The organism is Anabaena subtropica FACHB-260 (assembly GCF_014697105.1).
GTDB classification, from domain to species: Bacteria; Cyanobacteriota; Cyanobacteriia; order Cyanobacteriales; family Nostocaceae; genus Trichormus; species Trichormus subtropicus.
In genome coordinates this window covers 57,672-106,755 of record NZ_JACJRF010000018.1, presented here as the reverse complement: position 1 = coordinate 106,755, position 49,084 = coordinate 57,672, and the positions used below count along the sequence as shown (strand labels likewise).

At 39.9% G+C, this 49,084-nt stretch carries 48 protein-coding genes (1 of these 48 running past the window's edge); 28 read left to right on the top strand and 20 right to left on the bottom strand.

Features of this window, described 5'->3' with window-relative positions:
- The first annotated feature begins 171 nt into the window (after positions 1–171).
- Positions 172–414, top strand: coding sequence for a hypothetical protein (locus tag H6G18_RS12680; RefSeq protein ID WP_190407462.1), 243 nt, complete (start codon positions 172–174; stop codon positions 412–414).
- A 65-nt stretch (positions 415–479) separates the two neighbouring features.
- Here the strand turns inward: H6G18_RS12680 and petA are convergent, their stop codons facing one another.
- Together petA and petC are read right to left on the bottom strand one after the other, a co-directional pair.
- Positions 480–1,481, bottom strand: coding sequence for a cytochrome f (gene petA / locus H6G18_RS12675; RefSeq protein WP_190407455.1), 1,002 nt, complete (start codon positions 1,479–1,481; stop codon positions 480–482).
- A gap of 112 nt (positions 1,482–1,593) precedes the next feature.
- Positions 1,594–2,133, bottom strand: coding sequence for a cytochrome b6-f complex iron-sulfur subunit (gene petC, locus H6G18_RS12670; RefSeq protein WP_190407454.1), 540 nt, complete (start codon positions 2,131–2,133; stop codon positions 1,594–1,596).
- A gap of 228 nt (positions 2,134–2,361) precedes the next feature.
- Between petC and H6G18_RS12665 the strand changes: the two genes are divergently transcribed.
- Positions 2,362–2,670, top strand: a complete 309-nt coding sequence (locus H6G18_RS12665) for a DUF3067 family protein (protein ID WP_190407453.1) — start codon at positions 2,362–2,364, stop codon at positions 2,668–2,670.
- Between the two features lie 101 nt (positions 2,671–2,771).
- Here the strand turns inward: H6G18_RS12665 and H6G18_RS12660 are convergent, their stop codons facing one another.
- Both H6G18_RS12660 and tatC read right to left on the bottom strand, forming a co-directional pair.
- Positions 2,772–3,107, bottom strand: a complete 336-nt coding sequence (locus tag H6G18_RS12660) for a tRNA-binding protein (protein ID WP_190407452.1) — start codon at positions 3,105–3,107, stop codon at positions 2,772–2,774.
- A gap of 265 nt (positions 3,108–3,372) precedes the next feature.
- Positions 3,373–4,167 carry a twin-arginine translocase subunit TatC gene (gene tatC, locus H6G18_RS12655; protein WP_190407451.1) on the bottom strand — a complete coding sequence of 265 codons (795 nt, stop codon included), beginning with the start codon at positions 4,165–4,167 and terminating at the stop codon, positions 3,373–3,375.
- A 421-nt stretch (positions 4,168–4,588) separates the two neighbouring features.
- Here tatC and H6G18_RS12650 point away from each other — a divergent pair, with 421 nt between their 5' ends.
- Positions 4,589–4,789, top strand: a complete 201-nt coding sequence (locus H6G18_RS12650; RefSeq protein WP_242040291.1) for a hypothetical protein — start codon at positions 4,589–4,591, stop codon at positions 4,787–4,789.
- A 151-nt stretch (positions 4,790–4,940) separates the two neighbouring features.
- On the opposite strand, the gene murJ is transcribed toward H6G18_RS12650, so the two are convergent.
- The 3 genes from murJ to H6G18_RS12635 all read right to left on the bottom strand — a co-directional run bounded on the left by murJ (position 4,941) and on the right by H6G18_RS12635 (position 8,811).
- Complete coding sequence (gene murJ, locus H6G18_RS12645) at positions 4,941–6,545, bottom strand: murein biosynthesis integral membrane protein MurJ (protein ID WP_190407449.1); 1,605 nt, start codon at positions 6,543–6,545, stop codon at positions 4,941–4,943.
- Positions 6,546–6,644: 99 nt separating this feature from the next.
- Positions 6,645–7,151, bottom strand: a complete 507-nt coding sequence (locus H6G18_RS12640) for a pentapeptide repeat-containing protein (protein ID WP_190407448.1) — start codon at positions 7,149–7,151, stop codon at positions 6,645–6,647.
- A gap of 148 nt (positions 7,152–7,299) precedes the next feature.
- Positions 7,300–8,811: an LCP family protein gene (locus tag H6G18_RS12635; protein WP_190407447.1), complete on the bottom strand. Its 1,512-nt coding sequence runs from the start codon at positions 8,809–8,811 to the stop codon at positions 7,300–7,302.
- Between the two features lie 116 nt (positions 8,812–8,927).
- Here H6G18_RS12635 and H6G18_RS12630 point away from each other — a divergent pair, with 116 nt between their 5' ends.
- The 4 genes from H6G18_RS12630 to H6G18_RS12615 all read left to right on the top strand — a co-directional run bounded on the left by H6G18_RS12630 (position 8,928) and on the right by H6G18_RS12615 (position 13,765).
- Positions 8,928–9,992, top strand: a complete 1,065-nt coding sequence (locus tag H6G18_RS12630; protein ID WP_190407461.1) for a mannose-1-phosphate guanylyltransferase — start codon at positions 8,928–8,930, stop codon at positions 9,990–9,992.
- 184 nt (positions 9,993–10,176) lie between these two features.
- Positions 10,177–11,820 (top strand): ABC1 kinase family protein, encoded by a 1,644-nt coding sequence (locus tag H6G18_RS12625; RefSeq protein WP_190407446.1) that lies wholly within the window; start codon positions 10,177–10,179, stop codon positions 11,818–11,820.
- Between the two features lie 152 nt (positions 11,821–11,972).
- A complete protein-coding gene (locus H6G18_RS12620) occupies positions 11,973–12,953 on the top strand; it encodes an ABC transporter ATP-binding protein (RefSeq protein ID WP_190407445.1) in 981 nt (326 codons plus the stop codon).
- 23 nt (positions 12,954–12,976) lie between these two features.
- Positions 12,977–13,765, top strand: a complete 789-nt coding sequence (locus H6G18_RS12615; RefSeq protein ID WP_190407444.1) for an ABC transporter permease — start codon at positions 12,977–12,979, stop codon at positions 13,763–13,765.
- 23 nt (positions 13,766–13,788) lie between these two features.
- Here H6G18_RS12615 and H6G18_RS12610 read toward each other — a convergent pair whose 3' ends face one another.
- Together H6G18_RS12610 and H6G18_RS12605 are read right to left on the bottom strand one after the other, a co-directional pair.
- On the bottom strand, positions 13,789–15,462 hold the full coding sequence (locus H6G18_RS12610) for a serine/threonine-protein kinase (RefSeq protein WP_190407443.1): 1,674 nt from the start codon (positions 15,460–15,462) through the stop codon (positions 13,789–13,791).
- A gap of 96 nt (positions 15,463–15,558) precedes the next feature.
- Positions 15,559–16,413 carry an alpha/beta fold hydrolase gene (locus tag H6G18_RS12605; RefSeq protein ID WP_190407442.1) on the bottom strand — a complete coding sequence of 285 codons (855 nt, stop codon included), beginning with the start codon at positions 16,411–16,413 and terminating at the stop codon, positions 15,559–15,561.
- A gap of 321 nt (positions 16,414–16,734) precedes the next feature.
- Between H6G18_RS12605 and H6G18_RS12600 the strand changes: the two genes are divergently transcribed.
- Positions 16,735–17,316: a hypothetical protein gene (locus tag H6G18_RS12600; RefSeq protein WP_190407441.1), complete on the top strand. Its 582-nt coding sequence runs from the start codon at positions 16,735–16,737 to the stop codon at positions 17,314–17,316.
- Positions 17,317–17,460: 144 nt separating this feature from the next.
- Here H6G18_RS12600 and H6G18_RS12595 read toward each other — a convergent pair whose 3' ends face one another.
- Complete coding sequence (locus H6G18_RS12595) at positions 17,461–17,814, bottom strand: Spx/MgsR family RNA polymerase-binding regulatory protein (protein WP_190407440.1); 354 nt, start codon at positions 17,812–17,814, stop codon at positions 17,461–17,463.
- A gap of 275 nt (positions 17,815–18,089) precedes the next feature.
- Between H6G18_RS12595 and H6G18_RS12590 the strand changes: the two genes are divergently transcribed.
- On the top strand, positions 18,090–19,418 hold the full coding sequence (locus H6G18_RS12590; protein WP_190407439.1) for a hypothetical protein: 1,329 nt from the start codon (positions 18,090–18,092) through the stop codon (positions 19,416–19,418).
- Between the two features lie 14 nt (positions 19,419–19,432).
- Here H6G18_RS12590 and H6G18_RS12585 read toward each other — a convergent pair whose 3' ends face one another.
- Complete coding sequence (locus tag H6G18_RS12585; protein ID WP_190407438.1) at positions 19,433–20,359, bottom strand: lysylphosphatidylglycerol synthase transmembrane domain-containing protein; 927 nt, start codon at positions 20,357–20,359, stop codon at positions 19,433–19,435.
- A gap of 484 nt (positions 20,360–20,843) precedes the next feature.
- Here H6G18_RS12585 and H6G18_RS12580 point away from each other — a divergent pair, with 484 nt between their 5' ends.
- On the top strand, positions 20,844–21,410 hold the full coding sequence (locus tag H6G18_RS12580) for a DUF6658 family protein (RefSeq protein WP_190407437.1): 567 nt from the start codon (positions 20,844–20,846) through the stop codon (positions 21,408–21,410).
- 78 nt (positions 21,411–21,488) lie between these two features.
- Positions 21,489–22,025: a hypothetical protein gene (locus tag H6G18_RS12575; protein ID WP_190407436.1), complete on the top strand. Its 537-nt coding sequence runs from the start codon at positions 21,489–21,491 to the stop codon at positions 22,023–22,025.
- A gap of 72 nt (positions 22,026–22,097) precedes the next feature.
- Here H6G18_RS12575 and larC read toward each other — a convergent pair whose 3' ends face one another.
- The gene (larC, locus tag H6G18_RS12570; protein WP_190407435.1) at positions 22,098–23,375 is read right to left on the bottom strand and encodes a nickel pincer cofactor biosynthesis protein LarC; all 1,278 of its coding nucleotides are present in this window, start codon (positions 23,373–23,375) and stop codon (positions 22,098–22,100) included.
- A gap of 253 nt (positions 23,376–23,628) precedes the next feature.
- On the opposite strand from larC, the gene H6G18_RS12565 reads away from it, so the two are divergent.
- The 3 genes from H6G18_RS12565 (at position 23,629) to H6G18_RS12555 (ending at position 26,645) form a co-directional block, all read left to right on the top strand.
- Complete coding sequence (locus tag H6G18_RS12565) at positions 23,629–24,288, top strand: L-threonylcarbamoyladenylate synthase (RefSeq protein WP_190407434.1); 660 nt, start codon at positions 23,629–23,631, stop codon at positions 24,286–24,288.
- Positions 24,289–24,659: 371 nt separating this feature from the next.
- Entirely contained in the window at positions 24,660–25,874 is a 1,215-nt protein-coding gene (locus tag H6G18_RS12560) for a HetZ-related protein (RefSeq protein WP_190407433.1), read from the top strand.
- Positions 25,875–26,165: 291 nt separating this feature from the next.
- Complete coding sequence (locus H6G18_RS12555) at positions 26,166–26,645, top strand: PD-(D/E)XK nuclease superfamily protein (RefSeq protein ID WP_190407432.1); 480 nt, start codon at positions 26,166–26,168, stop codon at positions 26,643–26,645.
- On the opposite strand, the gene H6G18_RS12550 is transcribed toward H6G18_RS12555, so the two are convergent.
- The gene (locus H6G18_RS12550) at positions 26,632–27,465 is read right to left on the bottom strand and encodes a DNA adenine methylase (protein ID WP_190407431.1); all 834 of its coding nucleotides are present in this window, start codon (positions 27,463–27,465) and stop codon (positions 26,632–26,634) included. The two genes, H6G18_RS12555 and H6G18_RS12550, sit on opposite strands and share 14 nt — an antisense overlap.
- Before the next feature lie 160 nt (positions 27,466–27,625).
- Here H6G18_RS12550 and H6G18_RS12545 point away from each other — a divergent pair, with 160 nt between their 5' ends.
- The 3 genes from H6G18_RS12545 (at position 27,626) to H6G18_RS12535 (ending at position 29,859) form a co-directional block, all read left to right on the top strand.
- On the top strand, positions 27,626–27,832 hold the full coding sequence (locus H6G18_RS12545) for a DUF751 family protein (RefSeq protein ID WP_190407430.1): 207 nt from the start codon (positions 27,626–27,628) through the stop codon (positions 27,830–27,832).
- 171 nt (positions 27,833–28,003) lie between these two features.
- The gene (rbfA, locus tag H6G18_RS12540) at positions 28,004–28,411 is read left to right on the top strand and encodes a 30S ribosome-binding factor RbfA (RefSeq protein ID WP_190407429.1); all 408 of its coding nucleotides are present in this window, start codon (positions 28,004–28,006) and stop codon (positions 28,409–28,411) included.
- A gap of 1,211 nt (positions 28,412–29,622) precedes the next feature.
- Positions 29,623–29,859: a DUF4327 family protein gene (locus H6G18_RS12535; RefSeq protein ID WP_011319422.1), complete on the top strand. Its 237-nt coding sequence runs from the start codon at positions 29,623–29,625 to the stop codon at positions 29,857–29,859.
- A gap of 389 nt (positions 29,860–30,248) precedes the next feature.
- Here H6G18_RS12535 and H6G18_RS12530 read toward each other — a convergent pair whose 3' ends face one another.
- Positions 30,249–30,599 (bottom strand): hypothetical protein, encoded by a 351-nt coding sequence (locus tag H6G18_RS12530; RefSeq protein ID WP_190407428.1) that lies wholly within the window; start codon positions 30,597–30,599, stop codon positions 30,249–30,251.
- A gap of 138 nt (positions 30,600–30,737) precedes the next feature.
- Between H6G18_RS12530 and H6G18_RS12525 the strand changes: the two genes are divergently transcribed.
- The gene (locus H6G18_RS12525; RefSeq protein ID WP_190407427.1) at positions 30,738–31,394 is read left to right on the top strand and encodes a glutathione S-transferase family protein; all 657 of its coding nucleotides are present in this window, start codon (positions 30,738–30,740) and stop codon (positions 31,392–31,394) included.
- A gap of 80 nt (positions 31,395–31,474) precedes the next feature.
- Here the strand turns inward: H6G18_RS12525 and H6G18_RS12520 are convergent, their stop codons facing one another.
- The 3 genes from H6G18_RS12520 to H6G18_RS12510 all read right to left on the bottom strand — a co-directional run bounded on the left by H6G18_RS12520 (position 31,475) and on the right by H6G18_RS12510 (position 33,081).
- Positions 31,475–31,900, bottom strand: coding sequence for a type II toxin-antitoxin system VapC family toxin (locus tag H6G18_RS12520; protein WP_190407426.1), 426 nt, complete (start codon positions 31,898–31,900; stop codon positions 31,475–31,477).
- Positions 31,890–32,126 (bottom strand): hypothetical protein, encoded by a 237-nt coding sequence (locus H6G18_RS12515; RefSeq protein ID WP_190407425.1) that lies wholly within the window; start codon positions 32,124–32,126, stop codon positions 31,890–31,892. The genes H6G18_RS12520 and H6G18_RS12515 overlap by 11 nt, the downstream gene beginning before the upstream one ends.
- A 145-nt stretch (positions 32,127–32,271) precedes the next feature.
- Entirely contained in the window at positions 32,272–33,081 is an 810-nt protein-coding gene (locus H6G18_RS12510) for an S-layer homology domain-containing protein (protein WP_242040290.1), read from the bottom strand.
- A gap of 346 nt (positions 33,082–33,427) precedes the next feature.
- Between H6G18_RS12510 and H6G18_RS12505 the strand changes: the two genes are divergently transcribed.
- Positions 33,428–35,524, top strand: a complete 2,097-nt coding sequence (locus H6G18_RS12505; protein ID WP_190407424.1) for a TonB-dependent receptor plug domain-containing protein — start codon at positions 33,428–33,430, stop codon at positions 35,522–35,524.
- Positions 35,525–35,715: 191 nt separating this feature from the next.
- Positions 35,716–37,440, top strand: coding sequence for an alkaline phosphatase D family protein (locus H6G18_RS12500; protein ID WP_190407423.1), 1,725 nt, complete (start codon positions 35,716–35,718; stop codon positions 37,438–37,440).
- A gap of 83 nt (positions 37,441–37,523) precedes the next feature.
- On the opposite strand, the gene H6G18_RS12495 is transcribed toward H6G18_RS12500, so the two are convergent.
- Entirely contained in the window at positions 37,524–38,108 is a 585-nt protein-coding gene (locus H6G18_RS12495) for an alpha/beta hydrolase (RefSeq protein WP_190407422.1), read from the bottom strand.
- 285 nt (positions 38,109–38,393) lie between these two features.
- On the opposite strand from H6G18_RS12495, the gene H6G18_RS12490 reads away from it, so the two are divergent.
- Positions 38,394–38,690, top strand: coding sequence for a hypothetical protein (locus tag H6G18_RS12490; RefSeq protein WP_190407421.1), 297 nt, complete (start codon positions 38,394–38,396; stop codon positions 38,688–38,690).
- Between the two features lie 56 nt (positions 38,691–38,746).
- Positions 38,747–39,766, top strand: a complete 1,020-nt coding sequence (locus H6G18_RS12485) for a S66 peptidase family protein (RefSeq protein ID WP_190407420.1) — start codon at positions 38,747–38,749, stop codon at positions 39,764–39,766.
- Positions 39,767–39,821: 55 nt separating this feature from the next.
- Here the strand turns inward: H6G18_RS12485 and H6G18_RS12480 are convergent, their stop codons facing one another.
- Complete coding sequence (locus H6G18_RS12480) at positions 39,822–42,506, bottom strand: MASE1 domain-containing protein (protein ID WP_199311663.1); 2,685 nt, start codon at positions 42,504–42,506, stop codon at positions 39,822–39,824.
- Positions 42,507–42,897: 391 nt separating this feature from the next.
- Here H6G18_RS12480 and H6G18_RS12475 point away from each other — a divergent pair, with 391 nt between their 5' ends.
- Together H6G18_RS12475 and H6G18_RS12470 are read left to right on the top strand one after the other, a co-directional pair.
- Positions 42,898–43,836: a M23 family metallopeptidase gene (locus H6G18_RS12475; RefSeq protein ID WP_190407419.1), complete on the top strand. Its 939-nt coding sequence runs from the start codon at positions 42,898–42,900 to the stop codon at positions 43,834–43,836.
- Between the two features lie 128 nt (positions 43,837–43,964).
- The gene (locus H6G18_RS12470; RefSeq protein ID WP_190407418.1) at positions 43,965–44,504 is read left to right on the top strand and encodes a late competence development ComFB family protein; all 540 of its coding nucleotides are present in this window, start codon (positions 43,965–43,967) and stop codon (positions 44,502–44,504) included.
- A gap of 94 nt (positions 44,505–44,598) precedes the next feature.
- Here H6G18_RS12470 and H6G18_RS12465 read toward each other — a convergent pair whose 3' ends face one another.
- Entirely contained in the window at positions 44,599–45,417 is an 819-nt protein-coding gene (locus H6G18_RS12465; protein ID WP_190407417.1) for a L,D-transpeptidase, read from the bottom strand.
- A 273-nt stretch (positions 45,418–45,690) separates the two neighbouring features.
- Here H6G18_RS12465 and H6G18_RS12460 point away from each other — a divergent pair, with 273 nt between their 5' ends.
- The 4 genes from H6G18_RS12460 to H6G18_RS12445 form a co-directional block, all read left to right on the top strand.
- Positions 45,691–45,843, top strand: a complete 153-nt coding sequence (locus H6G18_RS12460) for a hypothetical protein (protein ID WP_206757213.1) — start codon at positions 45,691–45,693, stop codon at positions 45,841–45,843.
- A gap of 819 nt (positions 45,844–46,662) precedes the next feature.
- Complete coding sequence (locus H6G18_RS12455; protein ID WP_190407415.1) at positions 46,663–47,319, top strand: sigma-70 family RNA polymerase sigma factor; 657 nt, start codon at positions 46,663–46,665, stop codon at positions 47,317–47,319.
- Between the two features lie 155 nt (positions 47,320–47,474).
- The gene (locus tag H6G18_RS12450; RefSeq protein WP_190407414.1) at positions 47,475–48,083 is read left to right on the top strand and encodes an anti-sigma factor family protein; all 609 of its coding nucleotides are present in this window, start codon (positions 47,475–47,477) and stop codon (positions 48,081–48,083) included.
- A gap of 498 nt (positions 48,084–48,581) precedes the next feature.
- Positions 48,582–49,084 carry the 5' portion of a ParA family protein gene (locus H6G18_RS12445; protein WP_190407413.1) on the top strand. The gene runs 130 nt beyond the window's last position, so the window shows 503 of its 633 coding nt (coding positions 1–503); it begins with the start codon at positions 48,582–48,584; its stop codon lies off the right edge, out of view.

Genomic DNA, 49,084 nt, shown 5'->3' with positions numbered 1-49,084 from the left:
CGGCTACGATAGTTTAGGGGTTGCCCTACGCCACAATCGCTCGGTGCCAGGTTCTATACTCTACTCAAAAACCCCCTTTTCTTACACGAAAATGGGGTTTTTGTTTTGCCTAAAATCATAGTATCTCCACAAATAATAGGCGTTACTGAATGAAGGGATGAATTGATTTATGTGGGTACTGGCGAACCCGAAGGGCAGATTGAAGGTTGGTTTAAAACTGCCAAACATCGCTTTGGTTTGCATCGTTTTGGACAAGGGACTCTGCTGGGTATGTATCGCTGGCTTTGTGAGCATCAATCGCCTTTAACGAATTGCACTTGCACGTATCTCGGCTTCACGTCAAAGCTGCCTGAAGGGGTGACAGCACTAAGTAAAGAACCTCACTTGCGTTTTAATACTAAAGATTATTCATAAAGCTGTAATAGTCATAAAAAAGACAGGCTGTCGCCTGCCTTACAAGTATTGATTTAGGAGAGAATTTAGAAATTCATTTCAGCAGCTTGGACTTTTTCCACCTGCTTCTTCTTCAGAACTAGCATTACTTGAGCTAACATCACAAGAGCAATGAAAGCAATCAACCAGCCAACTCTATTGGCATCTTGTAGAACAATTTCTGCATCTTGTTGACCGAAACCACCAACGTTGGGGTTACTAGTCAAAGCGTCTCCTGCTTTAACAGTTTGTCCTTCAGAAACAATCAATTCTGGGCCTGAGGGAATGGTATCGCTGACAACTTCTCCAGACTCAGTTTTGATGTCTACTAAATATTTAACGCTACCATCTTCGCCTTCTTGTTTGGCAATATTACTAATTGTGCCAGTAGCAGCAGCGTTATAAACGTTGTTGTTGCTCTTTTCACCTGTAGGATAAAGTTGTCCGCGTCCCCGGTTCCCACCGACGTGAACTGAATATTTACCGAAGTGAATGTTCTTATCGTTGGCGGGATTGGGGGAAAGAACTGGAAAGACAATTTCCTGATACTGTTCACCAGGTAAAGGCCCGACGATGATTATGTTGTCTTTATCTTCACCGTAGGGTTGGAAGTAAACATCACCAATTTCTTCTTTCAATTCTTCAGGAATGCGATCTTCAGGAGCAATCTTGAAGCCTTCGGGTAACATCAGTACGGCACCGACGTTTAAGCCGACTTTAGAGCCATCGGCACCCACTTGTTGCAAGTTGGTGTCGTAAGGGATTTTGATCGCAACTTTAAAAACTTGGTCGGGGAGTATTGATTGAGGAACTTCTACTTCTGTGGGCTTTGCTGCTAGGTGACAGTTAGCGCAAACAATTCTGCCAGTCGGCTCGCGAGGGGTTTCTGGGTAAGTTTGCTGCGCCCAGAAAGGATATGCAGCAGCTGATTGGGGAAAGGCTAAGTCGCTGGTGAAGAAAAATGTCACGCTGGCGATCGCTATGAACAATGTTTTAAGCATTGCTCTAGCACTGCGAGTTAACCTCGCTGTTTTACAGGCATTTCTCATCTCTATAAGGGCAACGATTGAATTTAGTCAGGAGTCAAGAGTCATTAGTCATCAGTCATTAGTCATTAGTCAAAGATTTACCCTATGGACTTTGGACTATTGACTAAAATTTTTACGACCACCAAGGTTCTTCGTTGGTGCGGAAGTCCGTTTCAGTCCAAGAAGTTAAAACGATTTTGTCGTTTTCGACTTTAGCATGACTCAAAGCCAGAGACTTTGGTGCTGGGCCACGAACAACCTTACCTGTTGCATCGTATTGGGAACCATGACAAGGGCATTTAAATTTGTTTTCCGCCGCGTTCCAGGGAACAACACAACCCAAGTGGGTACAGACGGCGTTGATGCCGTAATCTGTAATAGCTTCTTTGCTTTCTACCACGATGTAAGTGGGGTCGCCCTTGAGTCCTTGAACTAGGGTGCGATCGCCTACATTATGACTGTCTAGGAATTTGCTGACGCTGACATCTTTACCCAGTTCGTCTTTTGCTGTTGTACCACCACCAGCGCCACCAGTTGTCGGTGGAATAAAGTAATTGACAACGGGATACAATGCACCCAGAGCCACACCAGTGACGGTTCCAAAAGTTAGCAGGTTCATGAATTGACGTCGCCCCATATCGGGAACGTCCATTGATTCAGAAAATTGAGCCATAGTTTACGCGCTCTTCGTGTATTTTGTTAAGCATTCGACAAGAGCGCTAAATACTTAAGCAGCTCCTGTCTGAGTGAAATGCTAACGCTTGTAACGATGCTATTATTCTGTGTTTCAAGATATATCTCGCATCTTTTCTGTTAGCATTACATTTCTTTATATCCTTATCATACTTGAGTTACGGAACTTAACGTCATAACTAAATGTAAAATCTCGTTGAGCAAAACTATGACAGGACAGGAATTACGCCAAATATTACTGGATAAATGGGGACACTCTTATGACGTGCAGTTTCGCCGTACACAAGGCAAGATATTTTTGCAGGTCATGTGGAAATATTTAGAGCAAGCTTCTTTTCCCATGAGTGAAGCAGAATATCAAGAGCATCTTGATAGTGTTGCTAATTATCTTCATGGCTTAGGTGGTTCAGCGCAGGTCAAAACGTTTATTACACAAACCAAAGAACGCCCCCGACTCGGTAAAGCCGTGAGCATCCCCCTAGATTTGGGTGAACGCACTTCCGAATGGATTATTTAAATATGTGGGAGTAGGCTTCCGCAGTGAGCATCAGCCAAATGGGAGTGGGAAGAATTGATTAAGTTATGAAATAAATTTTTTATGATTTAATAAGGTACAGACTATAAAATTCGTTTACCTAAAAGTACATCTCTACCTGGCTGAACTAGGGTAACTTCGCCATCGTCTAAAACTACACCCAACACCAAAACTTCAGATATAAAATCAGCAATTTGACGCGGGGGAAAATTAGTAACAGCTAATATTAATTTATTGATAATATCCTCTGGCTGATAGAATTTGGTAATTTGGGCACTTGATTTTTTAATACCCAAATCACCAAAATCTATCCATAGTTTATACGCTGGTTTTCGTGCTTTGCTAAACACCTCGACTTTAATGACTTTGCCAACACGAATGTCGACTTTTTCAAAGTCTTCATAACTAATTTGGTTCATTTATAGCGTTGCTCAGTTTGATATAGTAAGTTTGATAGATAGAAGATACTAGTGGTGTGTTCCAGCGCTTTAATAAGTTTGTAGTAAGAAGTTTAGTCATATTTTTTAGGACTAAAGTCCTTACTACGAAATGCCTTACCCATCAAAATTAAAATGGTGAATTAACATTGGTGAGTTTCAAGATTTTCAAGAGTTTTGTAGTAAGAACTGTAGTCTTAATTTTCTCAAGACTCAAGAGAAAAAACTCTTTCCCTCCTCCTCACCTTCATTTACCAGTCAGCTTAACCAAACCAATACCGCCAAAGTACAGAAAAAGTACTGCACCTGCCAAAAGACTCTGAGTCAGGGGGTCAGTTGAAGGTGTAAGCACAGCGCCTAAAACTACGGCTGCCATAATTACGAATCGCCAACCGGAAATCATTCTATCTGATGAAACGATGCCTAAATTAGCTAGTAAAAGTTGAATTATCGGCACCTGAAAAGCTAAACCAGTGCTCAATAAAAGCAATAGTACAAATTCAAAATATTTGTCGATTGACCAGATTTGTTCTACTACATCTGCACCATAGCTAATGAAAAAATTCAAAGCCGCCGGAATCAAAAGTAAGTAAGCAAATACTAAACCGGCTGCAAACAGTACACTAGAACCTAAAACGATAGGCCCAAGTAAACCACGTTCACGGCGAGTCAATCCAGGGAGAACAAACAAAATGATTTGGTAGAGGATGAAGGGACTAGAGAGCAATATGCCACTGTAGGCTGCAACCTTGATAGAAACAAAGAAATACTCACCGGGGGCTAACTGGAGAAATTTAACTCCTTGGGCTGGGACTTCTAGTAGTTGAACAATTGGCTTGACAGCGAAAAAACAGCCAGCAACGCCGATCGCTACAGCAATAAGTGCATAAAAGATACGCTGTCTTAACTCTTCTAGGTGGTCGAACAGAGACATTTCGACTTCACCGGGCAACTCATCGAAAGAATCAATATCTGAGTTGCCGTATCCTTCTGTATCAATCTCAGGAGTGGTTATTGTATCTACTTCTTGTGAGGGGGTCATGGCTCAGGTGGTAGGCAACATTTGCTAACTATTGTATCCGGGGAAGCAGCTACGACGGTAGGATGAATCAGTTCAAAATCCAAAATTCTTAGTTTGGGTAAGAATGAACGGAAAAATATGTGAAAATATAGGAATATTGGGGAAGCTATGAATTATGAACTCTGCACTTGAGGCGAAAGCTAACCCTGAGATTCTCGGCAACACCTACTGTGATATCGGTAGGAAACCGTAATTTTTTAATCACGTCTGTGTAAACAGTAGCATTAATCATGGCAATGCTCAGGTTTTAAATTCCGTTTCATTAGGTGGCATCTACAAAATATCGATAAGTTCACTCTGCCATGAGCGCAGGGAGTCCACCGTAAGTGAGCGCAATTTTTTGCTGAGGTTGGTTATGAATAGGAGGATTTACATTAGCCTCATGGCATTACCTATTTTTTTTAACAATGCCGGGGTAAATCTTGTTGATAGAGATGTGCCGAGTTTCATAAATCAGTTTTTGAGTACAGATGCTGTCATTACTGATAGCAAATATACTCAATTACAGATTATGCCGTGGCAAATATCAGCTAGAGATGAGCAAACAGGAGAGTGCTTGCGTCAGCGTAGATGCAAAGATTAAAAAACAATAAAAATCCCCCATGATGAACTGGGGGTTTAATAATGTAAGTACTCTGGCGTGGATGACATGGAATGTAATGACAATACCAATGGGAAATGAATTAGACTTGCCAAAGTGCCGATCGCTCATTGGTAAGGGTGTTTAGATTAGTCTATTTTTTGAGTAAGCGCTGACGCATACGGACTACAAAACCATTAACTTCTGGGATTTTCATGAGTGAGGCGATCGCTGCAAACACGGCAATCCCCACAAAACCAGATGTACATAATTGCAAAATTTGAATTAATAAACCTTCTTTCCCTAAAAATTGCTGAGAAGCAACCAAAGTTGCAAAACTAGCTATCCCAGCTACCACACTACCCCCAGCTAAACCCAAAATCGGCAAGCCCCACTCCCGCCAAGGTAAACCATTGAGACGGCGATCAAGCAAAAATAACAGCATTAGCATGGAGCTACAATTGACACCTACTGTTGCTAATACCAAACCAGGAGCGCCAAATGGTTTCACCAAAATCCAATCTAGTCCAGCATTGAGGAGGATATTAAAAGTGCTGATGCGAAAAGGTGTCTGTCCATCCCCCAAAGCGTAAAATACTCTTACCAAAACATCCCGCCCCAAATAAGCAAACATCCCGACACCGTAAGCCACCAGTAGGGAGGAAACTAATTGTGTCGCATCTTGTTTAAATGCACCGCGTTCATAAACTACTTGGACAATCGGCACAGACAAAGCCACTAACAACGCCCCTAGAGGTAGCATGGTGACAGCAGTCAGTAATAATCCCTGACGAATGCGTAATTTCAGGTCTGGCCAGTTTTCTGGTTCCGCTAGTTTGGCAAAGATGGGCAATAAAGGCAACAATATAATATTAGAAATAATCCCTAAAGGGGTTTGCACTAAAAGATTGGCATAGTTAAAACCAGCCGCCGCACCGGGAATCGGACTGGCAAAGTAGAGGTCAGTGGCGACATTAATTGGCATCATCCCTGATGAAATAGTTGCCGGAGTCATGACCCTAATGACTTCTTGAACTCCAGGGGATTTAAAATCAAACCGCAGTCGTAATGTACCTAGCCCTAAACGCCACTGAACAATTAGTTGGACTAACCATTGAAGAATAGCCCCGGCTAAGGTTCCCCAAGCTAGTACCATACCACCGATGAAAGCGTATTCTGGCTTGATAATATCTTTGCCCAATTGCAAAGACATAATACCAATACCGAAAACAACTGCCACACTGGATAACAGGGGGCTAATTGAGAGTAACCAATATTGATTAGCAGCGTTGAGAGTCCCGAAACCAATGCCGATTAATCCTGAGAATAAAGCCATCGGGGCCATAATCTGGATTTGTTGGATGGCGATCGCTCTAGTTTTCGCATCCAAACCATAACCGACAATATCAACAATATTATCTGCTAGAAAAATCTGGGCTACTGTCACTAACAAGAGTAATCCACCTACTAAGGTAGTCACAGTTTCCACCAAGGGAGCCGCTTCTTCTCGCTGGCGCTTGGCTAAAACGCTGACAACTGCACTATGTAATGGTCCATTCACGCCCCCCAGTAACACTAATAAAAAACCGGGGATAATGTAGGCGTAGCTGTAAGCAGTTGCAGCCGCCCCTACACCAAAAGCAGCTGCGATCGCCTGCTGTCTCACTAAACCAAATACTTTACTAATTAAAGTGGCTGCGGCAACAATGCCAGCAATCCCAGCAAAAGAACGAGAAGGTTTTGGCTCTTGATTAGTCACGAATAATACCCGACAACTCTGACAGAGTGCATACCTGAAAACATTAACTCGAAATCTCCCACTCTGTCAGGTAAATTTTCCCTAAATTCATGCAAGTAGTTACCTACAACCCAAACTATCACGGGTGGCAACACCTGTAACTGGATTTACGCCATCTGCTTTTTCACACAGCAAAGAAACTTGATAGCGATCAATTAAAGCATCTGTAAAATCAGCACCAGTAATGTCAGCATCATAGAAGCGACTGCGAGTTAAAGTTGCTTCTGTGAAAATGGCATTTTTTAAGTTGGCATTATCTAAAGTCACTCTATCTACTAAAGCACCTGTTAAATCTGCCCCTGACAAATTAGCTTTCAATAAAACTCCTTTGGTGAGAATAGCGTTAGTTAAATTCGCACCTTGAAAATTTGTCCCCCGCATTTCTGCCGCGACAAAAGCCACCCCAGCTAAGTTAGCATTGCTAAAGTCACGATTTTCCAGATTAGTATTGTTGTAGTTAATTGTATTCTCTTGAGCCAAAGCAGGCTGAGGATTAATAATTATCCAAAACCACGCCAGTATAAAAATAAAAATTAAACTAAACAATTTGATTAAAATCTTCTTCATAACTTTAATTATTTGTCAGTTGTCATTAGTCAGTAGTCAGTTGACGGGAAGAGACAGAGAGAAAGGGAGTAGGGGGGAGGTACTTCCCCTTTTCCCCTTGTCACCCCGCCCCTTTTCCTATTTTTGACCACTGACTACTAACCACTCACTATTTCCAATCTTTCCCAATTCTAATTGTCAGGTCAGATTCTAGATGTCCTGTGGATTTAGTCTCAAGTAAACCCAAACCCAAGACTTTTTGCAGGTTAAAACCCGCTTGGCGGTTGCCTTTCTGGATAATAATTTGGGTTTGGCGTTGGGTATCAGGCCAATCCGGTACGGTGTAAATATTTGTAAAACCTTTCTGTTTCAAGTAGGCGATAACTTTTTCAGTTAGCTGGGGTTGATTGGAAGCATTTTGAATAGCAATTTTTAGTTGGGAAACCGGCCGGGTATCTGGTTTAAGACCAGGCACATCTACCCCAACATAATTGTTTAATAGATTTTGCTGTCCGGTCAGATTTAGCCAATAGCTATTTGGGTCTTGACTAAATCTGCTGAATGTACCAGGTAGCATGGTCATTTGGAAATTATCCCGTTCTAAATTGACGGAGAAATTCACCAAAGCCATCATTTCTTCTATCTTCAAATTTGTATCAAAATATTTCCGCATCAGGCGGGTTAATTGAGGCAATCGAGGTAATACAGTAGGACTGTTAAGCCTTTGTAGCATGGCTGCTACTAGTGCTTGTTGTCGCTGTACTCTAGGTAAATCACCTAGTCCTTCTTCTCGATAACGGGCAAAAAGTTCTGCCTGTTCACCATTGAGAGTTTGCCAGCCACTAACCAAACTCACTCTAGAACGAGTGCTGGGGTTTTGATATTCCATTGATACAGGTACAAAAACCTCCACACCACCCAACTGATCGACTAATTGTCGTAAGCCACTGGTAGAAATGCGGATGTAGCGATCAATACGGGCATTATTTAAGGTACGGCTGACTACTCTGGCTGCTAATACTGGCCCACCTTGAGCATTCGCCTCTGACACCTTAGTTAATCCCTTTTCTGGGATGGCAATCATTGTATCCCTGGGAATGGACAGCACCCGTGTAGTTTTACTTTCGGGATTCAGCCTGACCATCATCATGGTATCGCTATTGCCAGAGAAACTTTCTGGTGAGCCATCAACAGCACCATTAACTGGCTCAATTCCCATGATGAGAATATTCATCGGTTTAGATAGTTGGTACTGGGAAATTTTGCTCCACAGTTCCCCAGGCAGTGGCATTTTCTGCTCATCTTGCCCACCAATTCCTAATTCTTCATCAGTGCGATCCAAATTGCTCCATAAAGGAGTCCACAGCGCCAATGTGGATACTAACAGTCCAGATAGGATCACCCCTAAAACAACTGTCAAAATCCACAATAGCCAGCGAGGCATGGTCAAGCCCAAGCGCTCGTACAATTCATGGGGGAGCGTACCGACAGAATCGACAATATTACGGGAAACGGTAGCTGACAGTTGTTGATCTTCTACCTCCATCTCACCTGTTGATGGGGGTTGAGGCATTCCCTGATTATCTACCAGTTGTATTTGAGAAGACCCGACCTCTAAATTTAAATCCGGTATTTGTTGAGGTGCGGTCTGATTTTCTGACCATTGAACCTGTTTAATCACAATTATCTCCCCACTCAACCACTCCCTAAAATTTATGTTAATGCAAGCTACCAATCTTGCCAGTGTTAGACCGCACTGTACACTTGAAATGTTCTACCGTTGGTGTGTATGACAACATGAGTAGCCCATTGTTCCCAGTAATCCTGGCTGGTGGTAAAGGTGAACGTTTTTGGCCCCTTAGCCGCCAAGATCGACCCAAACAATTTTTAAGTCTTGATGGTAGCTCTAGGAGCTTATTACAATCAACCGCCGAGCGATTGTTAAGATTCGCCGGCGAGTGGAATGACCTATGGGTAATCACCTCTAGTCAATTAGGACAAGGGGTGAAACAACAATTACCCGAATTACCATCGCAAAATTTGTTGATTGAACCGCAAGGTAGAGACACTGCTGCGGCCGTTGCTTGGGCCAGTTTGGAGATTCAAAAGCGTTATGGTGATGACGCGATTATAGGCTTTTTTCCCTCTGATCACTGGATAGCTGATCAAGAGGCGTTTAAACGCACGTTGGATGCTGCTACCCAATTAGCGGCAAGCACAGCAGCGATTGTCACTTTGGGGATCAAGCCTGCTTTTCCATCAACTGGTTACGGCTACATTGAGCAAGGTGAAAAAATTGGTACCTTTAATGAGTTGCCAGCTTATCACGTTAATCGCTTTACTGAAAAGCCCAACCGGGAAATAGCGGAAACTTTTCTATCTACGGGACGATATAGCTGGAATAGCGGTATGTTTGTTTTCCGAGCCGGAGTTGTTCTCAAGGAACTCTACACCCATGCGCCAGAAATCATCGAACCACTGGTAAAACATGGGGTTGACATTTATCCCCAGTTACCTAAGAAAAGTATAGACTACGCACTCATGGAAAAGACTCATCTAGTATATGTCTTACCAGCAGAATTTGGTTGGGATGATTTAGGTGATTGGAATGCAATCGAACGGTTACTCAAAAAACCAGATAATCCCAATGTGGAATTGGCTACTCATGTAGGTCTAGATACTCAAGGAGCGATTGTTTACGCCACTAATCCAGAGGATGTAATTGTTACTATTGGTTTAGAGGATGTGGTGATTGTGCGCGATCGCAATGTTACTCTCATTGTCAACAAAGAACGCACTCAAGAAATCAAGCAGATCCTCAAAACTCTGCAAAGTGATCCCCGATTTACTGACCTACTCTAACTATATAAGTTGTAAAAGTTAAAACCCTTGGCAGAGGTTGAAATGCGGGGTTTTTATTATAACTAGCTAAGAAGAGGCAGGGGAGCAGGGGGTAGAGGGAAAAGGGGAGATCATACTCTAATATTATCCCCCTTGCACCCTATAGCCTGTTCCAATTCTTAATTCCCACTCTCCACCACCAACAATGTTCCTGACCCAAACTGTTCCTCGTCAAAGAGAAATTATTGAAGTCGTCCTCCGCAATGGCTGGGATTATATGCGGCGGGTGCTAACAGGCGGTAAAGCTGATGAACCCCAGCTACCGACTCCGGCGGTGTTAAAAAATATTATGGTGGATTTAGGCCCGGTTTATGTGAAACTCGGTCAACTCATGTCTACTCGTCCAGATTTACTGAGCGCAGCTTACATTGAGGAACTGTCTACACTACAAGATGAAGTACCACCTGTTCCTTGGACAGAAATTGAAATCCTCATCCGCAAACAACTAAAGCGCCCTCTGGAAGAGACTTTCAGTAAGATTAATCCCGTACCGGTGGCGGCGGGATCAATTGCCCAGACCCATCGCGCTACATTAATAGATGGTCGGGAAGTGGCGCTGAAGGTGCAACGACCGGGGATCGATATTACGATTGCCCAAGATATTGCTTTAATTCTAGGGATTGCTGATTTGGTGGCGCGTACCGATTTTGGGCAGAACTACGAAATTAAATCGATTGCTGAAGAGTTTACGAAAGCTTTAGAAGCAGAGTTAGATTTTACACGGGAAGCCGGTCATACAGACCTATTGCGCCGGAATTTATCTCGTAGTCGCTGGTTTGATCCTACACAGCTTGTAGTTGCTGAGATTTACTGGCACTTAACTACAGAAAAATTACTGGTGATGGAATGGCTAGATGGTGTACCGATACTGTCAGCGAGTTTGAACAACAATAACGGTAAAGACCCTGCATCTGAACGTAAAGCAGTTACCACTCTGTTATTTCGCGCTTTCTTTCAGCAGTTATATGTTGATGGCTTTTTCCACGCTGATCCCCATCCGGGCAATATCTTTTATTTGAGTGATGGTCGTGTTGCCTTGTTAGATTGTGGCATGGTGGGCAGACTTGATCCCCGTACTCAGCAGATATTAACAGAAATGTTGCTGGCGATCGTGGATTTGGATGCGGGGAGATGCGCCCAATTAACATTGCAATTGGCAGATTCAGCGCAACCTGTGATTGTATCCCGGTTGGAAAACGATTATGACCGGATGTTGCGGAAATACTATAACGTCAGCTTGACTGAGATGAATTTTAGTCAAGTATTTTATGAAATTTTACAAATTGCCCGGAATAATAAGATTCGTTTACCCAGCAATATGGGTTTGTATGCCAAAACTATAGCGAATTTGGAAGGGGTAGCCCAGACATTTAATCCAGAGGTAAATTTATTTGATGAAATTCAACCATTAATTACAGACTTGTTTCGGCGGCAGTTATTGGGGGATAATCCAGTGCGATCGCTCCTGAGAACAGCCTTAGATTTAAAAAGTCTCTCTTTACAATCTCCCCGACAAATCGAACTACTCTTAGACAGAGTAACATCGGAAACTATGCGGTTGAATCTTTCACTACATGGTTTAGATGGTGTGCGCCGGACAATGGACGATGCGGCTAACCGTTTGTCCTTCAGTATATTAGTAGGTTCACTGATTATGGGTGCAGCAATTATATCTACTAAAGCCCAGACAAGTGAGTTGTCTTTTTTAAGCAGCGTCCTGTTCGCCGTGGCAAGTTTGTTGGGTTTGTGGCTAATTGTGAGTATATTGCGATCGGGTCGTTTAAAATAAACCTTAGTTTGCTTTAACAAAGTTTGCTTTAACAAAGAAATTTCTTATATCAACAGTTCAGTAATTTTAGCCCTTTGTGTCTTTGTGGCTCTGTGGTTAACTAACTGTAAACCACAGAGCTACAGAGAACGGGGTTAATTGATTTAAGATATATGTCAATCATTATTGCTGAAAATCTAAGTAAGTCTTATCCAGTGGCAGTAAAAGAGCCAGGAATTAAAGGGACAATTAACCACTTTTTCCGCCGCACCTACCATTCGATTCAAGCTGTTCAAGATGTTTCTTTTGAAATTGCACCCGGTGAAGTAGTGGGATTTCTGGGACCAAATGGTGCAGGTAAAACTACCACACTGAAAATGCTGACGGGATTAATTCATCCTTCTGGTGGTGTGGTGAAAGTAGCTGGTTATAATCCCTTTTTACGCCAAGAGGCATTTTTACAAAAAATTACCTTGGTAATGGGACAAAAGCAGCAACTTCTCTGGGATATACCAGCACTAGATTCTTTGAAAATTAATGCTGCTGTCTATGACATCTCTGATAAGGAGTTTCAGCGACGGGTTGGGGAATTAACAGAAATGCTGGCTTTGGAGGGTAAGCTTAACCAACCAGTGCGGAAATTATCTTTGGGTGAACGAATGAAGGCTGAACTGTTAGCAGCACTTTTACACCGTCCCCATGTATTGTTTTTAGATGAACCAACTCTGGGGCTAGATGTCAATGCACAAGTAGCAGTGCGTGATTTTTTGCGTGAATATAATCAACGTTATCAGGCTACGGTTTTATTAACTAGTCATTACATGGCTGATATCACGGCTTTATGTGAAAGAGTGTTGTTGATTCACCAAGGAAAGCTCATGTACGACGGTAGTTTAGATGGACTGCTAGAACGTTTTGCACCTTATCGAGAAGTTCGTGTAGAGTTAGCCCAACCTCTATCTTTAGAAAAACTCAACTCTTATGGTGATGTGCAAATGTTAGAAGGACGTGCGGTTTGTTTTCTGGTTCCACAGGAGATATTAACGCGCACAGTATCAAAAATCCTAACAGATTTAGAAGTAATAGATTTAACAGTAACTGAGCCACCTGTGGAGGAAGTGATTGGGAAAGTTTTTAAGGCGGGCATTGTGTAAATAATTAAAAATTGATCAGGTGCATGAAAAAAATTATTAGAAAAGCCTCGACTTTGCTGACAGTCTACTACGCCTATATGGTTGAGTATCGGGCAGAACTAATTTTATGGGTTTTGTCTGGTTCTTTACCCATTATTCTGATGGGGGTTTGGATTAAGGCGGCGCAAGGTGGACAGTTTAATTTATCAGCTACGGATTTTGCCCGTTATTTTCTGACAGTTTTTGTTGTGAGACAAATCTCTGTTGTCTGGGTAATTTGGGAGTTTGAAAAGGAAGTAGTAGAAGGTAAATTATCACCTAAATTGTTACAGCCTTTAGATCCAGTATGGCATCACGTCGCGTCTCATCTTTCGGAAAGGGTTGCTCGTATACCTTTTGCAGTATTACTAATAGGGTTGTTTTTTATTTTATATCCTGAGGCGCTTTGGTTGCCCAGTTTAGGACAATTATTCTTATTTACATTAGCTGTAACTTTGGCTTTTATTTTGCGCTTTGTAATTCAATATACCTTTGCTATGTTCGCATTTTGGACAGAAAGAGCTAATGCTATAGAAAATTTTTGGTTTTTATTCTACTTATTTTTATCTGGATTAATTGCACCTTTGGATGTTTTTCCTGAACAAGTAAAAGCGATTGTATTATTTACACCTTTTCCGTACTTGATCGATTTTCCGGTCAGTTTATTGGTAGGGCTATCTGTTGATGTAGGACGAGGATTTTTCTCACTATTGGCTTGGATATTAATATTTTTAGGATTGAATCGCTTGTTGTGGCGTGCAGGATTGAAAAGATATTCAGGAATGGGGGCATAAATTACAGTTTGAGCCAACCTATTTTAGGGTATAACTTTACTTGGGATAGTCTTCAATCTATCTACAGAACCTAAAGAGTAATCATCTAATTTGAAATCACCAAAAGGTCTGCTTTCTAATCTATTCCGCAAAGCTTCATCAATAACAACGGCTTTTGATTGTCTTTGTAAACCAATAATGATTACGCTTCTTTGATATGCCGTTAAATCTCGATTGTTTCGACAATTTATGTCTTGAAATTCTCCTAAATTTAATAAGCGATAACCTTTAACACTTGGTGTATTTTGAAATATTCTTTTTACTAAATTTTGTATTTCTTGGGAGCGTTCAAACGATATACGTTGTGCAAGTTCTGGACTAATTTCACAAGAAGCAGTACCTACAGAGATAATTTCTTCAGGATTTTCCATTATCTCTTGTATTCCTTCTTGTTCTAAGCGTAATTTTAAAACATCTAAACTGATGACTCTATCTTTATTTTTAATCTGAAAATTACTGCCTGAAAGCCATTTATATTCTATTGATAAAACAGCTATATTAAATTTAGCAATTCTTCCTTGACTGTCCTTACCTTCTTCATAAGGAAAGTAATCAATTCTGCCTTTTCTTTGTGGTGATTGGCTTGGTGGTGGTAATAAGGTGAATTTTGGATAGCCTATCGTGAAAGCTACTAAAATAAGTAATCCCACAGAAACTATCAGAGCTGCAAAAAATGCTATCAAAGGTACTTTGTTGAAGGTTTTTGTGGATGATTGTAAGGGTAGATTAGATTTTAGTTGAGTTTGCTGTTCACTTTTCGGTATTTCGTCTACATTCACCGTCACTTGCTGTTGAATGTTTCTGAGACGCTGCAAAATGCCCTGGGTATTTGTAGGGCGATTTTTTAATTCGGGTGCTATTAACCAATCGATTAAATTCCATAGGGGAGGTGAAATTTGTTTAGCGTTGTCGCGCCACTGTAGTAAATTTTGATGGACATCATACATATTTAAAGGATGCTGTCCTGTTAGTAGAAATACAAAGGTTCGTCCCAAACTGAAGAAATCTGATTGTGGTGCAGCTTGTCCGTTCATCTGTTCTGGGGCGCTGTAACCGGATAACAAAGTTGGTGTAGAGGTTCCACGGTGATAAGTTCTAGCTGTACCAAAATGAATTAAGACTAATTTTCCATCGGGTCGGAGCAGGATATTTGATGGTTTAATATCTAAATGCAGGTATTGCTTGCCATGAACTAAATCTAAAATCTCTGCTACCTGTATCAACCAAGCGATCGCTTGTGTTTGGGAAATCGGCTGATTTTGTCTTTGTTGTAGCCATTCTTCTAAGTTTATCCCGTCGATTTTTTCCATGACAATGCACTGCAGAACTGAACCATTTCTGGTTTGATGCTGGAAGTAGCTATCGACTTTGGGGATACCTGCATGATTTAATTGTCCTAAGACCACCGCTTCTTGACGAAACAGTTCTACAGCCTTGGGGTCCTTGGAGAGGTTGGCTTTTAGTAGCTTGAGTATTTTAGGTGTTTCTTGTTCGTAGGCTTCATAAATTGTACTAAAGCCAGTTGTATCACTTAATAATTGTGTCACCCTATAGCGTCCTAGCAATTCCAACTGGGAACCACAACTTTGACAGAAACGGTTTTCGTTGTTATTGGGATGGTTAGGCTTGGGGCAAACTGGATTGATACAAAGGCTCATGATAGATAAGTCAAAAGTCAAGAATCAAAAGTCAAAAGAATTACATGAGTGTTGACTTGTCTCTCTCAATTAATTCTTTTGTCTCCTATCCATCTATCAATCATGAGACTTGTTTTCCTGATATTCTGCTAAGAATGCTGCTATTGTCTGATTAAAGGCTGCTGGTGCGGTTAAAAAAGGCCAATGATTACCGGGAATTCGGCAGAGACGAAAGTTTCGGAGATAAGTTTTGTAAGGTTTGATTTGCCATTCTTGGCGGTTGAGTCCTTGTTCTGACTGGACAAACAAAGCGGGGGTTTCTAAGGGGATCGTGAAGCCGGGTACACGCAATATTTCATCAAAGATGCCATCACGAGCTGCAATTGTGAATTTGCTACCCCACCTACCATCGGGTTTTTGTTCAAGTCCGGCTTGAAATACTTGCTGTTGCAAGGAACTCCAGCCTTGGAATTGATTTAATTGCTGTGCTATTTGTTCAGCTTGTTCGTAGCTGGAGAAAGGCCCCATTGCTTTGAGAAAGGATAAGAAGCGGTAAAGCAGGGGAAAACTTAGCCTGAAGAGGTTGGGCATTTTCCAAATGAAGATGGGATCAACTAGCACCATACTTCGCAGACGTTGGGGATGTTGTCTCGCCCAGATAGCGGTTAATTTACCTGTCCACGAATGACTGACAATGTGTGCAGATGACCATCCCAAATGATTCATCAGTGCTTCTAAGTCAGCGATCGCACTCTCAAAGCTATAATCTTTGTCTGGCTTGCTGCTTTCGCCATGACCCCGCATATCTGGCGCTACTATATGATAGTCTGCCGCTAAATAATCTCCTAAGCTAGACCAGGCTAGGGCATGGTCGCCTAAACCATGTAACAGTAGTAAAGGTTCTTTGCCTTGGTTCCACTCTAAGTAAGACAGATTGATATCAGGTGTTGATAAGGTTTGGCGTACAGGCATCGTCTTTAGTCTGTTGATAAAGCAATAAATCCCACTTTTTTCATAGTATTCTCAAAATAAATGGCTATTTTTTGGGCTTTTTTACTATTACTACTATAGATTTATAGTGATGATGTCGTAAAATAGCTTTTATATACATTTATTCTCAGTGAGCTTGCTGACAAATGCAAGCGTGGGAATAACCTCAGTTAAGTCTAAGGCAAGCGTTAAGCTCTAAGTTTTTGTCTGAAAGTCTGATTATTGAGTTAGTTTTTCTACATTTTCTGTACTGCTTTCTCCGGATGCTCATATTTAAAATACATAATTTATTATTTGATAAATATGGCAATAATTAAGAGAACAAGTTTAAATACCTCATTAACTACTTCAGAACAATTAGCACAGAAAAATCTTGAAGAACAGCGAATGCGGGATGTTCGGCTTTTGCTACAAAACTTATTTGAAAGTGAAGCACCAACTATTAAATTGATTCTCGATTGCCTTTATGATGTTGGTTCTGTGAATATTATTAACCAAAAATTTCGCTACCGCCCTTTAAATCGAGTAATCAAATCAATTGCGCGGATGTCTAAACCTGTATTTAGAATTTTCGCATGGCGTTGGTTTAAAAATAACTGCTCCCAATTAGCTGCTAATTGGTTATACTCTCAGGTAGCTTTTGAAGTTTCTATCACTAGACCTCCAGAAATAGCTGTTGAGGTTTCAGAAATTCAACAACCTCAGCAGTTGCAAGCCGAAAATCTGAGTCGTGAAGTTAAGTATTTGCGTCATCAAGTCAGATTACTAACTGGGATTACTATAGTTGCCCTTTCTGCTTTAGGTTTAGCGGTTATTACATTTAGTCGCAATACACAGGAACCATTACAAACTAGAGAGCAATTTCAATCAACAATTTACCGATAATATGTAGTGTTTATTGTTTGAGAGAGGTTCATCTTTTTGATATTAGACGTTAGTTTGTACTTCATTTAATTAGGAACTGTTATGATTAATGCCTGAGAACACAAGAGCTAAGGCATATTTCTAACAATAGTTATACGAAATCCATCAAAATCCTAATTTTTCTCGAACTACTTTCTCGTCTCTAAAACCTACTGCTACTGCTGTTTCATTCTTAACAAAAAGTGGACGTTTGAGCAGCATTGCATCCTTAGCGAATGCTTCAATCCATTGTTCATCAGTCCAAGTCTTTTTTTCATCATCCAAAGCACGGTAGGATTGACCAGAGGTATTCCGCATGGGTGCATAACCCAAAGACTCTATCCACTTTTGAATCATCTCACGCGTCGGCGGATTTTCTTTAGTGTTAATGAATTCATAGTCAAAGTTATTATTTTGAAGCCAGTTAACAGCTTTTTTACAAGTTCCGCAATTGGGTATTCCGTAGACTTGAATAGACATAACACAAGTTTCTCAACAATTCCCATACCAGATAAATATATACATAATTGGTGTCATTTGTATCATTTATGTCAAACAAGAGTAGTTTTTGATACTAGTATTTTCCCTTAAGCATTTACAGATGAATATTTAATGCTTGATGAGCTACACCGTAAATTCACTAAAACTCTGTAAAAAAATTAAGATAGCTTTGAATAAACTGATTGATACTTGGGTTCATCAAGGGTAAGCTAATAACAATAAAATCAAAAAAATCTTTGGTCTTGATAAATTCCATGACCACTAATAGTTTGCCTAGTATTGTAGGAAATCAAGATACTGTTAAAATCAATTATCTAGAGCCAAATTTACAAGCTTTACAAGAAAGTCTTTATAGTTTTTTGTTGCAACTTGTAAATATATATCCACCTGAGGAGGCTTTAAACGAATTTAAACAGTTGTTTATCAATTGTCTGGAGTCTGGTGATTTATATGCTGTGCCAGTTATACAGAAAATGGTGCTTTTTAATAATGAAGATGAGTTTCATTATACTCTCAAGCGTTCTTGCTACATTTTAATTAATAATTGGGCTGCTAAGAGAAAACATAGATATATTCAAGAATTAATTAATTTATTTACTGAGTTACCTGTCAATCACACAATATATAGTTGCTCTGAATTAATTACATATCAAATATGGCTAGAAAATTTTGTTCATAGCCAAGATTATCAAGAACTCAAAAAGTTTAATTATACAAACAACAGTAAGACTAAAACCCACTGGAGCGATCGCTATGCTAACTATTTGCTAATTGCTCAATCTTTAGATCCTGATAAACCAAAGGAGCAACAAGAAGCAGCCAGCAAACTCTCTAGACAGATGAAGGACAAGTATAAGTTTGAGCTAGCGATGTATATTGCTCGTTCTCAGTCTACTGCTTCTAGTCCAACACGCTATCACAACCCCAGTATTTTTGGGGATGAGGTTTTGCGTCTCATCAAAATGATTGTAGTCAAAAGAGGTAAATTTAGTTATGAAAATATTGCTAATATATTCCTCAAGCAAACTCAACATCAAACTCTGAAGCAGTTTAAAAAAAGTGTCCAAAAATATTTATTCTTTTCTGTCGGCAATCAAGCGATCGCAGAAATCATTAGCCAAATTTTGACAGAAAAATTGTCATTATGGAAAGTAGAAAAGGATGAGGTGAATTTAAATAAAGATTTGTTGTTAAGGGCTTGTAATCGATTAATTGATTTTTTGACGACAGAAAATAGACATGAGCCTTCAGAATTGTTTATTTTATTACTTTCTCATGGACATCCTCTAACACTAGTGATTATCCTCCTGAAGATTATCTCTATTTGTAAAAGCACCCGCAGTCATTTAGAAAGCCGGATTGCAGATTTAATTAATTATTATAAAGATAAGTCAGAGGATGAATGTAAATGGGTAATTCATTTTATTGAATTTTATAATATTACCTTTGCAATTTATGCAGAAGATGTAGAATATAACTTGCTGAAAATAGCTAAAAATGAAGCAGCCAGTAATTCGCAAATGAATCTAGATATTTATCGGGTATTTTCTCAGGTGAAAGCAGATAGAAGCACACCTGAATAAATAAAAATAACAATTTAGGATTGAGCAAGGCGTTCATCCAGCCATGCTAAACCAGCACCGACTGTTTCAGCGATAATACTAATCAGACGATATAAGGCGATCGCACTAATCACAGCCGCCGAAGGAAAGCGATTTTGCAAAAGTGCGATCGCTGTTGCTTCAAATACACCTAAACCCCCAGGCGCACCCGGAACCACAAAACCTAACAACCAAGAAAAACTAAACGCCCCCAATAATAAAGGAATTTGATTGATATTCAAGGGCATCAGGGCAAACAAGGTGAGAATAAATCCTATCCCGCGTATCAGCAAAAATCCCAACTCGCCCAATAATGGTCGTAGGGGATAACGTTCAAGACTAAAAGCCCCAGTTGGTTGAGTATCTGATTTTTTAGCTTTCAATTTGTACAAAAAGCTAATAACTGGATTCAAAAATCGCGGATGCACCCCAATGAGTATAATTACTAAACTCAGTAACTGTAAGACCCGTACCGTCAAGCTGTTTCTGCTAACTGCAAATCGGCTACCAAACATCACCACAATAATTAAAGCCGCAGCCGCCAGCAGCAAAGGTTCTAACAACACACTGAGAGTAGCTGCACCAGTAGCAACATTGGCATTTTTTAAAGCAACAATACGCCGATAATGATGCCAAAGATTCCCTGGCAAATACTTAGCAATATTAGTTTTAAGATAAACTTGGATAAATTCAGCCGTAGGTACTGGTTGATTTAAATCTTGCAAAATCCACGTCCAAATCCAACCAGCCCAGGTATGGGCTAATAAAGTCACACCTGTGGCGATCGCTAGAATTGACCATCCGACTTCATCAATGCGGATAGCCGTCACCTCTAACCAGTGATCTTTCAGGGCTTTAGCTAAAAAAATCAGCATTGCCCCCAAAATTACCCAACGTAAAATTTGCTTCAATTTTATATTCATTGAACAGCTAAAACACTCAAAGCTGAATATCTCAAATTGTATGCTACATCAGCTACACACCATATTTTTAGGAAAAATTTCCTAGCAGAGTAAAAATAAAAGTGTTTTTTTTACATATTAATATTAGGATGTTTATAAGTTGTAAATTACTTTAGTTAAATATATTTTTTAGAATTCAATACAGTACTTGTAAGAATTTAATATCTTTCTCAAGACTGACATAAATTGATTTAGTACTTGATTATTTTAGTAATTTATTAGCATTTTAATACTACAAATAATATTGCGATATATTAAGCATTCTCTCTCTGTAGTTAGAGAAAATTTACACATCTTGCCTCAAATTCATGTGACTTACGCTAGATGTAAGGCAATCGTTTACTCTTTAATATTAAAAATTGTTGGTTAACTAATTAGTCAACTCAAGAAGCACTAAACTTTTGCTCACTGCAAAAAAGTTTCCTATGTATTAAAGGAGGAACTGGTGAACGGTTTAATGAGTGTATGGAAAAGACTAAGACTGCGCCAGATTTTAACTGTATTTTTGGCTGGTCTATTGTTAATAGTTAGTACTGCTTGTAGTCAAGGAAATCCTCAAGGAGCAAATCCTAAAAATCCTGCTGTACAAGCTGGTGGTGCTAATAATCCTTATAAGAATGGTGGAGATAAATACGTCAATTCTAGGTTTTCTACAGACCCTAAAATTACTAACCCAGAAACCCAAAAAAGACGTGATCAAGCAAGTCTACCAATCAATTCCCAACTATTGATTGCTGCTAATAGAGAATCAGAACTACTCTATCCTGGTGCAGAAACACCAGCAGGCAGAATCAAAAAAGAAGGGGAATTACCACTAATTCGAGAAGAAGACTTCCAACAGCCTAAACCAGGTGGTTTGATTCAGAATGAACCAAACATAGGAAATCGCATTCAAGAAAGACTGGAAACTGTTAAAGAATCAGTGCAAGAGGCTTCCAAATTTTTACAAGATAAGGGAGATGAAGCCAGTTCCAGACCTGAGTTACAAAAAAATCCTGCTGTTGGTAGATAGAAATATTTTTGACTAGCAGTTGGAAATCTTCAAATTATTCAAAGTTTAATCGAGATACAAAAAGCAAGGAGTCATAGAATGAAAAGAGTCATTGATTGGCTACAAAATCTTCGTCCCCTCAAAATTTTCACAGTTGTTTTAGCAGGATTTTTCCTACTACTTACACAAGCTTGTAACAGTCCCACCATCGCGGGGCAACCACCACAGCAAAAGGCTGAATCAGCTTATACTGAAAGATATGACCCCACAAAAGAATATCCACTCAACAATCCTCAAGGAGGAATGAACAACTTTAGCGATGTAGATCCTAGAGGACAGGCTGGCGAAAAAACAGCAGAAGCCAAGGCCAAGGCTTTACGGGATAACGCTAAGAAAAATGTTGAACAAAAGGGTGTTGACAGTCCACAGGAATATGTCGAAAACTATCGCCAAGGTACACCTTTAGGTCAACGGGTGAAGAACTTAGGCGAAGATATTGGTAGTTCTGCTGAAGAAGTGCGCGAAGGCGTTGTTAAAGGCACTCAGCGCGGTGTAGAAAATATCAAAGAAAATACCCGGAATGCTGGTGATGATTTGGCTAAAAAAGGGAAGCAAACCACTGAAAACGCATTTTAATTCGTAATAGGTTAAGGCTTCCTATTTAAATATTTTCGCAGAGAGACGTTGTATTGCAACGTCTCTATTGTCCTAAAAATCTTGATTTTCCAGATACCAACACTGTAACGCCAGTTGCTGAATTTCCCGCCAGGGAATTTTGTGTTTACGGGCTAATTCTGCACAATCTTCATACTCTGGCTGTACGTTGGTAATAACTTTTTCTAGGGATTGTCCTTGCCATGCTACTTTAATTCGCACTGTGCCATATTTCGTTTCTACTTGTTTAAATTCCCGTTGTAATATGGCGCGTTGCTGGGTGCTTCGGCGGATTCCCAAGGTACTTGTTTCACGGAATAACACAGCTTCGCAATCCAGTAAGTTATCTGGATGGCAAATAACCGTTAGTAAAATCCCAGGACGGGATTTTTTCATGCCTATAGGCTGGGTGAAGACATCAAGCGCACCAGCAGCAAATAACTCCTCAAAGACATAACCGATCGCTTGCGGATTTAAGTCATCAATTTGAGTTTCAAGTACAGAGATGGTTTCCAGAATCGGGCTATTGGCAGCATAATCAGTGAGATTGGCTTGTAAACTAGCACTTTCACCCAACCATAGGCGTAGTATATTAGGAATAGGTAGATTAATAGTACCGGCTCCCAATCCTACCTGTTTAATTGTCATGGGTGGTGGCGCTCCAAATTCTCTGACTAGAGTAGTGGCGATCGCAGCTCCAGTTGGTGTCACTAATTCCCTATCAATACCGTTGCTATAAACTGGACAACCCCGCATTTCCCATAACTTCAAAACTGCTGGTACTGGTACTGCCATTTTTCCGTGAGCAGCACGCACAGTTCCTCCACCAGTGGGCAATGCCGAGCAATACAGCAGTGGGAATCCTGCATGATCACTAGAAATACCCAACCAATCCAAGCCTAAGCAAGTGCCAACAATATCAACAATCGCATCCACTGCACCTACTTCATGAAAGTGAACCTTCTCAGGAGCAATCCCATGCACAGCCCCTTCAGCTACTGCTAATTGCCGAAACACTGCCAAACTCCAAGCCTCAGCCTGTGCTGGTAAACCAGCTTGCAAAATCATTTGCTCAATTTCCGGCAAGTGTCTTGCGTGATGGTGGTCATGGTCATGGTGATGATGATGCTCCAGCAAATCTACATGAACCTTAGTCGCCTCCTGACCATTCTTTTGCACCAGTTCGGCTCTTAATTTATATTCCTGAGAAATCCCTAAATTATTGAGTTTTTCTGTGAGATACTCCACAGGAACACCCAGACTAACTAAGGCTCCCAGGCACATATCACCAGAAATCCCTGTCGGACATTGAAGGTAAGCAATTTTGTTCATAAAGATAATTTGTAATAGCCTACGGCTAAACTAACGCCACCGTAGAGAAGGCTTGCACCTACGTAATTCGTAATTAATACAGCTAATTAAGTATTACGCATGATTAAGTACAAACTAGCGTGATTTGCTCGTAAAAATATGTATCTACAGTTTAAGCAATTGCTTCTGTATGTAAATATGTGCAACGCTTAATTTTACAACCTATTTCCTACTCCCCACTCCCCAATTTCAGCATTCAGTAACCCAAACTTTTATGGCAAAAATTATCCCCGTCCATCCTGATAATCCCCAGAGTCGCAGAATAGAGGAAATAAAGTCAGCGCTTTCTAGTGGCGCGGTTATGCTCTATCCGACTGATACAGTTTATGCGATCGGTTGTGATTTAAATGTCAAGTCTGCGGTGGAAAGAGTGCGGCAAATCAAGCAGTTAGCAAATGATAAACCACTGACATTTTTATGTCCTTCACTGTCAAACGTAGCTACCTATGCCTTTGTCAGTGATACAGCCTACCGAATTATGAAGCGACTAATACCAGGGACTTACACATTTTTACTACCTGCAACCAAGTTAGTACCCAGATTAGTCCAAAGTCCCAAGCGTAAAACCACTGGAATTCGCGTACCTAATCATACAGTATGTTTAGCATTACTCGAAGCTTTGGGAAATCCGATTATTTCTACTTCGGCACACCTGCCACCAGATGAGGCAGATAATGGAAAAATCGGCATAGTTTCAGACTCCATCACCTCAAGGGTAGAGCTATTTGACCGCGTAGATAAATTAGTCGATATCATTGTAGATACTGGGCAGGAACCGACTTATGAAGTGTCTACAATTCTTGATCTGACGGGAGATGAGCCAATGATTACTAGGCGGGGATTAGGTTGGGAAGCGGTAACAGCATGGGTGTAAGAAACGAACTTCACAGGCTTTCTCGCCGATTTCGGAATATTGTCACAAAATGGCTCCAGTTTCAGGATCGCCATAATGATCAGTCCTGGAAGTGGAGATTAGAAGATTATGGTAGCTCTTGATACATTAAGGTTTTGAGCAATTTGGCAGGCAAAGCGAATATGTGTGTGTTAACCTCGATTTGGTTGCGAGTGGAAAAAGCGACACAATAGCTTATCTGTAACTTTTTTCGATTGCGTACAGTCTTATATATAAGCAGTGCTTGTAGTAGGTCTTGATGGATGAATAATCCAAGATTCTCCGGTGAAACCTGGTTTCAGGTACTGTTTGTGCATTGTATTTAAGGTGCAAGACCAAACCCAGGAAAATACATGAAACTAAACCTTGTAAATCTACCAGTCTCTACATCTGCTATTGTTGGCAACGTTGTCACTTCGGAAGTATCGGCTACAGATACTTTGATGCAATTTTTATCTCAAGAAATGCAAGCTCAAGTCAAAGCATCATCTAAGTGTATACAAGCTGTGGCTCAACGCATTGCCAAAGAAGTAAATCGTATATGTGATAAAAGTTCTCGGATTCAAACATCTGGTGAAGTTCACTCTTGGCAATTAACTCTATCTCGCCATCGTCTGCAAAAGTGTCTACATTACTATCAACTAGGTTCCCAAAAGGGAAGGGTAGAATTACATAGTAGTTTGGGCGCTATGGTTTACCGCCATGTGACGATCGCAGGTTCAGATTTGGGGTTTGATGGTCGTTACAGCTTAATTGAAGATTTTCTCCAAGCGTTTTACATTGAAGCTATAAAAGCTTTCCGTCGGGAAAATGAACTGACTGAAGATTATACGCCACGTACTCAGCTGCAACTAGCAGAATATATGGCATTTACTGAACAGTATGCCAAGCGCCGGATCAACTTACCTGGTGGTAATAATCAACAACTGGTTATTTTACGCGCTCAAGGTTTTGCCCGTCGTCAGCCACAAGAAACAACTGTAGATATTGAAATGGCGGTAGAATCTGCCAGAAGTGAGGAAGCAGAATCTTACCAGCGTAACTCGGCCGTACAACAAATCCGATCACAGATGATCGCCCAAACTAATTTTGATCCTTCAGAAGAATCAGAACGCGATCGCATCATCTCTGAATTGGTCAAATATCTAGAATCTCAAGGACAATCTGACTGTATTGACTACCTCACCCTCAAGCTGCAAGACCTTTCTGCACCAGAAATTGACCAAATTCTCGGTCTTACCAGCCGTCAGCGTGATTACCTGCAACAGCGTTTTAAATATCATGTGCAGAAGTTTGCCAAACAGCACCAATGGCAATTAGTTCATCAATGGTTGGGTGCAGGTTTAGAACAGAAGTTGGGTTTATCCGCCCAGCAATGGGAAATTTTGATGGGTACACTCTCTTTGCAACAACAGCAACTCCTACAATTAAAGTTGGCTAGGAATAGTGATCAGGCGATCGCTAAAACCCTAAAATGCACCCCCAAACAATTACAAAAACGCTGGACTGAACTACTAGATACAGCATGGGCTATCCGCAACGGCCATACTGAAATGCAAACAGGCTAAACTTTCAGCGAAATCTCTAAATTTAATCAGTTTTATTCCCTTGGTTACACAAGTTATTACCAAGATTTTCCCTCAAAATCCAACTGCATAATTAAAATTAAAATTCTTTCTTCTCTAGCTCGTAACCTCTATTTTTTTCACATCATCCCATGACTTTTTTAGTACAATTGCACTAAAATGTAGTCTTGTGAAATCTCAATTGAAAATTCATATTAAGTAACCGATCATTTACCCCTGCTTCCATGAAATCCTGAAATAAGCAGGGTTGATATAAAATGATTGGGGATAAGCATGACTCCGGGTGCAAGGGCAAATCAGTCAGGCAGGATTCTAGAAACTAATGTAGAAGCAATACTCACTGCCTATGAGTACTTTCAAATCGGAAATCATGTTACAAGAGAATATTTACTCAATGCCAGCCTATTAAAAAAACGCTACGCTAAACAAGTTTATATTGGCAATGGAGTTTATCAAACATCACTAAAAGTTGATTTCTATGTTGTAGGCTTACCTGTAAACCCACCAGAATTAATTATCGAATGTAAATGGCAAGAAAGTGGAGGCTCTGTTGACGAAAAGTTTCCTTATTTAAATTTGAATATTCAAGAATATTATCCAGCACCAACTATTGTAGTAATTGGGGGTGAAGGTATGAGAGAAGGGGCAATTAAATGGTTACGGCAACAAGTAAATTTTAATCACAATCTACTGGCAGTACATACCCTAGATAGATTTATAGCTTGGGCAAATAAAACTTTTAATAGGATGTAATTAATAGTTCCTTAATCATCCCTCTCTTTTTAGTATTAGAGTTAATTGAACGTGCTGCTTCAATATAATAAATATTAAAACCTATTTCTTGATACAAGTGTTTAATGAATTCACAATCAGAGTTACATACTACTACTTTAACTCCTCGACTTGCCAGTTCTGCACAAGTGTCTCTTAACCGTTCTTGGTCTTTGTCTCCAAAAGAATTTTTACTATAACCTGTAAAATAACTAGTATTACTGATAGGATAATATGGTGGATCTAAAAAAACGAAGTCATCACTGCTAGTAGCACAATTAAGTACATCTATAAAATCCGTCTGTTTAATTTCTGATGTAGAAAGTACTGCTGAAGTGGCTCTTAGTAAATCTTCTTGACAGATATTAGGATTATTATACTTTCCTAAAGGTACGTTAAACTTACCTTGAGAATTAACTCTATAAAGACCGTTATAACAAGTTTTATTCAGATAAATAAATCGCGCCGCTTGTTCTAACTCATTATCTACAAATTTTCCCCTAACACTATAATAATAATCTCTATCGTGTTTGCTTTTATGCTCTTTCAAAAGAGAAATTAATTCCTCAACGCGATCGCGCACACAACGATAAGTAGTAATTAGTTCAGAATTAATATCAGTTAAAATAGATTTGGTCGGTTGCAGATAAAAAAACAAAGCACCGCCACCTAAGAATGGCTCATAGTAAGTCTGATAATTCTTGGGCAAATATGGCAGATATTGTGAAATTAACCTACCTTTACCCCCAGCCCACTTTAAAAATGGACGTGGGCAAGTTTCTTTGGGGATTTGGCTCACCATCTCACTGGAAATACGCTACAGGCTATTAAATATAGCAAATATAACTAACGAACCATATTTTATATTAATTGAGTATTTTTCTAGCGCCATATATTACAATTATGTTGATAAAGTAAATCACAATGAACGTTAAGTATATAAGAAGGCAGTTTCAATTAAAATGTTTGACGGATTTTGGGATAACGTTTTTCGCTACCCCCGCTACTTGATTAGTATTGTATTAGGCATTTTCCTAAACACCTTTGAGCCACTATTCCCTCTGTTAAAACGTCCTATCACTCTAATCGCCGTTTTGGGATTGTTTGTAGGTGGTTTGGCGTTTATCACTTTTACATTACGAGCCATGCTTGGCTTAGGTACAATCTAGACTAGGACATACAACTATACCTGTAGATGGAATCAAGCTACGAAATCAACAAACAGCTTATTTGATAAGCCTTTTGAATTCTAAATTTTGGATTCTGCATAGCGATGTTGTCCTGTCTAACTGAATAAAATTTATGTTGTCGTCCAACCTCTGTGAGGAGGAAAAGTTTTTATGGCTACAAATCGCCGCGTCTCCCGTGTTGCTGAATTGATTAAACGGGAAGTTAGCCAAATGCTAATTAACGGTATTAAAGATGATCGTGTTGGTACAGGTATGGTCAGTGTCACAGATGTAGATGTTTCTGGGGATCTGCAACACGCCAAAATCTATGTCAGTATATATGGTACAGAAGACGCGAAAGCAGAAACAATGGCTGGATTAAAATCAGCCACCGGTTTTGTCCGTAGCGAATTAGGGGCGCGGGTAAGGTTACGTCGCACTCCCGAAGTAACTTTCATCGAAGACCGTTCAATAGAAAGAGGAACAAAAGTACTATCGCTCTTGAACAAACTTGAGAATGCGCGATCGCTTGACGATGTACCAGCCACAGATGACTATTTAGATGAAGATGACGAGTAATTTTAGAGGCTGAGGACTGGGGATGGCAGATGAGTGTTTTTTACTCAGTACTCACCACTTGTTCCTGTAACCTCTGCCACAATGTCACCAGAGAACAATGAATCTCCGAAGAATCAGCCAACATTTGACAGACGTGACTCTATTACGTCTGTTTAAATTTGTTCATATCTAATTCGCAATCCAAGTTAACACTCTTAACCATTTACCCTTCAATTGTAGATTTTTCAATCCAAAATCCGTCTTAAAAAGTTGAGCCACTCCGTTGCTGGGGTTCCCTCCGTTGTCGAAAGTGGCGTTCCTGCGGTGGGAAATTCGCCTAAAGAACTTTTGTCTCCGACACGCTACAAAATCTAAAATTTCCCACCCCCCTTTATCGGGGGTGAGAACCCCTAAGACTGTAATGGTCAGTAATGTTACGATTTGGACACAAAGCCTGCTATTTTCGGTCTCCACAACTTCACTGACAGGAAAAATCCTTATGTTTAACAAAAATTCATAATTATGATGAAATTTACTTACGTAAATAGATGTCATGGAATTATGACTTGAGTCATGATTGTAACAATCCATGATTTCTAGCTACGTCGTAAGTGGGATATGTCTTTATCTGGCTACTGTTACTCTAGAGGGATGCCATCTCAAACTGTGACAGATGTTGATCTTAAAGAATAAATTAGTCCAGATAAAATTCATCAATTTATGAATGACAGGTTGCTTTAAGAAATTATTAACTTATGGTACTTTTTAAGTCTTCCTAGTGTACGGTAGCCTTGGCTACGCAACAGTTTATACTGTAATTTCCGCTATAACTGTTGGTTTTGCTTAATCCAGCGTTTCTAGAAATGCTTGGAATTCGATGATTCACCACCTCAATTATCTGGCTCTATGAACTATTATCGTCCACCAAAAAATGTCTAAAAGCAGATATGGTAAAAGTCTCTCATGTTGCTGAACCTCATTAACTATGAATTGTTCAACAAATTACATTAGTAAACTCGATACCTTATTGTGTGATGCTTATAGGCACAATGTCAGGAAATTTTGACAAACTTAACATTTCTTTAAATTATTTGAGGATGTCTAGCGTCAAAATGAAAATAGTTCCGTATAGCAAAATACAAAACCCTAAGCGCAAGTCCAATCCCTGTCATGTTTGTTCCCGATAATTTAGTGGGAACACTATCTTAAGTGTAAATTTGTGAGTAAAAACCATGAGTGTGAATACGGTGCCCTCTATCAATTACTACTCCCTAGACGTAATTCAGGACGAAGCACGGCGACTAGTAGAAAAAGGAATGGTCAGCAGACAACAGCCTATCTATACACTCTGCCAATACATTCCTGCTAGAGAGTGGGTTTGTGTAGAGTGTGAGTTAGAGAAATGTGATTTCTTATTACGCGATCGCATTGGCGACCTCATCGGTCGAGAACAATGGGACAACGACTAATCCAAAATTCATAATTACCCGTGATTTTGGATTGGGAGTTTATTTTTGGATGACTGGATTTGACTACAAAAGATTCATTTCCCAAGCTGAGGGACAATCTCTGGTTTTAATAGCTCCTTCCCGATCCAGAATCCTCTATTTCTCCTTATTTTCCGTTTTCTACAAGTTTTCCAATTTAACGAACACCTAAAAAACAAGCTTTTGTGTAAATCCTGCGTAATAACTTGATTAACTTATTTAAATTATCTGACCGGGGCGGTTTTTCGTTGTAAACTGCTCCGGTAATTTTTCAGAGAGCATTTGCATCAGCGCCACTCTAGAGTTAAGTATTGCTGACTGACAAATTCTAACTTGTTCATGAAAACTTCATGTTTTCTAGATTAGAAACCCTACCCCACCTGCTCTAAATACTGGTTAACATCTTCAATCACTCGTGTTAGTTCAGCTTCTGTAGTCAAACGAATACTGACATCGCGGACTGTGAGTAGCACTTTGGCGGCAAAAGGGGTAGGCCAGATATTAGGATTGCAGAAAATTTCTAAAAAGACCTCGCCAGTGTGACGATATTCTAGTGGAGGTTGGGGAGTAACCCTACCACCTGAAGCTGGTTTAGTGCTAACAGTCCTCAGACGCTCCATCAATTGATCAATTGCTGCCTTTAATTCCCGCGCCGCCTGGGGGGAAAAACTGAAAGATACCGAACCTTCAACTAGGTTCAGCATGAGAGGAGTAGAAGACATAAGCTTGTGATCGAAACTGATTGATTATTACCTCTACCTATGTTACTGGAATCAGTAGTCAACAATTTCTCATCACTGGGATTTAGGGTAGACCATGAGCCTTATAGTTAAGAGCGTAGTTTGTAACTTAGGATTGCGATGCTAAAGTTTTACTACAATCCCATCTCTGTTAACGCTCGTCGAGTTTGGGTAGCTTTACTGGAAAAACAAATTCCTTTTGAACTATTATTGTTAAATCTCAATGGGGATCAATTTCAAGAGGAATTCACTGCGATTAATCCCCTCCAGCGTGTACCAGTTATAGTGGATGATGGCTTACGTGTGGTGGAATCGTTGGCAATTTTGGATTATCTAGAGGCGAAGTATCCTACTCCTGCACTGATACCTAGTGAACCTGGGGCGATCGCTACCGTTCGTATGGTAGAAATGATCACGGTGAATGAGCTTCAGCCTGCTACTTTGATCCTGACTAGGCCATTAGTCGAATTAGATACGGATGCTAAAAAATTAGAATTGGCTCAGGAGACTGTAACAAAAATTTTACGGTTTTATGAAACTCTTCTGGGAGAGCAGACTTACTTCGTCGGCAAAGATTTTACACTAGCAGAAGTGGTTGCAGGTACACTGATTCCATCTTTACCTTTGTTTGGGTTCTCGTTGGATGATTACCCGCGTTTGTTAGCATGGGCAGAAAGACTAGAGGAACGGGAAAGTTGGCAAAAAACGACTCCAGATTTTGCCTCCATTGCAGCTGCTATCCCCAATATCAAGGCAATTCTGGAACGTCGTTTTTGATTATGAGTTCTGAGTGGTGAGTGAAAAAGTTAATTTTCATTCTCCCTCATCTCCTCCTACACCCTACAATTAATAGCTAGTCATGGAAAAACTTCTCGCAGTAAGGCGCGGAATCCTGCCTGTTGAAAATGCTCATTAGCAGTTAGAGCTTCCGTAATTCCACTATATTGCATTACAATAAAAGACACGCAATCAATAAATCCCCATTCCTTATCAGGGCTTTCGCAGTATAGCTGGAAAGCTCTGTCATATAGTTCTTGAGATAGGGGGACTATTTCTACTTTAGGATCCACTGCCAAGGAATTTAACAGAACGATCGCCTCATGACGATGTGGTTGTTGACACAATATATTGCCAATTTCCAACATCACTGTCTGTGTGGTAATTAAGCGTGTACCGGCTTCGTCTAATAACTGAGATAAATAGACAGCTTGTTGATGTAGGCGATCGCTAGGTGCTGCTAAGGCGATGGCAAAAGAGGTATCAAGAAATACTTCAGATTTCATGCCTAATTTCCTGACCGTACAAATATTTGTCGATATCAGTAGACCAATCAGCAGGCCCCTGGAGTTGGAGCGATCGCGCTGTTGCTAAAAATGATACTGTTGCTTGGGCTTGTGATGGTAAAACTTCTATACTCAAGCGTACACGGGTATTAACTGGCAGAGCGATCGTTTCTTGAACATAAAACGCTTTACCATCAAATACAGCCGTAATCGTTTTTTCTCCCATATTTTTGTCCGGAATGAATCATATCTATACTATGCGCTTGTGTAGCGATCGTCTGTATTCATACCGCGTTTCTTGGTTGAGTTTAGCAAAGCTTTATATACGCAGCGCCGTAAAATTATCCCGTTATTATGCACTTTGGAATTGTTTAACGGCTTCTTCTTTGAAGCGATCGCTCTACTGTCCCACCTTTACGGAACCGAGAAAGAATGATCGCAGCTTCAGCTCGTGTCACCGCTTTTTGCGGAGCAAAAATTCGAGTTTTGCCATAGACACGAGCAAAGTTAAAGTTACTGGCACCATTTCCTAAATCAAAAGCAATGTGTAGGAGATACCGTTCACTGATTTGATTGGCATCAGTAAACCCTTTTGTTTTGCCAATAAAATTGCGAAGATTATTAGGTGAACGAGTACTTGGGGCAACATTGGTATCTAAGCGTGTTTTAAGGACAATCATCTGTTCTCGTGTCAAGACTTCGTCAGGTCTAAAGTTGCCATCCTCAAACCCGGCTAAATAACCAGCATCGTGAGCAGCTTGGATAAAGGTGAAATGAGGGTGAGAGGAAGGTACATCAGGAAAAGCTGATAATGTACCTTGCGGTAGGCGAATTGGCTCCCGATGTAGCTTGTTATAGGTCTTGAGCAGCCAAACCACAAACTGACCACGAGTGATGGATGCTAATGGTTGAAACTCACTAGAAGTAGTTTCCAATACCCCTAGTTCAGCTAGTTGCTGAATCTCTTTTTCACCACGAACGCCACTAATATCAGTAAAAGTCAATGATTTTAATTGACTAATGTCACTGTGATTACTCCAAAACGAGTTATCAAGTTGTTTGTCACTTACTAAAAAATTAGTTTTTACTAGCTGTGGTGATTTTGCAATAGATGAATCACCAGATCCCAGTAACACCAGGGCTATAACTGTAGAACCGACTATTTTTGAAACAAATTGCATTTTGAGATACATCATCATTTTTCTCCTAGTTCTCTACCTCAACGGAGTATAAAAAGTATTTTATTTGTTATCCTCAAAGATATGTATGGATTGGCAAAAATATGCAAAACCCCAAACCCCGACCAATCCCCATTTTATTAATTTTAAGTTTTGAATCGGTATAAGATTGATTGTTATTCGTAAGTACAGTAAATCTGAAATTGGTTGACAACTGAGAACTAACACACGCAGTGCAATCATTATGTCTGCCTATTTAAGACAAATATGACAAGGTGTCTTTTGACACAACTTTACAAAAATAGTAACAATAACACTGAGTGATAGTTACTACTTGGTGTGAAATAAAGTGAAAAAGAGCTTCTTTTGGTTGCCAGTTGCCTTTCCTGGGGTACTGTTAGCATTGCCGGCGTTGGGTAATGATACAGAAATTAACTTAAAAACAGTAAATTCAGATATTCCTTATTTGAGTGAAATTACTCTACCCACAACTCGTGCTGAATTATTAACTCAATCTCCACCAGATGAATTAGACGAGGAAAATCAACCAGATCAACAGCCAGAAACCGAAGACAATGCTAGTGATGATGCAGACATTACCATAGAAGCGATCGCCGAACCAGAAACCCTACCCCAATCTACTCCCACTCACGTTATTGACAAAGAAGAAATTCAAAAACAAGGTGCTACCAGTGTTGCTGATGTATTGAAAAGAATGCCTGGTTTTGCCGTTAATGATGTTGGTCATGGTGCCGATATTCATACAGGTACTTATTATCGGGGAGCCTCAATTAATCAGTCTGTATTCCTCATCAACGGTAGGCGCATTAATAACGATGTCAACACATATCATGGTGCAACTGATCTCAATAGCATTCCTGTAGAAGCGATTGAGCGAGTCGAATTATCTAGCGGTGTCACCTCGGCTTTATATGGTTCCTCAGCTTTTGGAGGAGTGGTGAATATCATCACTAAAGAAGGTTACGCACAACCCAGACTGACAAGTAGTATAGAATTTGGCTCGCTAAATTTAAATAATCAACAGTTTAGTTATGGCGGTACAGTGGGTGCTGCTAGATATAACTTTAGCTTTGAAAGATTCTTTATAGATAATCGATATCGTGTACCTGTAGGTGCAGCAAATCGTGATTCTCAAGGTTTTTTATCAAATGCAGATACAGCAACCAGTACTTATTTTGGTAGTATTAGCTTAGATTTAAATCAAAGAAACTCTTTAAATTTCGATGTTACTAAACTCAGCAGTCGTAGAGGTTTAGTTTACTTTGGTTTTCCCCTACAAAGAGACAGACTAGACCATGATGGATTAAATCTTGGTTTATCTTGGAAAGCTCGCCTCGGTAATGGGGAAAACTCCAATCTCACTACTACATTAGGTTACAATCAGAATTATTTCAGCACCTACGGCCCTACAGTTTTTGCAGGGAGAGAATTTTATCGTACAGGCGTTTTAGATACACAACAATTCACAACTAGAATAGATCATGATTGGAAAATTACCCCCAATAATAAATTACGCTGGGGATTAGATTTAAAAAATACTAATTTAAATGGTGATGTTTTAAGCTCTAGTCCTAATCGGATTGCTTTTAACGAAACTGAAAATAGAAACGTACTAAATACAGCCTTATTCGCCGTCAATACATGGAATCTCAGTAATAGTTTTCAATTAGATTTAGGACTCAGACAAAGTTTTGATGGGCAGTTTGGTAATTACCTCAACCCTAGCATGGGGTTACGCTACGCTATCACACCATTAATTGCTATGCGTGGTAGTTGGGCAGGAGGACAGCGTAATCCTGGTTTAGACCAGCTATATATTTATGATACAGTTCATGGTTGGGAGCCGAACCCAGATTTAGAACCAGAAACTGGCTCTTCTTGGACTGCGGGAGTAGATATCAAGTTAGCAGACAATTTAACAGGACAGTTTACCTACTTTGGTAGCAGTCTGAATAATCGTTTGGGAATTGTCGCTGGAAGATGGGCAAATATTGGTTTAGTAGATACCAATGGTTTAGAAGCAGCACTGCAATTGAGGGTAACTCCTAACTGGTCAACTTTTCTTAACTACACTTATACAGATGCCCAAATCAAAACAGGCTCAGAAAGAGGTTTACAGTTGGGTATGATTCCCTACTCTGTATTGCAAACTGGTGTAGGTTATCAAAACTCAGGATGGCAGGCTAACCTGTATGTTACCTACAATAGCGGCGCTCGTCGAGCCTTTTTCAATAGACCAGGTGAAACAACTACAGATTTTGTCCCATCTTTTGTAAATTTAGATTTGAGTGGTCGCATCCCTTTAACTCAAACTCTAGGACTCACAGTTTACTTAGAAAATTTACTAGGTGAACAATATGAGAGAGTTAATCGAATTTACAGTCCTGGGTTTACTTTTCGTGTAGGTTTAAGTTCCAGTATTTGACAAAACTTAACACTAAGTGATTGGTTCTGAAGCACGTAGTAGAATGAGATACAATGCTGAGTAAACAATGCTACTCAGCATATTTTATGGATTTAGATGATTTTAAATCAGCAAAAAAAAATTATAATAAAACCCATTAATCAACAAGTAAATTTTATTTACTTATCATTATCGTATTTTGATAATCATCTATGAGTAAACGATTTAGTAGACGAGATTTTTTAAAGTATTCACTAGCTACTAATATTGTCATCTGGACAAGTGAAGCAATGGCTCACAAGCTAAACATCAGTTCAAAGGAAATACAAATATTTAATATTCCTACTGCCTCTGCAACCTCATTGACTACATTTCCTCAAAGTGTAAGTTCTGGAGATCCTCAAGCTCATGGTATTACTTTATGGACGCGCATCATAGCTCAATCGGAAATTGCTAAAGTAGCCTTTCAAGTTGCTTCTGATAGTGCTTTTGGACAGGTGATTTTACAAGGGTTTGCAAATACTGATAAAAATTGTGATTATACTGTTAAGATTCCACTAGAGTCTACTGTTCTTAAACCTTACACCACTTATTATTATCGATTCATATTTAATCAAGATATTAGCCCTATTGGTCGTTTCAAAACCTTACCATCTCCTGAAGATAAGAATTTAGATAATATAAAATTTGCTTATATTAATTGCCAGAATTATACTAACGGCTATTACAATGCCTATCCATTTTTAGCAAAAGAGGATATAGATTTTATTGTCTTTTTAGGTGACTATATTTATGAAAAAGTAAATGATAATAGTTTCCAAAGAGGAATACGTTCCCTTGAACTTCCTAGTGGTAAGTTAATAGCATCTACATTAGAAGATTATCGCTTTCTTTATCAAGCTTACAATTCTGATCCAAAGTTACAAAAACTGCGGGAAAAATTTGCCTTCATTACTATTTGGGATGATCATGAGTTTGCAAATGACAGCTTTCAAGCAAATGCTCCTGATCAATTTCCTTTCTATCAACCAGAATTAAGGCAAGCGGCTACCCAAGCTTGGGCTGAGTATACACCTACCAGTATTCCTTTCGATGCTAACACTGACAGTATTAACTCATTACAAATTTACCGTAAATTTAGGTTGGGAAATTTACTTGAGCTTGTGTTAACGGATGAACGCCTTTATCGTGATGAACCTCCATCCTGTGATAACCCTGTTATCCAAGAGGAACGTTATGAGCTTAGACAACGTTACCTTGTATCGGATAGTCCCCAACGTAATGAAGCCCAAAGAACTATGCTTGGTCACAGACAGCGTGACTGGTTCGTAGAACAAATTTGTAATTCTTCTTGTGTTTGGAAGATTTGGGGTAACGGAGTGATGACGTTGCAATTAAAAATTTTGTCAGTTTTTGCAACCCTATTCTTAGGAAAGCGAACTCCAGACTTATTCGTTAACCTTGATCAGTGGGATGGTTATCCTGCGGAGCGAGCTTTACTATTTAAAGCTATAAAAGAAGCTAAAGTCAAAAACTTTGTAACTATTACTGGTGATCTTCATACATTCGTTGCTGGATATCAAAAATTGAACTTCGATGACCAGAATGATCCACCTGTGGGGGTAGAGTTTGTAGTTGGTTCAATCACATCTTCTAATCTTGCTGAACAAATTACTTTAAATTCCTTTAATGTCCCCTTACCTCAAATTGAAACTGTTACTAAGTTAATTCAGGCTAGTAATCCACATATTGACTATTTCAATTCTGATACTCACGGCTACAATATAGTAGAAGTAACTCCAGAAGCTTTGATTTGTACTTTCAAGGTAGTTAGTAACATTATAAAACCAGGGGGAAAGGTTTCCACTCTCAAAGTTTTTCGCGTTCCCCGTGATCAAGTCTTAATAGAAGACATAACACCTACTTTAGAAAAGTGATAAAATAAATTATAGTATTTTTTAATTTATTAATAAAGAACTAGATTACCTTGCTTATGAGGTGGCTTAGTTGAATTCAAGACTTATTTAGGGATGATATATATGCAACTTTCATTAATATCTATCTCTTCATTCAACCAACCTGATTTTTCTAACATCTCTAAAGCTACTGGTAAATTTACAACTATTCTTTCACTGGGATAGGCTTCTAAAAAAGATATGATTCCTAAGCCTTTTGGGGCTTTTGCTCCTAGAAGTATAGCAGAACGTAGTGCTTGTATCCCGGCATTATCACTGCGGGCGATCGCTAGAGCAACAAAATTGAGAAATTTTTCGCCAGTTTCTGAGGTTACTAGCTTATTCATCGCTACAATATCTAAAGGTATTTTGATCTGAAGTACCTCTAGTAATTTCTGTTGTTGTTTTGGACTTAAGTAATCTAATAAAGATGCTAAATCAGCAGAGACCTGTTGCGTTTCTTCATACTTACGTATGTCATCTACTGCCACTGATTGCTCAAATAATCCATATCTAATAACAATTGTCTCTGCTGCCAAACTAAAAGATGAACCAAAAATACCACTAAAACTTAGAACTATTGGAAAACTATTTATGTAGAAAAGCAGATGACATAAATAATTGATAATTGAATATTTTAAAGTTGGCATTTATAGCTTTTATTAACTCTTCGTACTAAAATTACCATTAATTGGTAAATATATGGTTATGAAAAAATAGCCAATTTTAGCAAAGACATAAAATCGCTGTATTGCCTATCCAGAGCATCTTTTAGACAACCAGATAACTCATGAAAATTAGCTGTGTTTTCTAAGTATTTCTGCTTATTATTGTCGTACATGATGAAATATTAGCCTCTGACATTGGCAAAATACTTTGTTAAATCAGTTACTGTGGAAGTCTTATAGATTACCTCATCGCTTAGAATAGCTGATATGAGAGCCAGAGTTGAAAATCAAGTCTTGTTTCTGCATCACGAAGATTTGCCTGAGTTTAAAAAGGGTGGTTCTGTCGTCAGAAACTCATATTTTTGGGCGCTACGTTCAATTGCTGGTCGAGCTACGCGTTATCGTGATTGGGAATATGAGCCGGAAGTATGGCTAGCGCTGGCACGAATGCTGTTGTCTTTCTCAGAGTCGGGATATTTGGGTTATCGAGAAACCGTGTTAGAGTTTCCCCCATCACAAGGGGAAATTCCTGATTTGTTACGAGATGTGTCTACATGGGAATAATTCGTAATTATCAAAGATTTCTCAATGGGTGAAAAATGTTAGGTTAAACTCCCATTATGAATATTCAGCGTCGCCAATTTCTCAAAACTTGTGGGTTCGCTACCTTGGCTACCCAACTTCCTGTACTTACGGCTCAAAGTCAGTTATCTCCAAACACTATTATTAAACCACCACGTTTACAAGTAGGCGATACTGTGGGATTAATTGCGCCGGCGGGTACTTTTGAACCTCGGTATATAGATGTAGTTCAGCAATATCTGACGAACTTGGGGTTAAAAACTAAGTTGGGAAAGCATATTTTAGACCGTTATGGTTATTTAGCTGGTAAAGATGCTGACCGCGCTCAAGATGTAAATGATATGTTTGCTGATAATTCTGTTAAAGCAATTCTGGCTATGCGTGGCGGCTGGGGTTGTAATCGGATTTTACCTCTACTCAATTACCCCTTAATGCGTTCCCATGCCAAAATTCTCATGGGTTATAGCGATATTACTTCTTTATTGATAGCTATTAATGCCCGTAGTCGAATTATGACTTTTCACGGGCCTGTTGCTACATCGACCTGGACTCCCTTTATGCTGGAGTACCTGAAGCTTATTTTATTTAATGCGGAAGCAGTAACATTACAAAATACTAATTCTCCTGAGGGGAAAGTGCAGACAATAGCACCTGGAAAAGCCAAGGGTAAACTGGTAGGTGGTAATTTGTCTGTGTTAACTGCAATGGTTGGTTCACCATATCTACCTGCTTGGCAAAATAGAATTTTATTTTTGGAAGATGTTAATGAAGGTGTTTATCGGGTAGATAGGATGTTGACGCAGTTAAAAAATGCTGGAATACTGCATCGAATTTCTGGTTTTATTTTTGGGCAATGTACTGACTGTAACCCCACTAATGAATCATCACAGACTTTAATGGAAGTATTACAAGACCATATCACTCCTTTAAAAATCCCAGCTTGGTATGGTGCAATGATTGGTCATATTCAAGATAAATTTATCTTGCCAATTGGTGCAGATGTGGAAATTGATGCTGATGCGGGAACAATCCGCTTATTAGATGCGGCGGTGAGTTGAGGAATTATTTTCATTATTTATTTGCATAAATTACTATTTCCAGGTAGTATAATTTCTAATTTTTTACTGAAACGTAGCCAAATTCAGAAGATGAAGAAGCTAAAACTTCTGATATTCCCTTGAATAATTTTTCTGATTCTACAGGTTTAACTAAGTGCATTTGAAAACCAGCCGCCAGTGCTTTTTTTTGGTTGATTTCTCCCGCATAAGCAGTAAGTGCGATCGCCGGTATTTTACCCCCTTTTTCTGATGACATAGATCGAATTAATTGCATCAACATATATCCATCGATTCCTGGCATTCCGATATCACTTAATAGTAAGTCAACTTTGGTTCTAGCTATTATTTCTAAAGCTTCACTTGCTGATGTAACTGCTGTCACTTCGGCTCCAGATTGTTCCAGCATAAAGGTAAGAAACTCACCTGTATCTACATCATCATCTACTACTAAAATATATAGCCCTGCTAAACCCCAAGTATTGTTATCTGGAGTTCCTAGTTCTCGTGCTATCTGCGGCGGATTAATCATGAGTGGTAAACTAACTGTAAATGTTGCACCCATCCCTTCCCCTGCACTGTCTGCTTTAACAGTCCCACCATGCAATTCTGTGAGATGCTTCACAATAGCTAGCCCTAATCCTAAACCTCCAAATTGTCTTGTGATTGTGCCATCTGCTTGACGAAAATACTCAAATACATAGGGTAAAAATTCTGGACTTATCCCCTTACCATTATCTTTAATTTGAATTTGAGCATACTTATTAACTTTTTCCAAAACTAACTGTATTTGTCCTTCTGGAGGAGTAAATTTAATTGCATTAGAAAGCAGGTTCCAGATAATTTGTTGTAAACGAGCTGTATCACCAGCAACCATGCCTACATTTGCATCCATTATATTTTGAACGTTAATATTTTTCGCCTCCATTGCTAGACGCACAGTCTCTAAAGCCTCGCCAATAGTATTAACTAAATTCACAGGTTGAACATTTAAAGTCAATTTCCCTTGCTGGATGCGAGAGACATCTAATAAATCTTCAATCAATTGAATTTGTAATTTAGCATTACGCTCAATTGTGTCTATTCCCCGCATTCGCGTAGCTTCTTCCAAATTACGCCTTTTTAGTAGCGTTGCCCAACCCAAAATCGGGTTCAGGGGAGTACGTAATTCATGAGAAAGGACTGCCAGAAATTCATCTTTTAGACGATTGGCTTTTTCGGCTTCGCTTCTAGCAATTTTTTCACGCATCAGCAAATATTCCCGTTCTTCTTCTGCTTGTTTGCGTTCAGTAATATTCCTAAAAAATATCCCTAGTCCATCTTCAGCAGGGTAGGCATGAATTTCTAACCACATACCCCACAGTTCGTAGAATACCTCAAAATGGACAGATATATTTTCCGCTAGCGATCGCCTATATTCTCGCTCAAAATCTGTACCTTTCGTTCTCGTCCACTGTTCCCAGTAGTTTTTCCCAATCAAGTCTTCTGGTTCTAAATCTTGAATTTTTGCTGCTTGATGATTGCAATAAGTGATTTGCCAATCTTGATTCACCGCAATAAAAGCATCAGTCATGCTTTCCAAAATATTGCTTAACCGACTACGGAGGGCTTGTTCACGCTGAAGTAATTCATCCGTTTCTTGATGGGACTCTTCTAAGCAAGCATTGGTTTGCGCCAGTGATTGATTGAGTTGAATAAGTTTTTCCGATAATTCTGCGCGGGTTTGATATTCTCCACGTTGTACCCTTTCTACAGCTAACTCTACTTGAATTTTTGACCGTTCCGTAATCGCAATACCTACTAATAAACTAACCGCACACTGCACTAATAAGCTCAATTTGTGGACGTGTAGAACTTCCGCCTGTACGGGAAAAATGGGCAATGAGATAGCGTTAGGATAAGCGACTAAATAAGCAAATAGTGTCACCAGTACGCAAAAGCTAGAGATTAACATCCCACTGGTGACACCAAAGCGTGTTGCAGCCCATAAAACCGGAACAAAGCTTAAAAAAGATAATTGTTGTAACTTAAACCCACTTTGATCAGTTTCAATCACAGTCAGGGTTGCTATAGCTATACAAAGCAGTAGTATGGCACTGAATTCTAGTAAGAGACGACGGGAAGGATGGAAATTTTGAGAAGCAAATGAAGAGTTAAGTGGTTCGGGATGGCTTAACCAGCCTTGAGATTGAAAATAGGGAGTGAGGACTAACAAGGCAGTAGGTGCAATAGCCATGACTCCAATCGCATTGCCTAACCACCAATGAGGTATGTTGTAACCCAAGCTGGCAAAAGACATTTTCCCTATTGTCACCAAACCTAAACTACCAACCGTCCCTATAGTCGTGCAAGCGATGAGGGGTACACTGACTGTAAAAAACACCGCATCCTTGAGGGTATTGAGCGTCCTAGAACCCTTCCAGAGACGACGGTACAGGAACCAAGCAGTCAGAGGTTCGATGATATCGCTAAAAGCAAATAATCGCTCCCAACCATGCAACCCCCAAACTGGAGACATCAGAAAAGATGCCAATCCGGTGAGCATAATACCACAGGGGCCAAACCAAAAAGTTAAGGCGATCGCCACACCTGATGGGGGAAACCATAGAGAAACTCCAGGTTGAATGCGATAAATCAATGCCATTCCATGAGCGATAACTAGGGCGAGTAAGCCTAAGAGTGAAATTATCAGCCATCGACGCATAGGTGCAATTTTCATGGAGTCTTTTATGCGTTGCATCATCAAAGGGTGCTTTGTGCTTTAGCTCATGCACTCACAATTTTATAAGTAGCCGTTATAAACTGCTTACACGAGTACAAATGAAAACACTTTTTCTCGTATTTTCCAGCCTATCTTGGGAGTAATTACAATATGCGCTCATATCGCCCCACCATAGGCGGTTACATACTGCCAAGCTTCTAATATTCTCATCTAATTTCTGTTTTTTGTAATTGCTTGATAGTTAAGATAATTATCATTTGCAATTTTATACATTACGGTTAGTATAGTTTAGTCCATAGAGCATTTCTGAAGACTATACTTTATGGTCAAAAAAATTTGCTTCAGCCAGGAAACACTAGCAACTATCAGCTAGTCTGTTTCTCAAAAGAAGTAAAAAATCTTATTGAGTTCTATGAATACCGACGTTAACCCAATTAATAATCAAAAAAACAAATTCAATTTTGATGTTAGAGGAGTGAAGAAGAATCATCTCCTGCCAATCAACTTCTTGATTGGTTTATGTGCCACTTTGCCTGTGACATTGGGATTACCTGTAGAAGCTTTGCAAGTAGAGGTGAATCCCAAGAATCCCCGTCTGGGGGATACAGTTTCTGTGGTGATCAATCTAGATAATCCAGACAATATTAATAACCCAAGTGTATCTTTTGGTGAGAAAACTTACCCAGTTTTTGAAATAGCACCAAATAAATATCGAGCATTTATACCTACAACCCCTCTAGAAAAGCCAGGCGCTAGAAAAATTAGAGTTTCTGGTGATGGTCAAGTCAAAGAATTGCCTCTAGCGGTAGCTACTCGGAAGTTCCCGGTACAGCGCATTACTTTGCGACCTGGCAAATCTGCCGATGGCGCGACGCAATACGAACTTAACCGTGCCGCAGCTTTTAAAGCTATACAAACACCACAAAAATATTGGAATGGCAAATTCCTCAGACCAAATAACGGGCGCATCAGCACAATTTATGGTGTACGTCGCTACTACAATGGGAAATTTGCCAATGGCTACTTCCATCGTGGTCTTGACTACGCTGGTGCGGCAGGCTCTCGTGTAGTTGCCCCAGCTGCTGGTAAGGTAGCTTTAGTCGGCACAGTAGCCCAAGGATTTCGAGTTCATGGTAACACTGTTGGCATTGACCACGGTCAAGGAGTTGTCAGTATTTTCCTGCACCTAAGTCGGATTAATGTCAAAGAAGGTGACTTTGTCAAAGCTGGGCAATTAATCGGCACAGTGGGTTCAACAGGCGCTTCTACAGGGCCACACTTGCACTGGGGTCTGTATGTTAATGGTCAATCTATTGACCCAATGACTTGGAAAAGCAAAACTTTTGAATAATTGAAGCGTGATTAATCGCTTCTATTGTTGACTTTGTATATTTTTTGTCGATAATGAGTTAGGCAAAATAAGTTTGAATTGGTTCCGTCCTTACCTTGCTTGGGTGGCTTAAATTTAAGATGAGCGTTATGAGTATTGAGAAAATTGTAGAACAAGCTCTCCAGGATGGTTATCTTACGCCAGCAATGGAAGCAGAAGTTGGACGCATCTGTGATAACGCATCAGAACTCTCCATAGAAGAGTATATGGCGCTGGATCGATTGATGGGAGCGTTATTAACTGGTGAGGTAGTGGCGGTTCCTCGCAAACAGTTCATTAACGTTATGGAAGAATTGGTACTCACTGAAGCGATCGCTAGAGTAGCAGAAATTGAAGCTACCAGCGAAAGTTCTATCGATGTCGGGGATATAGCCGCTTACGCCCTTAACCGATTGCCCCCCTTATACGCCACCACAGAAGAAGGTGCTAGCTACCAACGCATACGCGCCAAAGCAGAACTTCAAGAATTAATCTCCCAACAGGTAAGTGAGGCAATCAACCTTAATCTTGACCAGCCAAACGACAACAGAACCCCCGTTTCTACAAAAACAACAGGTAATGAAGTCCTGCGTCAGGTTAGCAGTTTACTGCAAGTCTATGCCCCTGGCTTTGAGCAAAAATTTTCATAATTCAGTCAACGGTCAATGGTCAATGGTCAACAGTCAACAGTTAAAAGCTAAAAATGAAGGTTCTGGACTCTTGACTATAGCTCTTGACCATTGACTATTCCTGTACTACCACGGGTGTACCTACATCTACTTGGTCATATAGCAAACGGACATCAGAATTACGCATCCTCAGACAACCATGAGAAATAGCTGTTCCTAAGAGGTGGGTGTCTGGTGTACCATGAAAGCCAATTTTATTCCGGCCATCTGACCAAAAACCAATCCATCGTTCCCCTAAAGGACTATCAGAACCAGCAGGAAATATTTTACCTGTGATAGGGTGCTTCCAGATGGGATCGTGTTCCATATGTGACACGTTGAAAGTACCTGTAGGCGTTTCCCAACCCTTCTTACCTATAGCAATTGGGTAACTAGCTATAACCATACCCCCTGCATAAACATAAGTACGGCGATCGCTTAAATCAACCACTACTTCCTTCTTGGCATTTTCTAGCTTATTAGATGTTTTTTTGTGGGCTGAAGGCGGAGAAGATTGTGACTGGCTTTGAGCAGATAAACGAGAGTTTTTTCTTGATTCTGGTGTTAATAACTGTGTTTTTTTAGGTACGTTAGTTGCTATCGCTACATTTTTGCTAACAGTATCCGACTTATGATTAGACTTTATAGCCGAAGACTGTGGTTGGGATAGTTGATCTGATGTAGAGTCACCAGCAGGTGCAGGCGCACCAAAAGCGATTTCACCTAAACCTCCTCTATAAGTGCCTCCAGGGCGACTTGATGTGGTGGAAACTGACTTTTTAAACTGCCCCTGTGCTGTAGTAATGCGCCAATGCACAGCTAGCGATAAGATGGCTGTGCCAAAGCAAAGAAACATTACCATACGCCCTACAGATTTATTTCTTACCATTGCCATCGCCTATTGTTTATCCCTGACATATTCAGCCGACTAATTGAACATTTTTATTCTCTAAATTATCAAGAATTTATAAATTCTTATCTGTTCCCTCATAACTATACCTACGCTCTTGGGCAGACTAAGGATATATAAGCATTACAGCTAGACAATTTCTGGAAAAGAAATTTGTTTAACTGAAGTCTTGAGGAAAGAATTTTTAACATCGACGTTACTTGTAGCACTCTGCAAGTGCAGCAATCAATTATTAATGGTGTGGGTGGGAGAAAGACCATGTTAGAAAAACTATGGCTAGCAGTCACGATTACATTTGCCCTCAATTTATTTTTTCAAGTCCATGTCCCTGATCAAAGAAATTCTGGTGCTAGTTATCAACAACACATAGATAGATCAACAACAATTTTAGTAAAAATACCGGAAAGATAACATTTCCTACTAACTACAGACCCAGAAATCTCAGATACTAGATTTTTAACAAATTCTAACCTGTAAGTATTAAGAATCCTACAAATTAACCTGGGTCTATATTGTGTGCATCAATTTTTTGCCTTCTTTTTCGTGAATTGGTACTAGCATTAAAAATAAAGTCTAATCAATTCAGTTTCTGTGTGCCAAATAACTATGTTTTTGATTTAATCTTAAGCAAATTAAGTCCTTTTAAAATGGAAAATCAAAAATGGAGCATAGAATCAATAAAAGGGATATTTTCATAATTATTTATGTTTATGAAATCATAATTATATGAGGTTCAAAAATTCTGGAATCATAACTTGCTTTTAAAGCAAATATAAGGCAGAAAATTAATCAAATCAATCTTATAAATTTTTCCACAAAAATTACATCAAAATTATTTTCCCCCACTTGTATCGTTAAGATACATAGATTATTTTCTATAATATTGAGAAAAGCCACTCCTAGAGTAACTTAACTAGTAGAGAACAAAAAGCAGTTTTCACTCTATAGCTGTATTTTGATACACCATTACTCATAATCATACATCGTCTTATTTGTCAATCACAGGTGGTCACTAATCGTTAGCTCCACAACAATATGTAACATAGCCTTGACTGGGGGGAGATAAACCAAAACAATCCCTGAAGAACAAGATTGACGTTGTGCGCCAGAACAAATGCACTCAATATTGGAGAACTCAGTGTTACAGTCCTAAATCCGTCACTTAATTCAGGAACAAGCTGCCAATTAGCAGGTCTAATAGATAGGGATAAATTAAAGCCAGTACGATCTATGAGTCAATCGATTACTGTATCCTGGTCAACGGTTGATGCGAGGTGTTCAGAAGCATCGGTGCAAGTTGACAAACTCTCTAACCACGATTTAATCTTGCGCTGTCAAGTAGGGCTGCGTCCAGATCGTGTTGCGTTTGCCGAGCTATTGCGCCGCTATCAAACCCAGGTTGATAGAGTTCTGTACCACCTAGCCCCTGATTGGTCAGACAGAGCCGACTTGGCTCAAGAAGTTTGGATTCGCGTTTATCGGAATATTAACCGATTGCAAGAACCATCGAAATTTAGGGGCTGGTTAAGCCGCATTGCCACCAATTTGTTTTATGACGAATTGCGTAAACGCAAACGGGTTGTGAGTCCTCTGTCATTAGATGCTCCCCGTTCTGTTGATGATGGCGAAATGGATTGGGAAATTGCTGGAGATACACCAGGGCCAGAGGAAGAACTGACAACTAGAGAATTTTACGAACAACTGCGGGAGGCGATCGCGGATTTACCCGAAGTATTCCGTACTACCATTGTTCTCAGGGAAATCGAAGGTATGCCATACGAAGAAATTGCCGAAATCACAGGTGTATCCTTGGGAACAGTCAAGTCGAGAATTGCTAGGGCTAGATCCAGATTGCAAACTCAGTTGCAAACCTATCTTGATGCCTAATGTACAGTATCTTTCATCTACCCTATGGGAGAATTTAACTATTGATTAAGAATTGTGAGGAAACTGTATCGTACCTATGCTATCAGGAAAAGAATTAATTAACCTCTCAGGGTTGCCCTCCTTTTGTCCGTGGATGAATTGGTAATAATGTTAGTATGACTACTGATTCTGATTTTAATAAGCGTTGTCGGCGGCAATTTTCGAGAGATTTACCAAAAAAGATGGCTAGGCATACCAATGAAGCAACGGGTGCTATGGATATGGTGAAGCGCGATCGCTTTGAATTATTGAGTGCTTACCTCGATGGAGAGGTGACAGCTGCGGAACGTCGGCAAGTAGAAGACTGGTTAGCCAACGATGTCGCAGTTCAACGCCTCTATTCCCGACTATTAAAGTTAAGGCAAGGCATACGAACTATGCCCATACCAACAGCCCAGCAACCACCAGAAGTTACTGCCCAGCAAGTATTTGCCAAAGTCAACCGTCGTTCTCGTTTGGCTTGGAAATTTGGTGGTGCTGCTGTTGCAGCTTGTGTGATTGGCGCAGTTTCTAGCTGGCTACCAGGGCGGCAAATAGGAATACCCCAACTAGCCCAACAATCACAAGAACAAACTACTCAAGGTGTCAGCAAGTCAGATGCACTGCCAATGATAGCCTTGAACAACCCAGTAATTGAAATTCCCAAAGCAGCTGTAGTCTCTCCCACAAACTTTTTGAATCAACCACAGCCGCAACTTGGTGAAATTCCTCCAGACATCAACTGATCCCCAAGTTTGTAGTAAGAACGTTCGTATTGATATTTTGAGGAGTGAACTACTCATCCTGTAGGCGAAGCGTCAGTGTAGGCTTCCTGCCCAACAGATAGCGTAGTATTAGATTTCTTGCGTTCTCTAGGACTCCTACTTACACTTGGGCAACAGGCTTATTGATGAAGTTGTTCATGGGGAAAACCCCCAAGACCACACTTCATCGCTTTATCCCCCGTTCCAGAAATGAAAATTTGTAGTCCCTGATTTATCTTTACAATCCTCAAATAAAACAGCAGCGAGGAATTACTGAAAAATTTTCCTTAGTCTGACGATCGCTCTAACTGATTAGCAAGCAAATCAAGGAGCGATCGCTTAATCAGCATAACCTCCAAGCTACCGCTAAAAATAAATTCCTTCTGCCCTGTGCCTTCTTCACTGTTGAATTTTGCATCGAAACGTAGCGACAGTCACACAAAGCGGTATATTCAAGTATGGCAGGGTCGGAAGTAAGCAGTGCCAAAAATCATCACTATTCTCAACGGTAAAGGGGGAGTCGGCAAAACGACTACCGCCATCAATTTAGCTGCTCAGTTTGCGAAGAAAAAAAAAGTCATTCTCATTGATACAGATATACAAGGTTCTGCTAGTTGGTGGTTTGGAAGAAATCAAAATGGGATGGGATTTGATTTATCCCAAGAAACCCATCCTGAACTTTTAAGTCAGTTACAAACAATTAAAGGTTACGATTTAGTAGTAGTAGATACGCCACCTGCGCTACACTCGGAAGCACTAGCAACAGTGGTAGCGATCGCAGATTATCTAGTTTTACCTACACCTCCATCAGCAATGGATTTGGCTGTGTTAATTGAGACAGTCAAAGCGGCAGTAGTTCCGTCCGGAGTTCCCCATCGGGTTCTACTCACAAAAGTGGATACCCGGAGTATAAATGAAGCAATAGAAGCACAAAATACTCTTCAACGGCTAGGAATTCCTGTTTGCAAGGCTTTTATTCGGAT

Excerpts from the sequence above, each read along its gene's own strand:
- petA (WP_190407455.1), bottom strand. The coding sequence starts at position 1,481 with ATGAGAAATGCCTGTAAAACAGCGAGGTTAACTCGCAGTGCTAGAGCA.
- petC (WP_190407454.1), bottom strand. The coding sequence starts at position 2,133 with ATGGCTCAATTTTCTGAATCAATGGACGTTCCCGATATGGGGCGACGT.
- H6G18_RS12665 (WP_190407453.1), top strand. The coding sequence starts at position 2,362 with ATGACAGGACAGGAATTACGCCAAATATTACTGGATAAATGGGGACAC.
- H6G18_RS12660 (WP_190407452.1), bottom strand. The coding sequence starts at position 3,107 with ATGAACCAAATTAGTTATGAAGACTTTGAAAAAGTCGACATTCGTGTT.
- tatC (WP_190407451.1), bottom strand. The coding sequence starts at position 4,167 with ATGACCCCCTCACAAGAAGTAGATACAATAACCACTCCTGAGATTGAT.
- H6G18_RS12650 (WP_242040291.1), top strand. The coding sequence starts at position 4,589 with ATGGCATTACCTATTTTTTTTAACAATGCCGGGGTAAATCTTGTTGAT.
- H6G18_RS12640 (WP_190407448.1), bottom strand. The coding sequence starts at position 7,151 with ATGAAGAAGATTTTAATCAAATTGTTTAGTTTAATTTTTATTTTTATA.
- H6G18_RS12630 (WP_190407461.1), top strand. The coding sequence starts at position 8,928 with ATGAGTAGCCCATTGTTCCCAGTAATCCTGGCTGGTGGTAAAGGTGAA.
- H6G18_RS12625 (WP_190407446.1), top strand. The coding sequence starts at position 10,177 with ATGTTCCTGACCCAAACTGTTCCTCGTCAAAGAGAAATTATTGAAGTC.
- H6G18_RS12620 (WP_190407445.1), top strand. The coding sequence starts at position 11,973 with ATGTCAATCATTATTGCTGAAAATCTAAGTAAGTCTTATCCAGTGGCA.
- H6G18_RS12615 (WP_190407444.1), top strand. The coding sequence starts at position 12,977 with ATGAAAAAAATTATTAGAAAAGCCTCGACTTTGCTGACAGTCTACTAC.
- H6G18_RS12610 (WP_190407443.1), bottom strand. The coding sequence starts at position 15,462 with ATGAGCCTTTGTATCAATCCAGTTTGCCCCAAGCCTAACCATCCCAAT.
- H6G18_RS12605 (WP_190407442.1), bottom strand. The coding sequence starts at position 16,413 with ATGCCTGTACGCCAAACCTTATCAACACCTGATATCAATCTGTCTTAC.
- H6G18_RS12600 (WP_190407441.1), top strand. The coding sequence starts at position 16,735 with ATGGCAATAATTAAGAGAACAAGTTTAAATACCTCATTAACTACTTCA.
- H6G18_RS12595 (WP_190407440.1), bottom strand. The coding sequence starts at position 17,814 with ATGTCTATTCAAGTCTACGGAATACCCAATTGCGGAACTTGTAAAAAA.
- H6G18_RS12590 (WP_190407439.1), top strand. The coding sequence starts at position 18,090 with ATGACCACTAATAGTTTGCCTAGTATTGTAGGAAATCAAGATACTGTT.
- H6G18_RS12585 (WP_190407438.1), bottom strand. The coding sequence starts at position 20,359 with ATGAATATAAAATTGAAGCAAATTTTACGTTGGGTAATTTTGGGGGCA.
- H6G18_RS12575 (WP_190407436.1), top strand. The coding sequence starts at position 21,489 with ATGAAAAGAGTCATTGATTGGCTACAAAATCTTCGTCCCCTCAAAATT.
- larC (WP_190407435.1), bottom strand. The coding sequence starts at position 23,375 with ATGAACAAAATTGCTTACCTTCAATGTCCGACAGGGATTTCTGGTGAT.
- H6G18_RS12565 (WP_190407434.1), top strand. The coding sequence starts at position 23,629 with ATGGCAAAAATTATCCCCGTCCATCCTGATAATCCCCAGAGTCGCAGA.
- H6G18_RS12560 (WP_190407433.1), top strand. The coding sequence starts at position 24,660 with ATGAAACTAAACCTTGTAAATCTACCAGTCTCTACATCTGCTATTGTT.
- H6G18_RS12555 (WP_190407432.1), top strand. The coding sequence starts at position 26,166 with ATGACTCCGGGTGCAAGGGCAAATCAGTCAGGCAGGATTCTAGAAACT.
- H6G18_RS12550 (WP_190407431.1), bottom strand. The coding sequence starts at position 27,465 with ATGGTGAGCCAAATCCCCAAAGAAACTTGCCCACGTCCATTTTTAAAG.
- H6G18_RS12545 (WP_190407430.1), top strand. The coding sequence starts at position 27,626 with ATGTTTGACGGATTTTGGGATAACGTTTTTCGCTACCCCCGCTACTTG.
- rbfA (WP_190407429.1), top strand. The coding sequence starts at position 28,004 with ATGGCTACAAATCGCCGCGTCTCCCGTGTTGCTGAATTGATTAAACGG.
- H6G18_RS12535 (WP_011319422.1), top strand. The coding sequence starts at position 29,623 with ATGAGTGTGAATACGGTGCCCTCTATCAATTACTACTCCCTAGACGTA.
- H6G18_RS12530 (WP_190407428.1), bottom strand. The coding sequence starts at position 30,599 with ATGTCTTCTACTCCTCTCATGCTGAACCTAGTTGAAGGTTCGGTATCT.
- H6G18_RS12525 (WP_190407427.1), top strand. The coding sequence starts at position 30,738 with ATGCTAAAGTTTTACTACAATCCCATCTCTGTTAACGCTCGTCGAGTT.
- H6G18_RS12520 (WP_190407426.1), bottom strand. The coding sequence starts at position 31,900 with ATGAAATCTGAAGTATTTCTTGATACCTCTTTTGCCATCGCCTTAGCA.
- H6G18_RS12515 (WP_190407425.1), bottom strand. The coding sequence starts at position 32,126 with ATGGGAGAAAAAACGATTACGGCTGTATTTGATGGTAAAGCGTTTTAT.
- H6G18_RS12510 (WP_242040290.1), bottom strand. The coding sequence starts at position 33,081 with ATGCAATTTGTTTCAAAAATAGTCGGTTCTACAGTTATAGCCCTGGTG.
- H6G18_RS12500 (WP_190407423.1), top strand. The coding sequence starts at position 35,716 with ATGAGTAAACGATTTAGTAGACGAGATTTTTTAAAGTATTCACTAGCT.
- H6G18_RS12495 (WP_190407422.1), bottom strand. The coding sequence starts at position 38,108 with ATGCCAACTTTAAAATATTCAATTATCAATTATTTATGTCATCTGCTT.
- H6G18_RS12490 (WP_190407421.1), top strand. The coding sequence starts at position 38,394 with ATGAGAGCCAGAGTTGAAAATCAAGTCTTGTTTCTGCATCACGAAGAT.
- H6G18_RS12485 (WP_190407420.1), top strand. The coding sequence starts at position 38,747 with ATGAATATTCAGCGTCGCCAATTTCTCAAAACTTGTGGGTTCGCTACC.
- H6G18_RS12480 (WP_199311663.1), bottom strand. The coding sequence starts at position 42,506 with ATGATGCAACGCATAAAAGACTCCATGAAAATTGCACCTATGCGTCGA.
- H6G18_RS12475 (WP_190407419.1), top strand. The coding sequence starts at position 42,898 with ATGAATACCGACGTTAACCCAATTAATAATCAAAAAAACAAATTCAAT.
- H6G18_RS12470 (WP_190407418.1), top strand. The coding sequence starts at position 43,965 with ATGAGTATTGAGAAAATTGTAGAACAAGCTCTCCAGGATGGTTATCTT.
- H6G18_RS12465 (WP_190407417.1), bottom strand. The coding sequence starts at position 45,417 with ATGGCAATGGTAAGAAATAAATCTGTAGGGCGTATGGTAATGTTTCTT.
- H6G18_RS12460 (WP_206757213.1), top strand. The coding sequence starts at position 45,691 with ATGTTAGAAAAACTATGGCTAGCAGTCACGATTACATTTGCCCTCAAT.
- H6G18_RS12455 (WP_190407415.1), top strand. The coding sequence starts at position 46,663 with ATGAGTCAATCGATTACTGTATCCTGGTCAACGGTTGATGCGAGGTGT.
- H6G18_RS12450 (WP_190407414.1), top strand. The coding sequence starts at position 47,475 with ATGACTACTGATTCTGATTTTAATAAGCGTTGTCGGCGGCAATTTTCG.